The following is a 57671-nucleotide window of genomic DNA, read 5'->3' as shown; positions in this document are numbered from 1 at the left end:
CGATTTTCAGGTGAATGAAATGCACAGCCAGAGCAGCTGGATTACTACCGAAATTTCCGAGGACATCGTGCGCGGAGCCCTCGAAATCGAACGGACCGAACGCGGTGTGCTGACGCACCGCCTACCTGCCACGGCTCGCACGCAATTCGCTGACGGGCAGATGGCAATGGCGCAATCACAACCGTCCGGAGTGCGGCTAGTATTTCGAACCAGCGCCACGAGCATCGAACTCGATACTCTGCCCACGAAAATGATCTACACCGGCGCTCCGCCGAGGCCGCAAGGGGTGTACGACCTGCTCGTCGACGGCGAACTGGCCGGGCAAGCAAGCGCTACGGGCGGCAATACGGTGACGATCGACATGGCTACCGGTACCGCTCAGAGGCAGTCCGGACCTGTCAGTATCATCCGTTTCGCGGAGCTGCCCGCGCGATCCAAGACCGTCGAGATCTGGTTGCCACACAACGAGACCACCGAACTTGTCGCATTGCGAACCGACACGCCACTCGAACTCGCGGTTGATACGAAGCGCCGCGTGTGGCTCCATCACGGAAGCTCGATCAGTCAAGGATCCGGCGCTGAAAGTCCCTCCGGCACTTGGCCTGCTCTTGCAGCCTCCGTCGGCGGCGTGGATCTGATCAACCTAGGGTTCAGTGGCAGTGCTCTGCTGGACCAGTACACCGCCCGCGCGATGCGCGACACTTCTGCTGACCTGATCAGCATCAAGATGGGCATCAATCTGGTCAACTCCGACGTGATGCGCCTACGGGCCTTCACATCTGCAATGCACGGCTTCCTCGACACGGTTCGCGACGGTCATCCAGTGGCTCCGCTGTTGGTCGTTTCGCCCGTCTATTGCCCGATCCACGAGGACACACCGGGGCCTGGTGCCTTCGACTTCGACGCTCTTGCCAGAGGCGAAATGCGATTCGTTGCCACCGGAGATCCCGCCGAGCGGGCATCCGGGAAGCTGACGCTGCGCTCGATTCGGGAAGAGTTGGCGCGCATCGTAACCCAGCGGTCAGTCGATGATCCTAATCTGCATTACATCGACGGGTGTGATCTCTACGGTGCCCCGGAGAACGAAGAGTTGCCGCTTCCCGATCAGCTCCATCCGGACGCTGCAACGCATCGTCTCATCGGCGAACGCTTTGCCCAACGTGTATTCGCAGACGGCGGTGTATTCGCCGGCGAGGCGTAATCGCGCAATCTGATTCGGCTCACACCACCACTCACACCACCACTCACATCACGGTGAGCCGAATCAGCGGGTACTTGCGATCGGACTTGCTCTGGTACTTGGCGATTCGGGGCTGGGCGGTGGCCACTTGGTGCCACGCTTGCTCGCGATCGTCGCCTTCGAGTTCGTGAGCTGTGACTGGTACGGGATTTCGGCCGGGCATCTCGATAGACACTCGATCGGGATGCGCCACCACATTCGAGTGCCAGTCCGGGTTTCGACCGCCGCCGCCCGAAGCCACGATCAACAGACCGCCCCTGCCGTCGGACAGGTGCATCAGCGGAGTCTCTCGGGGTTGCCCGCTGCGTCGGCCTACCGTGTGCAGGATGAGGACGTCCATTCCCATGAACGTGCCTTTCCCGCGCCGAATCTTGCGATTCGTGCGGGCGTTCGCGTTCCGCTGCATCCACCGTGACAGTGCGCCGGGACCGCCGGACTTCGGTTCGCTGTGATTCCCGATGGGATCTCTCGGTGTTGGATCCGTTTGTGCCATGGTCGGCTACCTCCAGTTTGTCGGCGTGAGCGTCGTTTCGACAAACCTATGAGGATTGCGGGCTCGGTGCTTCTCGATTTCTGATCACTGTGTTTTCCGGTCACTGTGTTTTCTGATCGGAGTTCACACGATTTGACCCTGACGTAGCGTGAGGGCTCACGATGACTTCATGACCGACACCTACCCTGCATTCGACATCAGCCCCGTCCCTGTCCCTACGACCGATGCCGTGCCTCCGGAACAGTTCCGAGGTCTCTACGGTATGCCGATGTTCGTGTCTGTTCCGACTTCGGATCTGGCCGAATCGGCAGACTTCTGGATCCGCGGGCTCGGTTTCTTCGACTTCTTTTCGGTGCCTGATCGACTGACGCATCTGCGGCGCTGGGCATTTCAAGACGTTCTGCTCGTGCCCGGCGAGCGAGCAGATTCGCCACCGTCCATCAGCGTGAGCTTTGCGTGTGTGCTGAGTCAGATCGACCAGATAGCAAAGGCGTGTGAGGAATTGCGGCCCGGATGCACCAGCGGTCCAGACCTGAAGCCGTGGAATTCACTGGAGTTGGAGATCGTGACACCGGAGAACGCGCGTGTGATCATGACGGCCGCTCGTCCGTACGACCCGAACAGTGCCGAGGCCGAGCATCTGCGAGGTATGGGAATTGACGGACCCGACGACTGAACAGAAGTCTGACGCGGTGGTCTCGCGCGCCGCGTCTGTCAAACTGGATGCCGTGACGGATCAACTCTTCGGAGACGAGGCAGACTATGCTCTTACCGTCGGTGCTGCCGCATCTCGGCTGGGCATAACTGTACGTACCCTTCATCATTGGGACGCAATCGGTTTGGTGTGCCCATCCGGGCGCAGTGACGGAGGCTACCGGCTGTACACCGACGCCGACCTCGGCCGAATTGGTCGCGTACTTGTCTACCGCGACGTGGGCTTGTCGCTCGACGAGATCGGGATACTGCTCGAATCGCCGGCAGCCCACGTGGACGAAACACTGCGCGGGCAGCGCGCCGAGTTGCGACAACGGATTGCCGACTTGGAGCAACAGGGCGAGTCCTTGGATCGCATCATCGATGCCAGGAAGTCCGGTGTGCTGTTGCCGGCAGACGAGCAGGTGTCGATCTTCGGCCGACACTGGCAGCCGTCATGGGGACCGGAGGCGCACGAGCGTTGGGGTGACAGTGCGCAGTGGGCGCAGCACGCGGAACGGTCGGCAGGTAGGACCGCTGAGGATTGGCAGAAGATCGCCGACTGCGTCGAGGCGCTCAACGAAGATCTGGCGTTGGCGTGCCGTGCGGGTGTCGAACCGGGAAGCGCCGAGGCGAATTCGCTGGCAGAACGCCACCGAGCGTCGATCGGGGTCTACTTCGACTGCACACACTCGATGCAGGTGTGTCTGGGACGGATGTACGTTGGCGATCCAGGCTTCTCCGAGTTCTACGACGCGCTGTTCTACGAGACGGTCGAGACCGGTCTGACCGCGTGGCTCCGCGCTGTCATCGATGCGAACGCTCTGGCACATGGAGTTGTCCCCGAATCGGCGACATGGGTGTGAGTGAGCTGGTGGTCGCTCGTCAGTCCAAAGACGCGCAGGCAGTGCACCACGGTCGGCCGTCGACCCCGGGGGCACGATGGGGTACTGCGATGCGCGCGGCCAAGATGCAGCTTTCGTTGTCGTGATAGACGTCGAGATCCGAAGGAACCGTCGAGTGGAACGCCGGGACCTTCATGTCTACCTCCGTTGTCACTCGCCAGAGAGTTGGCTCGTTGCGGTAATCCTCCCACCCCAGCGATCATCTCGCCTGTCGGAAGAAGCACGTGTCAAGGCGGGGGCCGACACCTGCTGTCCTCGCCGCGCGATCATGGAGCCGCACAGCGGTTTACAGGTGTGAGAGCCTGATCACCCTTCCGGCCGAACCGATGCGCACTGCGCGCGCGGTGTGATCTTCGACGGCGCTCACCGCAGAGAATCGCACAGGGATAGGCTGGACAAATGCGTGGAGAGTACAAGGTTCCTGGTGGAAAACTGGTCGCGGTCGACGTCGAGGTGGCGGACGGTCGGCTGGCCGAAGTCGCAGTCTCGGGGGACTTCTTCCTCGAGCCCGACAGTGCGCTCGACGACATCAACGCGGCGTTGCGCGGAATGCCAGCCGACTCGGATGCAGAACAGTTGGCACAAGCTATCTCCAGTGCGCTCGACGAGTCCGTCTCGATGATCGGCTTCACGCCGCAGTCGGTCGGTATTGCGATCCGGCGCGCACTCGGTCACGCCACGAGTTGGGCGGATCACACGTTCGACCTCATCCCACCGGTGGTTCTGGACCCAGCGATGCACGTCGCGCTGGACGAGGTCATCGCGCGTGAGGTGGCATCGGGTGAGCGTCCGCCGACACTGCGATTCTGGGACTGGGACTCGCCCTTGGTCGTGATCGGATCGTTCCAATCCGTGCGTAACGAGGTCGACTCCGAGGCTGCTGCGCGGCACGGCATCGGCGTGGTGCGCCGAATCTCCGGTGGCGGCGCGATGTTCATGGAACCTGGCAACTGCATCACGTACTCGTTGGCAGTACCGGCGTCGTTGGTCGAAGGTTTGAGTTTCGAGCAGTCCTACGCGTTTCTCGATCAGTGGGTGATGGGAGCGCTGGCCGAGGTGGGTATCAACGCTCGGTACGTGCCGCTCAACGACATCGCCTCGGACAAGGGCAAGATAGCCGGCGCCGCTCAGAAGCGATTCGCGTCCGGCACCGTGCTCCATCACGTGACCATGGCCTACGACATCGATGCGGAGAAGATGACGCAGGTGCTGCGAATCGGGCGAGAGAAGATGTCGGACAAGGGAACCAAGAGCGCAGCCAAGCGGGTCGATCCGCTGCGTTCTCAAACCGGAATGACGCGTGCAGCGATCCTGGAGTCGTTTGCGCAGCACTTCCGCGGCCAGTACGACACCCGTGACAGCGACTACACGGACTCGGAGTTGGAGCAGGCGCGCAAGCTGGTGGACACGAAGTTCAGCACCGAAGCGTGGACTCACCGCGTCCCGTGACGCCGTTGTCTCGAGACACCGACAAACCGGGACGAGACCCGAGAGGTCTCGTCCCGGTCGACCTAGCTGGCCGGAGTCGTTGAGTTTGCCCCGAGAAGTTCAGCGTCGTCGACGACGGAGTTCCTCTTCGGAATGGTGAAAGTTGCGCTCACACACAGGATTGCGATGACGAAGCACGCCAGTGTGTACCACAGGTTCCCGATGGGATCTCCAGCGCTGGTGGAACCGTCGACTGCGTCGAAGAAGTCCGGAAGCGCACTCGCCCACAGTACGGCCATGACAACCAGGTACACCACGCTGTAAATCTGGACGAACCTGTTGGTGTGTGCAGGAGCGTTCGATTCTGCCGTGCGCAGGTTTCTCCACTGGCGGACGAGAACCACGATCGCGACCACTGTGAGGACGGCGAGTTCCGCCGCATAGAGGAACCCGCGAACGGTGTCACTGCCCATCCCGAAGACCGTCGCCGGGAGCGGGAGAATGAACGTACCCAGCGAGGCCAGCAGGCCGATCACGATGGTGCGCCAAACCAACTGAAGCCCGGAGAAGTGCTTGCCGGCATCGACGTGCCGTCCGACGAAGTACTGGACGCAGAATGCCAACGACATCGGCCACAGAGCGGCGAAGACGACCACGCTGGGGAGTGGAACCGCGTCGAACATGGGTTGGTTGATCGGGTTCGACGTCGACCACTCCCACCACCGCAACTGGGGTCCGAGGTGATCGAAGATTTCGTAGAACGCATGGTGGACGAAGCCGACGCAGACTGCACCCAGCAGGGGACCGTATTTGCGGAAAACGCCGAGCATTCTGACTATTTCGAAGGCCAACGTCGCCATGAGCGGGTAGATGGCAATGATGTACAGCGGCAGTCGACCCCACATGAAGTCGACGGTGAACACGTTGTGCGCGAACATCGTGTCCACTTGTTCTTCGATGCCGAACGCTGCCGGGAAGTACAGCGGAGGCTCGATGATGAACAGGTAGGCGGTGGCGCCGAACCAAAGGACCAGGTTGGTGGGGTCGCCGTTGCGGCGCAGTCGTACGATCGCCAAGACCAGTGCGAGTACCGAGCCGACGATGATCGTCCATTCGAGTACGGGCAGGGTCCAGTTCTCGAGGGCCGCCGGGTTACGGAACTCGACGAGTCCACCTGCTTCCTGACAGGAGAAACCGAGTTCTGTTGCCAGTTGGGCAAACGTGGGGGAGCAGTGCTCTGCCATCAGTTGGCCCCTGACGTGATCGACTCTTGTGCCTGAGATTCGGCGGTGTACCAGCGTGTGCAGTCGTAGCCGTCGTCGTAACGCTTGAACCACTGGTCGGCCAGTGCGGGGAGCTTCTCGTGGTCCGGGTTGTGATTGGGCATCTGGCTGCGGAAGACTCCGCCGAGCGCGACGAGTTGTTCGCCGAGTTGTAGGTGATCGAAGGCGCGGGGCATGGTGCCCTTGGTCAGGTAGGGCGCAAACGACGTCAGAATCTTCTGCTTGGTGCGGTGCATGGCGAACATCGACAGTGAGTCGACTTGCCGTTCGGAGAGTGGAACGTGCTGGTTGAACCCTGCACAGGCGATGCGAATCACCTTCATGACGTGCGCGAAGATCGACGGCGCCATTCGCATCCGGTAAAGCTCGCTTCCGACAACGGAATTGAAGATGATCAGTGCCGAGCTGCGATGCTCGACCTCCTCGACGAAGTGCCAGATGAACAGTGATGCGACGCGGTCGTCTCCCGGACGGAACAAGGTCGCCTCGTTGTCGAGCATCAGTTTGAACACCGGTGTGAAGGTCGCCTCCAGATCTGCGGTGTACGCGAGCCGGTAGTTCAACGAGGTCGCCTCGGTGAGCAGATCGAATTCACCGATCACGGCGTCGAGTGTGTTCTGCAGTCCGGGGTATCGCCTGATCAGAGCTTTCACATGTTGGCGGTGGGCGGTCGAGTGGTGGCCTTCTTGACGCATGAATGCCACGGCTTCCTCGGCGACCTCCGGATCACTGATCCGCGACTTGGTTTGCATGATCATCTTCACGATCATCTTTTCGAAACCGATGGCCAGGAACGAGACCGCGTTGGTCATGCTCGACCAGGCCGGATTCTCCGGGTTCCACAGGAAGGGAACGTCATGATCCTCGAATCCGAAATCCATCTTTCGGGGCTGAAGGTTGGTCACTTGTCGAACCTCGTCTTTCGGAGGGGCTGGTCAGGTGGCCGCTCTGGCACTCGAAGCCACGTGTGGCGGTAATCATACATATTGATGTGCAGTTGTATGTTCACTTTCGATGACGGGAGTGGATTCGGGGAAAGCAGATGCAAAACCTGCCTGTGTTAGCCTGTGGCTCTTGGACTTCGAGCGCAAAGACATGGTTCGAGCCTCGTTCGAGCGAGGAAGTGGGCAGTGGCACGAAGGCGTGGGTGGGGCGGCAATCCACCGGACAACGACGAAGATGCGTCACGTCGAATTGTCGAGGCCGCAGTCGAGCTGATCGGACGGACGAGTTCGGAAATCAGCATCGGCGACGTGGCGGAGTCACTGGGCGTGATCCGGCAGACCGTGTATCGATACTTCCCCAGCGCCGACGCTCTGATGCGGGCAGCGGCGATCGCGTCGGTCGACGGCTACCTCGATCGACTCACCACACACGTGAGCGGCATCGAAGATCCCGTCGAGGCGATGACCGAGGGTGTTCTCTACACACTGACTCAGGTCCACCGAACACCGCATCTCGGCATCCTTCTCACAAGCACGAATTCGAGTCTGCACCCGGAGGGTCTGACCTCTCAGGAGGCGCAAGCCTTCGGAATGGCGATGATCAACCGCTTCGACGTGGACTGGGTGCATTACGGCTACGACGACGCGTCACTTCAGGAACTGGTCGAATACGTCCTGCGGATGATGCAGTCGTTTTTCCTCGCGCCTGGCGACCCACCGCGGAGCGATGAGGAACTGCGGCGATACCTACGGCGCTGGATGGGTTCTGCGATCATCGCCCAGGCAAATTCTGTCAGCGATGACCCGATCAGCGCAGAACTATCGTCAAAGCAACGGCACTGACGCACGCGGCGATGACGACGGTCAGCGCGAACAGGTCGGCGAGCTGAGGGCGCTTGGGGTACGCCGCAATCAGTCCAGTGCCCCCGCGAGCGGAGATTGCTTCGCCCATTTCGGCAGACCGCCGAATTGCCACGGACATGGTTGTGGTGATCAGGTCGACTATCGAATTGTCGGCCGCGCTGTTCACCACAGCTTTCGGGCGCAGTCGTCGCGCCGCTACCAGGGTGAGCATCTCGTCGATCAACAGCGGAAGTGAACGAATGCAGAGGGCGGTCGCGATGGCCCACTCGTCGACCGGGATCTTGAATATTCGCAGCGGTCTACCGAGCGTTGCCAGTGCCGGCGCCACGTCACTCATCGACGTGGTCCACGCCAACATCAGTGAGACGCAGAGCAATACAAGACCGAACGTCACAGCTTGCAGGTAGATGAACACCGCGTCGATGCCGATCGGAAGGTTGATCAACGCGCCGAGCAGGATCAGCGCCCACAACCACCACGGAGGCCGGGGAACTGCAGTCGGGGGGATGCGTCCGATCACCGCGGTCAGCAACAACAATCCCAGTACGACGCCGATCGCCGGCCAGGACGGCGCGGCCACGACCACGATGCTGACGAGAACGACGGCAACGATCTTCGTTCCGGCCCACAATCGGTGGATCGGCGATGAAGTCGGGACTTCGCGCAGAAGTGTTGTCACGTCGTCGATCCTTCCAAGGCGCTGCTGGCGGCAGGGTCGAGGATGCGACCCTGCGACAGTCGAATTGTTCTGCTGCAGACGGCATCCATGCCGTCGACATCGTGGGAGATGACGACTACTGCGGTTCCGTTCCGACGAATCCACCTGAGTACGTTCAGGATTTCGTGTCGGCCGGGTGGATCGAGACCGGCCAATGGTTCGTCGAGGATGAGTACGCGGGGTTGGCGGACGAGGAGACCGGCCAGTACGACGCGTCGCATCTGTCCGCCGCTCAACTCGTCGATACTGCGGCCGGCGATGTGGCGGTCGAGTCCGACGGCGTCGAGCGCCCAGGAGACTTGCACCGATCCGATCTCCGGACCACCGGCGGCCTCGATGTCTTCGGCGACGGTTCGGCGTTGCAGCTGCAGCCTCGAGTGTTGGAACGTCAGACCGACAGTGCCGAGCTGACGCGAGACGGGTTTGCCGTCGAAGACCGCGGTTCCCCGGCTCGGTGCGATCAAGCCCGCCATGATCCAGGCCAGGGTCGATTTACCGGAACCGTTGCCGCCCAGGACCAGTAGCCCGTCCCCGTCGCCGATGGTCAGATTCACGTCTGACAGTGCGCGCCGCGACCACGGAGTCCGGTCGTTGTAGGTGTGGGTGACATCGGTGAGTTGGAGGACAGTTCGAGTGCCGGCCGGCCACGGCGCAGACGGCGGACCCGCGAACGTCGACGTCATCCAACCGGGTTGGTGATCGATCTGCCGTCCGCGTTGTAGTTGAATCACCCGATCTGCGTTGCGGGTGTCGGCGTGGTGATGGGTGACCAGAACCACGGCCATCGGATGGCGCCGGGGCAGTTCGGCGAGGAGCGAGACCAATTCCTCCCGGCCGGCCTGATCGACCATCGCGGTGGCTTCGTCCGCGATCAGCAGAGCGGGGCGACGAGCCAGAGCGGCAGCAACCGCCAGACGTTGCATCTCGCCGCCGGACAGCCCTGAGGTCTCGCGCATGCCCATGCCCGCGAGTCCCACCTCGGCCAGCAGTGCATCGACGTCGGGATGCGACTCGGGCGGAAGCCCCCAGACGACGTCATCGGCGACGCGGGTTCCGAGGATCTGGCTCTCGGGACGTTGGAGGACGACGGCGGTTCCGCCGTGTCGACCGAGACCGGCGGACCCGGGCCTCGTCAGGGTCCCGACGGTCGGTGCGCGACCGGCGAGCAACCGGGTGAGTGTGGACTTGCCCGAGCCGTTGTGGCCGACGACGGTGACGAACTCTCCTCGTCGGACCGTGAAGTTGACGTCGACGAGCGCCGGCGTCGATGCACTCGGATAGGTGAAGCCCACGTGATCGAAAGTGACCGGTAGCGGGTCGATCGGACGGTCGTCGGGAGCTGTCTGGAGCGGGTCGGCCGAGGGGAGTGCGGCCAATCGATCGAGGACGGCACCGAGGACAAAATAGGAGACGACGGTGCTGAGGACGATTCCGGAGCTGATCGACAGGCCGATCCACAACCACCAGTAGTCGATGATCGAGCCGATGCTGTTCTCGATCCATTCGGCTGCGCCGACCAGCGTCGGGGCACGCTTCAAGATTGCGGCCACGCCCAGCGCGGTGTTCTCCAGCGAGGTCAACAACAAGGTGCGCAGGGGCGCGAGAACAAGCAACAGGACTATGGAGAACAACGCCAGCGCGGGTCCGATGACAAGCGACGACAGCAACGCGGAGATGAAGCCGAGACCGCGCCGCTTGACCGTACCGATGATTCCGCCGAGGAGAGCGCTCAGCGCGACCGCCGCCGCAGATCCCGAACCCGCTGCGACGAAAGCGACCGCAGTAGCCGAGACGCCGGCCGTCATCACGGCGCGGACTCGAAAGCGCTGGGCAACAATTCCCATCGGAACGGCGGCCACGAGGTTGAGGGCGCTGGCCATGGGGATGACCGTGGCAATGACGGACAACGCGACCGTGAATCCGGCCATGACGGCACCCGTTGCCAACTCGAGTGGTCGAAGGTTGCCGGTTTCGCGGACTTGCGGACGGTTGCTCACTACGTCCAGTGTGCCAGTGGTGACATAACTCCTGCCCGACTGATGGTGAGCGCATCGGCACGATTGCGTAGGCTTCACCTCAAACAATGCATCGGACGGAGCGTGGAAGACGTGAGTGCAGCACCCATCAGGGTCGGGGTTCTGGGAGCCAAGGGCAAGGTCGGTCGAGCGATCTGCGAGGCAGTGGAAGCTGCTCCCGATCTGGAACTTGTCGCTCAGGTCGATACCGGTGATCGCATCGAGACGTTCGTCGACACCCGCACTCAGGTAGTCGTCGATTTCACGCACCCCGACGTCGTCATGGGAAATCTGGAATTCCTCGTGGCCAACGGAATTCACGCCGTGATCGGCACCACCGGTTTCGACGAGTCCAGGCTTGCGACTGTGCAGTCCTGGCTCGACGAGCAGCCTGCAACGGGTGTTCTGATCGCCCCGAACTTCGCCATCGGTGCTGTGTTGTTGATGCGTTTCTCGGCTGCCGCGGCGCGCTTCTTCGATTCCGTCGAGGTCATCGAACTTCACCACCCCAACAAGGCAGATGCTCCCTCGGGCACCGCATACCGAACGGCCGCCATGATCGCCGAAGCTCGCGCGGAAGCAGGCGTCGGACGCAGCCCTGACGCCACCACGACCGAGCTCGAGGGTGCGCGCGGAGCCGACGTCGACGGAGTCCGGGTTCACTCCGTGCGGATGGCCGGACTGGTCGCGCATCAGGAAGTGATTCTCGGAACTCAGGGCGAGACGCTGACCATTCGCCACGACTCGATCGACCGGAATTCGTTCGCGCCGGGCGTTCTGCTCGGTGTCCGCCAGATCGGGTCACGTCCGGGCCTGACGGTCGGTATCGATTCCTTCCTCGATCTATGAACAAGACCACCCGCACCCTCGCGCTGATCGTTGCGATCTGTATCGCGCTCGCGGTGTACTTCGTATTGCTCGGCCAGCGCGGAATCCAGCTCATCCAAGACGGAGGCGGCGCCGCGATCGGTCTCGGGATCGGCGTGCTGATCCTGCCGTTCCTGGGGCTGTGGCTCGTCATCGCCACCCTTCGTGCCGGCTTCACACACCAACGCCTCGCGCAGCAGATTCACGACGAGGGCCTCGCTGTCGATGCGTCTTCACTTCCGAAATTGCCTTCGGGCCGGATCGAGCGGGCGGCTGCCGACGAGTTGTTCGCTCAGATCAAGGTCGACTGGGAAGCAGACCCGGACAACTGGAAGCAGAACTTCCGACTCGCTCGCGCCTACGACTATGCCGGTGACCGAAGCCGGGCGCGGGAAACCATGCGCCGCGCAGTGGAACTGGAACGTCGGTCGCGAGGCAAGTAGTTTCTCCCTGCTGTGAACAGGGGTCTGCTGGGATGCTACCGCTCCGGAACTGTTGCGGGAGAAGACGGATCCGGAGTGGTGGGGTCGAATGGCGGCGGGTTGTTCGGGTCGAAGCTAGTCATCGGCACCGAACACGTCGCGCCCACTTCGGGATACGTGTTCGGGTTGACTCGTAGCGCCGAGACGAATTGATCGATGCGAGCGTCCTCAGCGTTGTCGAGTTTGAGTTGACGGCCCCAGGACTGCAGCGAGATCGGCGAATCCAGGGTCGGATACGGCGACATCAAGGTGTAGCTCATGCCTTCGACTCGCTGTGCCAAGCGCGCCTGATCCTCACTCGAGACCAGGTCGGGGTTGTACGTGATCCACACTGCCCCGTGCTCGAGGGAATGGACCGCATTCTCGGTTCGAATGGCTTGCGGGTAGACAACTCCGGTGCAGTTTGCCCAGACCGAATCATGGCGACCACCGAAGGGCGGTGAATGTGTGTACGCCACACGTTCGTTCGGCCGTACGTGTTGAGCTGCCGGGTAGTCGACCGTGACAACTCCGTCGATGGATTCGGACGGATCCGGATTGTCGACGCTCGGAACAAACGCATCCGGTCGAGGTGTTCCTTCGAGAGAATTCGCGCACGAAGCCAGCGCGAGAACTGTCGAGATCGCCACTGTTGCTCGAAGTTGTTTGTTCACTCGGCCATGATAGCGGCGCCTGTCCGCTTTCCCGAGACGTGAATCGACTACGACCCGAGAGAGCTTGTGGTTCCGCCCGAGTGCGCGATGTCACTGGCGCCTCGAAGAATTCGGAGCGGAGGCAGCGGCCCTTGGTATGCCTCGGAGCCACTGATCAGATCACCGGCCGCGTCGAACGCGATCGCTTCACCTTGTGGCTCGTCGGGAAGGGGCACACGAATAGGATTGGTGGTCAAGGCTTTCGCGACATCGCCGTCGGGAGCTGTGTAGAGGTAGACATCGGTGTAGGTGCGCAGCGCTACCACCGTGCCGTCTTTGCTCACGGCGCCTCCGGTGACAGCCATCGTTCCGGCATGGGGGACCGGTCCACCGGAAGTGAGGGTGGGAGTAAATCTGAGCTGACCTACCTTGGCCAACATGGTCGGCGACGCCGTACTCAGATCCTGAACCTGCTGTCGTTCAGCGGTTGTGTAGACCACGCTTGCGCCCAGGTAATCCTTGGTGACGATGACGGGAAGCCCGTTGCTCTGGATCAGCAGTGTCTCGGCATCGTGCGCCCCGTCCGGATAAACCAGGGGGTAGGAGGTCGCGGCACCTGAAGTCGGATCGAGTTCGATCAGCCCGATCGACGTTCGTACCGCGTTGTTGTCGCCGATGTCTGCCAGCCACAGGTGGCCGTCGGGAGTCGACGAGAGATCCTCGATATCGACACGAGGGGTGCCCACGTTGATCCAGCGCTGAACGTGGCAGTTCGAATCGAGTTCGGCGACTCGATCATCGGAGCCGCTGTCGCCGATTGCGTATATCCCGGCCGCGGTGACGGTGAGTCCGGACAGCTCGGAAAGGCCTGCATCGGTGGGTGTGCACAGTACGTCGAAGACGCGCGGGGCCTGTTGCGCCGCCGCCGGAACAGTGTGAACGCCGACGACTGCGGCGGCGAGAAGAACCGATCCGGCAGCCGCAGCGACTGAATGGGCGAGCGGGCGATTCCACACTACGATGCAGTCCTCCGGGCCGAAGAATCGGGACTTAGTACCCAGAGAATACTGGACGTCCGTCTCACTTTGTCCGAATTCCAAGAAATCGCGCTTGCCGAGACGTCGTGATGCGTCAGTGATTCGCTGAGTGAATGTTGGTGCAGGAGGGGATACTCGACTCACCGGAGATCGGCGGCAACGAGCAGGAAGTGACGAAGCGATGGCGAAGCGTGATTCCGAAAAGCAAGGCGCAGATTCCCCGTCTCAGTTGATCGACCAGCGAATCGAGGAACTCGGAGACTGGCGGGGCGAGATGCTCTCCCGGATACGAACTCTGATCAAAGAGGTGGATCCGGATGTGGTGGAGGAATGGAAGTGGCGAGGAGTTCCCGTGTGGTACCACGCTGGAATGATCTGTACCGGTGAGACTTACAAGAGTGCAGTGAAGGTGACTTTTGCCAAAGGCGCATCACTCGACGACGCCTCAGGTCTCTTCAACTCCAGCCTCGAGGGCAATACGAGACGGGCGATCGATTTTCACGAAGGTGAAGCCGTCGACGAAAAGGCGTTCAAGGCACTCGTTCACGCCGCGATTGCCCTGAACACCTCGAAGAAGTGATGCCTGGTCAGAGCTGATGTTCAGCGAGGTCGAACGCACTGAGTAACGTGCGGAATTTTGTACTGGTCTCTCTCAGCTCGATTTCCGGATCGGAGGAAGCGACGATTCCGCCGCCCGCGTACGCCCGCGCCGAGAGGCCGTCTGCTGCAATCTCGGCGCAACGAATAGCCACCATCCACTCGCCGTCTCCGGTTCGGTCGCACCAGCCCACGGCACCGGCGTAGAACCCGCGGTCCCCTTCGGTCGCGGTGATGTGCTCGCGTGCGGCGCCCGTCGGTGTTCCGCAGACGGCGGGGGTCGGGTGCAGCGCCATTGCCAGCTCGAGCGAGGTCAGGCTCGGATCGGCCAGGACACCTTCGATCTTGGTCCCGAGGTGCCACAGTTGCGGTGTCCGAAGGAGTTCCGGTGCGCTGGGTGCATTGAATGATGTGCACAGTGGTCCGAGTATCGAGCTGATGGAGTCGACGACGAACGCGTGTTCGGCGAGATCTTTGGTCGACGCGCGGAGTTGCTCGGCATTCGCCTCGTCCTGATCCGAATTCGGGTGCCGTGCAATCGAGCCCGCCAACGGGTGGCAGGTGACGACGTCGCCTCGCCGTTCGATCAGAACCTCGGGCGTCGAGCCGACCAGCGAACGCCCCCGGTACTTTCCTCCGGCGGGGGACAAGTCGACGCAGAAACCGTTGTGCGCGTGATCGAGTGCAATCAGTTTCTCGGCCAGAGCGGCGGGCAAGATCGTGGACTCGGCCTCGATGGTCAGGGAGCGTGCGAGGACAACTTTGTCGAGTTCGCCTGCTCGAAGACGTTCGATGGCGCCGCGGACTCTGTCGGTGTGGATCTGCGGGCTGGGTTCGAATCCGGCTACCCGCGAACTGGGCAGTGTCGGTACGTTCGAGTGATATAGATCACCGCGGACTCGTGTGAAACTCAGTGGCGCGGTGAGAGCGGACGGCGTCTCCGGGGAGAACGGCAGGGCGCCGACGACCGAGTCGATGCGGCCCGTTTTGAGGGCTTCAGCGGCGTCGAAGGCCGAGTCGAATTCTTCGACTACTCCCGAAGTGCGGATCGACGTTTGCCTACGTGAGAGTAGGAAAACGGATTCCGTTTCATCGTCAGTCCGGTTGTTGCGCAACGGGAATTCGGAGACTTCGGCGAGTGCTGACATGGACACCCTTCCAGTTCGACAGGATTACTTGCTATGTTGAGGCTAGCCTTAGTCCGGGTGAATTTGTGTCGTGAGCATCCGGGTTGTGTACTTCCGTACCGTTATGGTTAGGCTGGCCTAAAGTAAAGGCGTGCGGACGGGGTCGACACGAGGGGTGGGTTGGCTCGATCTGAGCGCGTCGACCACTACTCGAGGAGACCGATGAGCAACACCGTGGACCGTGACCAGATCGTGCGCGACGTCGCCGAGGTTCTGTCGATGAGGGCAGAACAACTCGGCGACGACGCGGACCTGGGTGACGAAGGACTGGACTCGGTTCGCTTGATGACGCTCGTCGAACGATGGCGAGGAGCGGGCGCGGATGCCGACTTCGCGGAGTTGGCAGAAGAACCGACGATCAATGCCTGGGTTCAGGTGCTGTGCCCGCAGTGAGCGATCGCCGAATTGCCGTAGTCACCGGTGCTGCGGCTGGTATCGGCGCCGCAGTTGCCCGGACTCTTGCGCGCGACGGGTATTCGCTGGCGCTTCTCGATCGCGACGACGTCGAATTGAAGCGGGTAACTGCGGAATTGGCAGAAACAATCGTCGAAGGCGCCGATATCGAGAGTCACGTCGTGGACGTGACCGATCGGCAGGCAGTCGACGCTGCAGTGGCCTCCACGATGGACACGTTCGGCCGGATCGACGCGCTCGCGCACGTCGCCGGAATTCTCGACACCGGATCGGTGCTTGACTCCGATCCAGACCAGTGGCGGAAGATATTCGGCGTCAACGTCTTCGGATTGCTCAACGTGCTGCAAAGTGTGGGACTGGAAATGCGTCGCCGTCGGGCCGGGTCGATCGTGGTGGTCTCGTCCAACGCCGCCGGTGTCCCACGTATCGGGATGGGTGCTTACGGTTCGTCCAAAGCTGCTGCCACCATGTTGGTTCGAACCGCGGGCCTGGAGTTGGCTGTCGACGGGATTCGTGTCAACGTTGTCGCTCCGGGTTCCACAGACACAGCGATGCAGCGGTCATTGTGGTCGGATCCTTCCGACGATTCGGGTGCCGACGCGGTCATCGAAGGCAATCTGGCGGGCTATCGCCTGGGCATTCCGCTCGGAAAACTTGCCACCGCAGACGATATCGCGGACTCGGTGCACTTCCTGCTGTCCGACCGGGCGGCCCACATCACCATGCAGGCGCTGTACGTCGACGGCGGAGCGACGCTCAAAGCGTGAGATGTATTTGCTGACAGTACTTTCGAAGAGGAGTCACTTGCATGACATCGAGGATCGCTCGCGAGCCCTTGGCGCCCGTCGCACAGTATCCACCCGAATTGGTGACGCATTATCGGAAACGAGGCTATTGGACTGACGAGACGCTGGCCGGATTCATCACGGCCGCGGCCGCACGGCATCCCGACAACGAAGCGGTGGTAGGCAGCGATGCCACTGGGGCACAAACACGGCTGACGTATTGCGACCTCGATCGTCGCAGCTCGGCCGTGGCCGGAGGCCTGTCCGGCTTGGGTGTTCGCGCCGGTGACCGGGTGCTTCTGCAGCTGCCGAACATCGTCGAATACGTCGAAGCATTGTTCGGTGTGTTGAAGCTCGGCGCCCTGCCGGTATTCGGGTTGCCGGCGCATCGCCGAACCGAAATCGGATACTTCTGCCAGTTCGCGGATGTCGCTGCCTATATCGTCGCCGACCGTCATGGCGGGTTCGACTACCGCGCGCTGGCGCGTGAGGTGAACGAAGGCCTCGAGACTCCGCCTTTTGTGATCGTGGCCGGTGACCCCGAAGAGTTTGTCGGTTTCGATTCGCTGCGCGGATACGAGATTCCCGTTCTTGCCGACGTCGATCCGTTGTCGGTCGCCTTTCTTCAGCTTTCCGGTGGCACGACCGGTGTTCCGAAGCTGATTCCGCGAACGCACGCCGACTACCTCTACTCGGTGCGGGCATCCAACCCGATCTGCGGCGTCGACGACTCGACGCGCATGTTGGTGGTTCTCCCTGCTGCGCACAATTTTCCGATGAGTTCGCCGGGCATCCTGGGTGTCTTCCACGCGGGCGGCACCGTGGTTCTGGCGCCGGACACCATGCCGTCCACAGCTTTCGGTCTGATCGAATCAGAGCGAGTCACGCACGCGTCGCTGGTTCCACCGATCGCATTGGCCTGGATGGCCGCCCCCAGCAAGGCAGATCACGACCTGTCGAGCTTGCGGGTTCTCGGCGTCGGCGGAGCGAAGTTCAGCGCCGAAGCTGCCGCACGCGTCCCCAAGGAACTGGGCTGCACCCTTCAGCAGGTGTTCGGCATGGCTGAGGGTTTGGTCAACTACACCCGCCTCGACGACACGCAAGAATTGATCGTCAGCACGCAGGGCCGGCCCATTTCACCGGACGACGAGGTTCGTGTAGTCGATGACGATGGCGCGCTCGTCGAGCCCGGAACCACGGGGCACTTACTGACTCGGGGGCCATACACGATCCGTGGCTATTACCGGGCGGATGCGCACAATGCCGAGGTCTTCGACGCCGAAGGTTTCTATCGCACCGGCGATCTGGTCAGCGTCACCGATACGGGACACCTGATTGTCGAGGGCCGCGCAAAGGACCAGATCAACCGCGGCGGCGAGAAGGTGGCCGCCGAGGAGATCGAGAACCACCTGCTCTCGCATCCTGCTGTCCACGATGCGGCCGTCATCGCTGTTCCCGACGAGTACCTGGGCGAGCGAACCTGCGCCGTTCTGGTGATTTCCGGAGATGCACCGACCGTCGGCGAGATCAAGCGATACATACGAGGCCGAGGCGTTGCGGCGTACAAGGTTCCGGATCGAGTGGAGTTCGTGACCGAGTTCCCCGTCACCGGCGTCGGAAAGACCAGCAAGGCGGCCTTGCGCCGTGTTCTCAGCGAATCGATTGCCGCACAGACTCTGTCGAGTTGATCGGTTCCCACCCCCACATTTTCGAGGAGATTCATCATGGCGCTACCCACAGCAGTGCGATACGAGATGCCTACCGAGTTTCCGCAGAATCGGGTCGACTGGACTCTCGATCCTTCCCGAGCGGTGCTGCTTCTGCACGACATGCAGGAATATTTCGTGAACGCGTACGACCGAAGCGTCGACCCGCTCCAAACCGTGGTTCCGAACATCGACCGGCTTCGTTCGTCGGCGCGAGCTGCCGGAATCCCGATCGTCTACACCGCGCAACCCGGAGATCAGGATCCCGAGGAGCGTGCGTTGCTGTCGGATTTCTGGGGACCGGGTCTGAAGGCAGATCCCGCTCACACCGACGTGATCGCCGAGTTGGCTCCGCATCCGGACGACGTGATGCTCACAAAATGGCGCTACAGCGCCTTCATCAAAACGGATCTGCGTGAGCGGCTGCGCGAGAGTGGGCGTGACCAGCTGATCATCACCGGAATTTATGCCCACATCGGTTGCCTGACTACCGCTTTGGACGGTTTCATGCAAGACGTGCAGATCTTCTTCGTGGGCGACGCGGTGGCCGACTTCTCCCTGGGCGAGCATGTCGGCGCCCTCGAGTACGCGGCCGGGCGCTGCGCCTCGGTCACCCGAACCGATGACCTGGTCAAGGCGATGAGCGCGGAAACGGTGTCGGCGTAGGCGTGAACGGCGACGGGTGCGCCACCCGTCGCCGTATTGTCAGGTGTGTGAAGACTTTGTTGGTGGTTCACCACTCGCCCTCGCCGACAACCCACGAATTGTTGGATGCAGTCCTTGCCGGTGCTCGCGATCCGGAGATCGAGGGCGTCGAGGTGAAGGTGGTGCCGGCGTTGGCGGCGACGGTGCCCGACGTACTCGCTGCTGACGGCTATCTTTTCGGTACCACCGCCAATTTCGGATACATGTCGGGTGCGCTCAAGTACTTCTTCGACACCACGTACTACCAATGTCTCGGTGCGGTGTCGGATCGGCCGTACGGCCTGTGGGTTCACGGCAACAACGACACTGCTGGTGCCGTGTCGTCGGTGCGCAAACTCGCGACAGGGCTCGGGTTGGTCGCGGTGGCGGATCCGCTCGAAGTGACTGTGAGCGTGGACAAATCTGTCCGCGATGGTTGTTATGAACTGGGCGGAACCGTCGCAGCAACGCTGATGGACTAGCCTTCCACTTTCTCGTTTCGGTTCACGAAAGAGACTGTCCCGCAAGCGGTTGTAGAAGCGCGTGTCCTCTGGTGAACGCGTCGGGAGCCGTCGGTTCTCGGGTCACCGGCGAGGCGGATTCCCCGATTCATCGACATTTAGTTTAGGCTACCCAAAACGACGTTAGGTCACCCTTGGGTGACGTGTGTCCACAGACGAGGGGATCAGTGTGAGCGTTCTTCCAGGTTCGAACTCCGGAGCGGCAAACGAAGCTACGTTTGCTCTCACAGGAGCTCAACTCGGGATTTGGAACGCACAGAGGCTTGATCCCGAATCTCGGAGCTATCTCGTCGGTGAGGTGCTCGAAATCTCGGGCGACGAACCGATCGACACCGAACTTCTGACGGCCGCCATCAGGGCGACGATCGGCGAAGCCGAAACCATGCGACTGCGGATGATCGAGACGGCGGACGGCCCGCGTCAGTACATCTCCGACGAGCCGGTTGGCGTCATCCCGATCACCGACGTTCGTGACGAGCGCGATCCCGTAGCCGTGGCGCACGCACTGGTCGACGCCGAGCGCAGCCGAGCGTCCGAGTACTGCCGCCTGATGGTGGAGCGCCCTCTGTACACGTACTCGCTGATCAGGCTGTCCGATCGCGAGATCTGGTGCATCCAGCTCTATCACCACCTGATCGTCGACGGATACAGCGCAGCCATGATTTCGCGTCGTGTCGCCGCGCACTACACGGCGGCGAAGAAGGGAACCGACGTCGCACCAACGCGATTCGGTTCGATGAGTGCGTTGGTCGCCGAGGACGAGGCGTACCGGGCGGGCAACCAGTTCGTCGAAGATCGTGACTATTGGCGTGATGTCCTGACGCCTTTGCCTGCGTTGGACGGACGCGGCCAGCAGGTCACCGGTCCGGCGGAACGAACGATCCAGGTTCGCGAGGTCATCAGTGCCGACGCCCTCGGCCGCCTCAAAGAGGTGGCAGACGCGACGGGAACAACGTGGGCCGAGGCGCTGATCGCCTGCTACGGCGCGTTTCTCCACCGGTTGCTCGGTGAGACGGATGTTGTCATCGCGATGCCACTCATGGCACGCGTGGGGCGCACGGCACTCAAGACCCCGGCCATGGCAGTCAACGTTCTGCCTCTCCGGTTGACGATTCGCAGCCACGATCGACTCGGTGACCTGAGCAAGCAGGTGGCCGCCACGATGAAAAGCCTGCGCGCACACCAGCGCTACCGCGGTGAGAATCTTGCTCGGGACCTGGGCGTCGCCGGCACGGGCGCACTGCTTCACGGGATCGGAATCAATCTCAAGGCTTTCGACTTCGCCCTCGATTTCGCCGGTGCTGTGGGTGTACTACGTAACGTCGCCGGAGGTCCGCCCGAGGACCTGGGGTTGACGGTCACCCCCATCGCGGACGGCGAAGTTCTCCTCGGGTTCGAAGTGGACGCGCGCACCAACACTCGGGATTCGGTTCAGCGTCGCCTCGCTGGTTTCGTGAGCATCGTCAACGCGATGGTGGGGGAGGGAGATCCTGCCGTCGGACAGGTGCAGATGATGCCGGCACCCGAAGCTGCGCGGATTCTCACCCGCCGCGAGATTGAACCCGTGCCTGGCTCCGTCGCCCTCGTCCCGGACGTCTTCGACCGCATCGTCGCCGATCATGCGGATGACACGGTCCTGGTGTGCGGTGAGGAACGTCTGACAGGCGCAGAACTCGGTGGCCGCGTCCACAAACTCGCCCGGTTGCTTCGGGCTCGCGATGTCGGCCCGGACGACATTGTCGGACTTGCACTTCCGCGTACCTCCGAGATGGTGGTGGCTCTGCTCGCGACACTGAACGCGGGCGCAGCGTACGTGGCCCTGGATCCGCAGCACCCGGCCGAGCGGTTGCGGGATCTGATCGACGACGCGCAACCGAAGGTGGTGCTCACCACTTCCGCGTTGGCCGAGCAACTCGTCGGAGATTCTCGACCCGACCCGCTCGTACTCGATTCCGACGCAGTGCGCGAAGAACTCCGTGCCCATTCCGAGTTTCCACTCGAACTCGGTGAACTGGCGACGGTGCGGCATGGCGATCACCTGGCGTACGTCATCTACACCTCGGGATCGACCGGCAAGCCGAAGGGCGTATTGGTCAGAAGCGGTGGATTGGCGCACCTGCTTCACCATCACCGCGCCACCATCTACCGGGACACGGCCGAGCGCGTCGGAAATCGGCAACTGCACACCGCGCATACGGCGTCGTTCGCCTTCGACGCGTCTCTCGATCAGCTGTTGTGGCTGCTGTGTGGTCATCGGGTGCACGTATACGACGAAGAACTGCAGAAGGACGCCGTTGCCCTGGTCGCGGCGTTCGAGCGAGATTGCGTCGATGTGGTCGACACGACGCCGTCGATGGCGGCAGCGATGGTGGACAACGGATTGCTGCGTACGCAGCGGTTGCAGCTCCTCGTCGTGGGCGGCGAGGCGGCACCGCCCGCACTGTGGGACGCAATCATCGAATCCGGTGTTCCCGCTCGAAACCTGTACGGCCCCACCGAAACGACGGTCGACGCGATCGCGACCACGGTCGAAGGGGCCGGACCGCGTATCGGGTACCCGCTCGCGGGAACCCGTGCGTACCTGCTCGACAGCGCGCTCGAACCGGTCGCCGACGGTGAACGAGGTGAGCTCTATCTGGCCGGACCGCAATTGGCCAGGGGATACCTCGGTCGCGCCGGAGCGACCTCCGAGCGTTTTGTCGCAGATCCTTTCGGGGCTCCGGGAGATCTGATGTACCGCGCCGGGGACGTCGCGCGCTGGGTACCCGGGCGGGGATACGACTTCATCGGTCGTAGCGACAAGCAGGTGAAGATCCGCGGACATCGCGTCGAGTTGAGCGAGGTCGAGGCTGTTCTCGGATCGGTGCCCGGAATCGGCGCGTCTGCCGCGCTGATCCGTACGGATGGTGGACGGCCCAGCCTGGTCGGCTACGTTGTAGCCGCCGCCGGCACAACGCTTCCGCCGCAGGAAGAATTGCGCCGAGACCTCGCTGGTCGCGTACCGGATCATCTGGTTCCCGCCGCAATCGTCGTTCTGGACGAACTGCCCGTCACGGTGAACGGAAAGCTCGATCGTGCGGCACTACCAGCCCCGGCTACCGAATCGGAAGGTCGCGCTGCATCGACACCGCACGAGGAAATCCTCTGTGACGTGGTGGCCGAGGTGCTCGGCCGCGAGCGCGTCGGTGTGGACGAGGATTTCTTCGGCCTCGGTGGTGACAGCATCACGGCAATCAGTGTCAGCAGTCGCCTGCGGGTGCGCGGACTGGTCGTCGCTCCGAAAGAGCTACTGGCACAGCGAGATCTGGGAACCATCGCCGCTGCGGCGCGTGAGATTGCCGATGACGCCGACGCCGTAGCCTCGGTTGCGGACGTGGCGACCGGCACCGTGATCGCTCCGCCGATCGTTCGGGCACTGATCGACAAGAATCCGACAGACGAGGCAATCGCGGGCTACACGCAGTGGACCGCAGTGCGCATCGACGACGGCCTCTCGCTTGGCGACCTGCAGTCCGGCGTGCAGACGATCCTCGATCACCATGACGCTCTACGTCTGCTCCTGCGCCGTGACAATGACAGCGGCACTACCGAATTGATCGTCCGAGACGTCGGCGCGGTGCGCAGCGAGGGGCTCGTTCACGAGGTGTCCGACACCTCCGAGCCGTCCCGGATCAGAGAGCTCGCGGAGGCGTCGGCGGCGAGTCTCGACCCGCGCGCCGGTGAACTCCTGCGAGTCGTACTGGTCAATACCGAGGCCGGTCGACCCGACCAATTGATCGTCGTGGCTCACCATTTGATCGTCGACGGTGTGTCCTGGCGAATTCTGCTTCCAGACCTCCACGAAGCTACCGATGCAGCGCGCGAGCGTAGGTCGGCCCGGCTGGGTGCTGGCGGAAGTTCGTGGCGCCGATACGCGGGGTTGCTCGCAGAATTCGGGGCCTCGGGCAGCAGGGCGTCAGAGCTCGAGTACTGGAAGTCCGCGTCGGTACAGGCGGACGACGAGCCGATCGGCAGTCGTCGTCTCGACCCGAAAGTCGACGTGACCGCAACCGCCTCTCGCACGACAACTGTTGCACCCCCGGCTGTCACCGACGCGCTGTTGACCACGCTTCCGGCGGCGTATCGAGCCAAAGCCGACGAAGTGCTTCTCGCGGGTTTGATGCTTGCCTTGCGCTCATGGCAGCACGGCCGCGGCCTCATCGGGATGCCCGCGCAGACAGTCACCGTCGAAGGCCATGGCCGCGACGCGCTCACCAGCGACACCGACTTCGCCGGAACCATCGGGTGGTTCACCAGTGAGTTCCCCGTCCGGGTTCCCACCGATGCACTGCTCACTGCAGACGATCTCGCCGACGCACTGAGCGGCGGAGCAGCTGCCGGGCATCTGCTTCGTGCGGTGAAGGAAGCAAAACGCGCCGTACCCGGAGGTGGAGTCGGCTACGGAGTTCTGCGGCATCTGGATCGCGACACCGCACCTGACCTTTCCTCGTGCGCTACACCTGAACTGTTGCTCAACTATCTCGGCCGCTTCCCGTCCCTACCCGGAACCGGATGGCGATTGCCGGAGCAGGATCCATTCGCGGTCATCGAACCGGCGAGCAAGGCTATGTCGGAGGTGCTGGCGCTCAACGCATTTGTCCGTGAGGACGGAGCACCGACGCTGGCAGTCGAATGGACTGCGGCGGGTTCAGTGCTCGACGGCGAAACGATCGTCGCGCTGCAAGAGCATTGGGAACGTGCGCTCGCTGCCCTGACCGCGCATGCCGCGCTCTTCGAGGGTGGTTTGACGCCTTCCGATTGCTCGGCGACGATCTTCGGCCAGGGCGCGGTGGTAGATCAAGCCGGGATCAACGAACTCGAAGCCGTCCACGGACCGCTTGCCGATGTACTTCCGCTCTCGCCGCTACAAGAAGGTCTCCTGTTCCACGCGGTCCGTGACGGCGAGGCAGACGTCTACACCCTTACTGCACGCTTCGACCTCTCCGGCCCGTTGGACGAGGTGAAGTTGGCCGACGCGTTCGAGACCGTGATCGACAGGCACCCGAACCTACGCGCAGCTTTCCACTACGAGCAGTTCGAACGGCCCGTTCAGATCATTCCGCGCGGTGCAAAAGTCGAGTGGCGTTCGGTCGACCTGACCTCCGTTCCAGCTGACACTGCATTCCGCTCTGCAGATCAGCTCGAGGACGAGGCCGCCGATTACGTCTTCGATGTCAGTACACCGCCTCTGCTGCGTGCGCTGCTGATTCGGCTGCCCGGCGGGGTGCACCGTTTGGTCCTCAATGCGCATCACCTGCTCACCGACGGGTGGTCGACTCCGATCGTCCTGCGCGAGCTGATGAACGTCTACCACGACGGCGATGCGCACCTTCCTGCGCCGACGCCGTATCGCGACTACTTGGCATGGATCGCCGGCCGTGATCAGGACTCTGCCCGCGCAGTGTGGAGTGAGCGTCTGCGTGGGCTCACCGCGCCGACTCTCGTTGCCGACGCAGGGGCGCCGCGAAGTGTGCCCGTCGCGCTCGAGGTTCCTCTCGCGACATCGGACGCCGAAGCGCTGATCGAACTCGGTCGTGCGCGAGCGCTGACGGTCAACACCCTGGTTCAGGGTGCGTGGGCGGCGGCGCTCGCCGAAGCGACGGGACAGTGGGACGTCGTGTTCGGGGCCACGGTGTCCGGCCGACCTGCCGAACTCTCCGGGGTGGAGGGAATGGTCGGGTTGTTCAGCAACACGATTCCGGCCCGCCTCGACATCGTCGCGGATCAGCCCTTGCTGGATCAGTTCGTCGGTCTGCAGAACGCGCAGTTCGACATCGTGGACGTCGAGCACACCAGTTTGGCCGAGATCGAACGCATCGCCGGGATCGGTCAACTGTTCGACACGCTCCTGGTGTTCGAGAACTTCCCGAACTCCGGTGCGGGACAGCCTGCATCGCACACACTTCGAGTCGAGGGATTCGCCAACCGCGGAGTCACGCACTATCCGATGACGTTGATGGCGCCGCCGAGCACCGGTCTGGATCTGGTCCTGTACCACGATCCGGCAGTTGTCTCCGAAGCCACGGCGCAGCGAATGGTCACACGGCTCGCGGAGATCCTGCGTGGGTTGCTGACCGAGCCGACAGCTCCCGCATCCGCGGTGCTCTCGGTTGTCCGACAGACCCGCCGCGTTGCCGATGCGGTGGCTGTCACAAAAATGGTGGCTGTCACGAAAAAGGCGGCCGCGTCTGATCAAGCGATCGATGTCGATCCCGCGGTCGTCGATGCAGTGTGCGCCTGTGTCGCAACGGTGTTGGAGATTCCCGACGTCGATCCGGGTGACAATTTCTTCACTCTCGGCGGTCACTCGCTCACAGCGATGCGGTTGGTGGGAAGTCTGCGGAAGCTGGGAATACGCGTCGTCGTCTCCGATGTCTTCGACACCCCGACCCCCCTCGGTCTTGCCGTGGCCGCACGCGTCGATCAGAAGAAGTTCTCGCCGGATTCGGTTGCTGTCGTCGATCGACCCGCCGTGACCATGGCTACGTTCCGCGCCCCGGCAGTGGCGGGAAATCCTGATCACGAGCGGTATTGGGTTCGCACGCTCGCGGGCTTGCCCCTCGAAACGGACCTTCCCTACGATCGCCCGCGCGGCGAAGAGTACCGCCCGCACACCTACGTTCGTCAGCTACGCGATGCTCGGTTCGGTGACGGATCAGGATTCGACGCGGTGCTGTTGGCCGCAGTGGCGGCGACGCTGAACGGCTTCGGTGGCGGTCGGGACCTTGCGGTCGGACTGTTCTCGGAAGGGACTGACACCCTGATTCGGGTCGACCTGTCCGGTCGGCCGAGAATTGCCGATGTCGTTCGACGAGTCGAAAACGCTGTCTCTGAGTCACTTGCGCATTCCGAAGTCAGCCTCGACCGAATCGCCGATCTACTCGGGCGTCCGACGAGTAGTCTGTTCGCTGCCCGTGTCGGTCACTCGCCCGGAAATAGCGTCGACCTCGAATTCGTCCGAACCGCAACAGAACTTCGATTGACGGTTGATGCCGGGCTGTTCGACGCCGCGACTGTGGACGCATTGCTCGACGGTGTGATCGCGGTCCTCGGTCACGAAAACAGCACTGTCGTCGCGGATCTGCGACTGGCGGAAAACAAGTCGGATCGCGACCCGGGCCGACGCGCGACGCCGCCGTCGGGGATCTCGCAGTTGTTCGCTCGACACGTCAGCCGTCACCCCGACGACGTCGCGGTGATCTCCGGCGAGGTCGGAATTACCTATGGGGAACTGTCGGCGCGCGTCGACGAGCTGGCCCGCGAACTTCTCGCGGCCGGCGCCGGACCCGAGAAGGTAGTCGCCGTCGCGCTCGATCGAGATGCGGATCTGGTGGCCGGACTGCTCGCGGTACTGCGTATTGGTGCGGCGTACCTGCCACTCGACGTCGACTACCCGAGTGAGCGGCTCGAGTTCATGATCGAGGACGCGGCCCCGGTGTGTGTCCTGACCAGTATCGACAGCGCAGGGCAACTTCCGTCGACGGTCGCCACGAGTGTCTTCGTGGACGGTGAGTTCACCAACTCGGGCGTTGTGCTTCCTTCGCCGCCCGCGGCGGGTGATCACCTCGCCTACATGATCCACACCTCCGGTTCGACGGGTCGCCCCAAGGGCGTGATGGTCTCGACGGGCAACCTCGCGGCCTTCGCGGACACGGTACTCGAGGATTGCTGGATCAGGCCGGGCGATCGCATCGTCGCGGTGACAACGGTGTCGTTCGACATCGCCGCACTCGAGTTGCTGTGCCCGCTCGCAGCGGGCGCGACTGTCGTGATCGCAGACCGCAGGACGGTTCGCGATCCGGATGCGTTGTCGGCGTTGATCATCGCAAGCGATGCGACAGTGATGCAGGCAACGCCGGCGCTGTGGCGAGTGGTCACCGAACACGAGAACGCAGTCGGACTCGCCATGGTGCGAGCCCTGGTGGGAGGGGAAGCCCTCCCTCAGGATCTGGCTGACGATCTGGTGGCCAACGCTGCTTCGGTCCGGAATGTCTACGGACCCACCGAGGCCACGGTGTGGGCGACATCTTCGGTCATCACGACCGGCGACCGAGTCACGATCGGTCAGCCCTGGACCGACGTGCACGTGCGAATCCTCGACGACGACCTGCGTGAGGTTCCGGAAGGCGTTGCGGGCGAGCTGTATCTGGGTGGTGCGCAGGTGGTCCGCGGATACCTGAATCGCCCCGATCTGACCGTCGCTCGGTTCGTTGCCGATCCTTCTCTGCCGGGGGCACGTCTCTACCGCACCGGCGATCTGGTCCGACGCAGGCGAGGGGTTTTGCACTTCCTTCGTCGTGCGGACGATCAGGTGAAGGTTCGCGGTTTCCGTATCGAGCTCGGCGAGGTCGAAGGCGCGCTCGGATCGGTGGCCGGTGTGTTCCGCGCGGCAGCCACCGTCCGTGTCGATGCGGCGGGCACCGGAAGTCTGCACGGATATGTGGTTCCCGAAGGTGGAACCACGCTCGATTCGGTACTGGTGCGCAAGGAGATTGCGCGGCTGCTCCCTGAGCACATGGTGCCGCAGAGCATCACGGTGCTCGAAGCACTCCCGCTCACCCTCAACGGCAAGGTGGACCGAAAGGCATTGCCCGACACCGCGCCGGATCGTGTGCCGAGCCCACTCGTAAACGTCGATGCGGATCGTCGGGCACGGCTCGAGTCGCTGAGCCCGGGCTGGCAGGACGTGTTGCCACTCGGTCCCTTGCAGGAAGGCATGTACTTCCAGTCGGTTCTCGACGGCGCGGGCGGTACGGATGTCTATCACATGCAGCCGCGATTCGAGTTCTCCGCCGATGCTGCCGTCGACGTTCGCTCACTCCGAGCAGCGGGGGATGCGCTCTTGCGGCGCTATCCGAACCTGCGGGCCGGCTTCACACACGCCGGTTTCGACACTCCGGTGCAGTTCGTGCCCAGGGCAGCCGAAATGCCTTTCCGCGAGATCGATCTGAGCGCAGTTGCGACCGAGGACATCGATCGCGAGGTTCGCGCCGTCGACGAGGCCGAATTCGGTACGCTCTTCGACTTGAGTGCACCACCACTCATTCGAATGGTGCTGGTCTGGTTACCGGGTGGGGGAGCGCATCTCGTCTTCACTCAGCACCACCTGCTGACCGACGGTTGGTCGCAGACCTTGATGTACGCGGAGTTGTTTGCGCTCTACGAGTTTGCTCGCACTCACGGCACGGACCCGGTTGGACTCGACGGCGCGCTCGACAAGCCTGCGGACTTCCGTGATCACCTGCGATGGATCGCCGAAGCGGATCGCACGGACGCCCTCTCGTCCTGGAAGGACTACCTCGCGGATCTCGGGCAACCCACACTCGTGGGTGGTACGGGATCAGGCGGACGCGCTCCGTTGCCGGTGTTCACCCGGGTTCAGCTCGAACAGAGCATCACCGAGCACGTTCGCGAGCTGGCCAGACGTAGCGGAGTGACGCTGTCCACCGTCGTCTCTGCGGCGTGGGGCCTGGCATTGCGCGCCGTGACGGGGCGTGACGACGTTGTCTTCGGATCGACGGTTTCGGGACGTTCACCCGAGGTCGAGGGCGCCGACCGCATGGTGGGCTTGGTGCTCAACACCATTCCCGTGCGTGTCCGGGTCCGGCCAGGCGAGGAGATCTCGGCGTTGCTCGGACGCCTGTTCCGTGAACAGGGTTCGCTGCTTGGGCATCACCAGCTCGGGCTCGGCGACGTGCAGCGAAGCGCTGGGTTCGCAACACTGTTCGACACGCTCTACGTCTTCCGCAACACGCCTCGTGACGAACAGGCACGTCGAGACACGTTCGGGCGCAGTGGAATCGTCGGGTTCGACGCAGTGGACGGCACCCACTATGCGCTCACGCTCGACGTGGATCCGGGGGTCGGGGATGCGCCGATGGCGCTCACTCTCGAAAATCGTCCCGACCTGATTCCCCACGACGTGGCTCGGGACGTTCTTTCACGCACCATCACGATCCTCGAAGTGATGGCGAATTCCGATACCGCCACGGTGGCGGACACGGCGGTTCCGCTTTCGCACACCCCCGCGGAATTCGCTTCGGAGCACATTGTGATGCCGCGGCCGGACCAGGCAGGCGGTAGCGTGGACGCCTTGCTCCGCGAAAGGGCAGCGGCAACTCCGGACGAGACGGCGCTGGTCTTCGGAGACGTCACACTGAGCGCAGCCGAGATGAACACTCGAGTGGACAGGCTGGCACGGATACTCGCTTCGGCGCTGGGGCAGTCGGTGCCAGGCGCGGGATCGACCCGTGTTGTGGCGCTCGCACTTCCGCGTACCGCCGATCACGTCGTAGCGATCTTCGCGGTCATGAGAACCGGAGCGGCATACCTTCCCTTGGATCTGGCTCACCCGCCGGCACGCCTGCGCGAACTGATCCTCGACAGCGATGCGGCGCTGGTGATCACCACGACTCAGACGCGTGACCTTGTTGTTCCGGACGGACAGGTATGTCTGGTCCTCGACGACCCGGACGTAACCGGGGTACTCGACGGGCAGTCCCCGGCACCTGTAGTCGACGAGGCCGCGGTGTGCGGGCCGACCTCACCGGACCAGCCTGCCTACGTCATCTACACCTCGGGCAGTACCGGAAAACCCAAGGGCGTCGTGGTGGGTCACCGCGGGTTGACGACGATGTATCACAATCACAAGGCCGAGATCTTCACTCCGACCGAAAACAGTGTGGGTGGCCGACGTTTGCGCATCGCGCACACAGTCTCGTTCTCGTTCGACATGTCGTGGGAGGAACTGTTCTGGTTGCTCGCGGGGCATGAAGTTCACGTGATCGACGAGCAGGCGCGACTGGACCCCGCGTCTCTGGTGAAGCATTACCGCGAAGTCGGTATCGACGTCGTGAATGTAACCCCCTCGTATGCACGGGAACTGATGGCCGCCGGTCTCCTCGACGGGGAGCGGACGCCTGTATTGGTGATGCTCGGAGGAGAAGCTGTACCTGCCGAGCTGTGGTCGCGATTGCGCGATCAGGACGGTGTCGACGGGTACGACCTTTACGGGCCGACGGAGTTCACGATCAACGCGATGGGATCCCCGGTTCAGGGGAGCGAGACACCGTGCTTGGGTCGTCCGATTCTGAACGCGTCCGCGCGGGTACTCGATTCGGGGCTGCGGGAGGTTCCGATCGGAGCGGCGGGCGAGCTGTACATGTCCGGTGACGGAACGGCGATGGGTTATCTTCACCGGACCGCGCTGACATCTTCCGTATTCGTCGCTGATCCCTACTCGGTCGGTCACCGCATGTACCGCACGGGTGACGTCGTTCTGCGTCGCCGCGATGGCGAACTCGAATATCTGGGTCGCGCAGACCATCAGGTCAAGATCCGAGGCATTCGGATCGAATTGGGTGAAGTGGAATCCGCGCTGGCGTCGTTGCCGGGAGTGTTGAGAGCGGCAGCGTCAGTCCGTAGCGAAGGCGGTGGGCCGCCGCGACTGGTCGGGTACGTCATCGAAGAACCCGGCGCTGATGCAGTCGATCTGCGAGCTGCGTTGCGGGAACGCGTACCGGCACACCTGGTTCCGTCGGACATCGTCGTCGTGGATTCGATCCCGCTGACGCCCAACGGAAAACTGGACCGCGGTGCGTTGCCGGCACCCCCCGCCCGAGCAGCGGCCCGAGCACCGCGAACCGAGATGGAAAGGCAACTGTGCCAGGTCTTTGCGCGCGCACTCGGCGTCGAGGCAGTCGATCCCGAAGAGAGTTTCTTCGATCTCGGCGGCGACTCGCTTCGAGCCATGCGACTGGTGGGGGAGATGGAGCACGACCTGTCGGTGAGCGTCGGTGTGGGAACGCTGATGGCCCGTCCGACAGTTGCAGAACTTGCAGTACACCTTGACGAGTCGGCGTCCGAAATCGATCTGAGTCGTGATCGCCTCCTGACACTGCGAGCCGAAGGCAGCGGAGAACCACTGTTCTGCGTGCATCCGGCCGGTGGATTCGCTTGGCCCTTTGCGCCTTTGACCGGTGTTCTCGAGGCCGACCGTCCACTGTTCGGCCTGCAACTGCCCACAGTTGCCGGGGAGCCACTCGAACCGACGAACGTGGACCAACTGGCAGCGATGTACGTCGACACGATTCGCGGCGTGCAACCGAGCGGGCCGTACCACCTGCTCGGCTACTCGTTCGGTGGCAACGTCGTTGCCGCGATGGCGGCTCAGCTGGTCGATACCGGCGAGAGGGTGGAGTTCGCCGGTCTGATCGATACTCATCCACTGGGAGATCGTGACGATCGCGGTCGCGACGATGCCGACGACCGAGATCTGGCCGCCGCCCTGCCACCCGAGATCCTCACTCAGGCACCGGGACTGGTCGACGCAGTTCGGGCGGGTTTTGATGCCACTCGTTTGCTCGTGGCCAGCTCGACCGACACAACCTACGACGGACCGGTTACTCTGATCACCGCCGACGCCGAGGCGTCCGGACAGCTGCTGGCCGATCGCTGGCGCGCAGTCCGCGGGGACCAGGACATGGCAGTACACCATCTGCCGTACGACCACGCCGGATTGGTGACCCCAGCCGGGTGGGCGGCCATTGCCCCGCTGCTCGACAGCCATTTGTCGAAACGCACGGCCACATAGTTCGAAAACCACACAGTTGAAACACAATGGGAGCTCAATGATGAAGTCCACACCGCCCCTCGCGATACGGAGTTGGCGACGATTCGTCGCCATCGCAGGGTTGCTGATCGTCGCACTCGTGGCGATGATCGGTTGCAGTAGCGATTCGAACGACGAACCGACCGAGGCTGCAGAGCCCACGACCCGCGTGATCGAGACCGAGAAGGGCTCGGTCACCGTGCCCGCGTCGGCGGAGCGCATCGTGGTTCTGAGCGGCGGTCTCGCCGGATACCTGTACGCCCTGGACGCACCGGTGGTTGCCACCGATACCCGCGTCCTCGGTGTCACGAACCTCGACGGTGGATTCCCGCCGGCATGGTCGGATGCCGCAAAGGCGCAGGGCACCAAGGAATTGCCGGCCGGCGAGCAGCTCAACATCGAAGCCGTCGCGGCGGCTGAACCCGACCTGATCATCGGCGGTGGCCAGGGAATCACCTCCGTTCAGTCCGAGGAACTCTACGATCAGCTCACTGCTATCGCACCCACCGTCTTGGTCCCCAAGACGGTCGCCGCGTGGGACAAGCAGCTCGAAATCGTCGCCGACGCGGCGGGCCGTTCCGACCAGGTTCCGGCGCTGATGAGCGCATACGAGGACAAGGTCAAAGAGGTCAAGGGCAAGATCAAGGTTCCCGAGGGCAACGTCGTCTACTTCCTCTCGGTCTCGAGCAACAAGCCGTACCTCGTTCCGCCGACGGCCGCGCTGCCCGCGATGCTCGCCGAGCTCGGTTTCAAGGCCGACGACGTCATGGCCAAGGCCGGCAACCCGCAGCTCTTCGGCTCGGGTGACTCGTTCGAGGTCAGCCCGGAACTGCTCTCGCAGGTCGCCGATGCTCCTGTCGCCTTTGTGATTCCGGTGTCCGGTCGCCCGATGGCCGAACTTGCCACCGATCCGCTTTACTCGCAGTTGCCGTCCTTCAAGGCAGGCACGACGTTCGAGCTCCCCGCCAGCAGCTACCGTCCTGACTACGACGGCGCAATGGCTACCCTCGACCTGATCGGCCAGACCTTCGCATGACTCGATTCGGTGGGCTGGTGATCGATGTTTCACCCTTGCGGACCAGCCGTCCCTTCAGGTACGCCTTTTCCGCGCGATTGATCTCGCTGCTCGGGATCGGACTGCTCGTCGTAGCCGTCCCCGCGCAGACGTACCAGCTCACCGGCTCGACCTTGCAGGTTGCCGGAGTGTCCACGGCGATGGCCATCGCCATGTTCTTCGGCAGCCTGTTCGGCGGCGTGCTCGCTGACCGTTACGATCGGCGACGCACCATCCAGTTGGCCCGCAGTGCTGCGGGTCTCGGCTTTGTCATTCTCGGGTGCAATGCGCTCTTGCCACACCCGTCGATGTGGGTCATCTACGTCGCGGCAGCTGTCGACGGCTTGGCCGGCGGTGTCAGCAGCTCGGCCTTGATGGCTTTGATGCCGACGTTGTTGCCGCGCAACAAGATGGCTGCGGCCGGCGCTTTGGTAGCGCTGACCACCGACATCGGGACGATGATCTCGCCGGCAATCGCCGGCGTGATCATCGCCTCCGGCGGCATTCCCGCGACATACTTTGTTGCTGCGGTGGCCACCGCAGCAACTGTCACGTTGTTCCAAGCCATCGGCCCTTCTCCTGCACCGGGCACGAATCACGAAAGCCCGATGCGCGCGCTGGTGACCGGCGTGAAATTCGCCGGCACGCACACAGTCATTCGCGGCATCCTTATCAGCGGTCTGTTGGTCATGTTCGTCAGCGGGCCGATGGTGTTGCTGCCTGCCTTCGTCGACCAGGTCCTCGGCGGCGGACCCACCATGCTCGGTCTGCTCTACGGCGCCCCCGCTGTCGGCGCTGTGGTCGGTTCCCTCACCAGCGGTTGGACCGGACGAGTCCACCGCAACGGCGCCGCGATGTTGATCTCTGTTGCGCTGATGCCTCTCGGCCTGGTGGTACTGGGTGCGTCGGGAGCAGCGATTGTCGCGTTCCTGGGCCTGGCCGGATTCGGCCTCGGCCGCGCACTCAACGACATTCTGAGATTTGCAGTCCTTCAACAGAACACTCCGGACGAATTGCGCGGACGCGTGTCCAGTCTGTGGATGGTGCAAGCCGTCACGGGTACGGCGATCGGTTCGATGGCAGCCGGGTTCCTCGGGCAGTGGCTCGAGCCTGGCGCCGCGCTACTGGTCTTGGGGCTCGCCGGTGTGACACTGGGCCTGGTGCTCCTGGCAGCATTGGGTTCGGTGCGCCGGGTAACTTCGGAGATCAACGAAGTCGATCTCTCCGAAAACACTGTGCCGGTGGGGAATGCTCCGCCGGAAAAGGAAGGTAGTTCATGAACCGAGGAGACCACCTCGCGACCATCGCCGAAGTTCTGGCGGGAACCACCGGCGCAAAAGTGCCGTACCCCATCGGCATTCGCGAACTCGAAGTTGTTCGCAGCGAAATGGTCGGGACCGGACTGTTGCGTCTGACCTTGGGTGGACCGGAGTTGGCGGGCTTCGAATCGCACGCTCCCGACGAGCATGTTCGCCTGGTCTACCCGGATGCAGACGGAACTTTACGTCTACCCGAACGCGACGGATTCAGCCTGAAGTGGCCTCGTCCATTGCCGATCTCGCGTGAGTACACCGTCCGTCGATACGACGCCGAGGCGGGGGAGCTGGACCTCGATTTCGCGCTCCACGAAGGTGGGTACGCCTCTGATTGGGCTCAGGCGGCGACCGTCGGCACTCGGGTGCACGTGGCAGGTCCGCCCGGTGGCGTCGTGGTTCCGTGGACGTACGACCGCTATCTGCTGGCCGGTGACATCACCGCCCTTCCTGCCATTGCTCGTTGGCTCGAGATGATGCCCGCTGCTGCCGCCGGGTGGGTGTTCGTCGAGATCACCGACCCTTCACAGGAAATCGAACTCACTGTTCCGGAAGGCGTCGAGGTGCGATGGCTGCACCGCGGTGACGTCCCAGCCGGTCACTCGGATCTGCTCGAGCAGGCAGTACGGACGGTCACCGTGCCCGAGGGCGAGCGTGTCTACGCCTGGATCTCCGGTGAGGCCACCAGTCTCAAGCCGATTCGCAGATTCGTGCGCGACGAACTCGGCCTGAGTTCGGGCGACCACCTGATCACGGGCTACTGGAAGCGCGGAGTCGCAGACTTCGACGAGGACGACGACGACCACTGAACATCGGTTGATGCCGGTTTCGGCATCGTCACCGCGACAACGAGTCCGACAATCGCAACGATTGCCGCCACTCCGAAAGCTGTGGCGAATGCCGAGTGCTGGGGAAGGCCGCCGGATGAAGTCGCGCTCGCGATGATCCCGGCGGCAATTTGGGTTCCCACAGCAGAACCCAGCGATCTGGCGATCGTGACTATTGCCGTCGTGACACCTACGCGGTCTGCCGGTGCGCTGTCGGCGGAGATGACGAACACTGCCGTCGACGCGGCGGCAACGCCGGTACCCGCAAGGATCAGCACCACAACGATCTGCCACATCGTGGTTGCAAAGACCCCGACGGCGCCGCTCAGGCCGAGGAAGGCAACTCCCGCTACCGCAATGGCTTTCGTGCCGACCCGTTGTGCGAGCTTTCCGGAAATCACCGACGCGATCACCGCTGCGCCGTAACCGATGCACAGCAGGATTCCGATGGCACTTGTCGATGCACCGCGGCCGAATCCGCTCTCTGCCGGCACGGCGAGTTGTTGCGGAAGTAGATAGACAACAGCGCCGTAAGTGAACCCGAAAACCACGCCGACGACCACGGCGCTCCACATCGAACGATGCCGCATCATCGTCAGGTCGACCATCGGCTCGGTTGTCCGGCTCTGATACTTGGCCCAGATCGCGAACACGGCAGCGGAAGCGAGAAGCAGCAGCATCGACGTCGGTGCGCCCCACCCGTTGCTCGATGCGCTCGCCAGCCACGCCGTCAGCGTCAACAATCCCAGAGCCAATCCGCCCGCTCCCGGCCAATCGAGTCGGCCGCCGACGTTCGACATGTGATCTCGTGGTGTGCTCACGGCAAAAGCAATTGCGCCGAGCAAAACGAACGCGGTCGGAACTGCATACATCGCGGTGCGTGAGACGTTTTCCGCGACGGGCCCGGCCAATACGACTCCCAGAGCGCCGCCGGCCACTACGACAGCCCCGAGTAAACCCGTGGCCGTCTTCAGTCGGTCCGAGGACAAAGTGCGTCGTAGGACCACGAAGCTCACGGGCAACAACCCGAGCCCGAATCCCTGGAGAAACTGGCCGAGGACGAACAGCGGGAAGATCGTTGCAAGAGCGGACACGCTGCCGCCCAGGACGACGATTGTCGTGATCGCGAGCAAGGTGGGGCGGGCGCCGTACACGTCGGCTATTCGCCCGGCCATCGGCGTGACGAGAACAGTGCTCAACGTCAGAGCGACGGATGCGAGCGCTCCGACGTCGGCCGTCACTCCGAAGTCTCTCTGTATCAGGGGGAGTGCGGGGACGATGATGCTTTCGAGCGCGGCGACGGCAGCGATCAGCAGGGTCAGGCTTGCGATAATTGCTACCGGTCGCGGCTGATTTCCGGAGATGCTCTCTGTGGTCATCGTGCTCTCTTTCGATCGGGGAGTGAGGGGCTTCTGGACACGACGAAGCGCCGCCCCAGCAAGAGTCCGGAAGGGTTGTGGCACTGGGTATATAGGTCAGTGCGGTAGAGCGTCTTGTTATTTCGTTACGCGTACCGTTATTGTGGAGAAATGTAATCGGATTCAGCGCACAAAGCAAGAGCCGGATGGGGCGGAATTGGCGCGAAGTATCGCGAGACCACAACCGGCAGACTTTCGCTGTTGTGGTCGGTCAGGGTCAGGTGATGTGACGATGAGGCGTATTTCTCGTCGAACATGACGCTGGTCACCAAAAGGGCTCTGCCAGCAGGGAGTTCATCTGCCGGACACATCCAAGGTTCCCGTTTGAATGCCGGGTTTGTTAGCTTTCTGCCTGTGACGCGACGTCACGGAAAGTTCACGAATCACGGAGGATCATCATGGGTTCTATTTCAACGATCATCGGCATCTTCGAGCTCTACAAGCTGCTCGAGCCGCTGCTGAGTTCGCTGAGCTGATTCAGGTGTGATTTCGCTGTCGAGCCGGGGCGCCGAGGGACTCGGCTCGGCAGCGGATCTCGAGGATCCGGCGCGATCAGGACCCGTGGAACGGATGTCGGCACCGGCAGAATTCCATCGCTCCGGTGTAGTGGTCCATCACCAGGATTTCTGCGCACCGAGCGGGCTGCGGTGCGAACCTGAGGCAGCGCTCGATCCAGCCGCGCTCGAGCGAAGGGGCCGGGTGCGCGCAGTTCCCGCATCGGCCGGGACGTTCGGCGACACGTACGGAACCGTGGTGCTCCGGGGGCATGCCAAACATCTTGGTGGTGCGATGTTTCCAGGGCAATGGTTCGGCTCGAGCGGAAGCTATGTCACGAAAGCGCGACGGCGATATGCGAGGACCGAACCCGATGAGGCTGCCCTACCTGGCTACCTGGCTACCTGATAGATCCGATTGTCCAGACTGAGTTTTTTGGTGCAAGCTGCGGCTACTGCGCTGACGCCCAGAAATTCTCGGACTATCTGAGCAACGATCATGTGGTGGTAACCGCGAACAGAATCCGATCCGGCTCGCGTTGCATACGGGTGATCGCGACGCGGCCCCCGATCCAAGCACCAAGTGCACCAATCGCAACAGCGACAGGGATGGCGAAATAGTTGACCGGGTTCGGTAGCAGCGCCCCGAGTAGAACGCCGGGCGCCGTTGTCGCGGCGAAGATGACGATGGCGAGGATGATCAGTCCGAAGGACGAGCCGTTGAAGGACCCGCGGGTGTTGAAGGAGAACGTCTTCTTCATCTCCGGAACCGGGTAGGGCGCTTTGGCGGATATCGCCACTACCAATCCTGCACCGACTCCCATCATCGAAATGCCGACGGCGATCGGCACGGCCAGTCGGTCGGTCCCGAGGTCCCCGAAGATCCGTACAGCAGCTGTTGCGACGACCACGAAGGGTGTCATCACGATTGCCCACGCGATTTGTCGGCCCCGGACGTCAGCGGCAGCGGCTTCGGGGATCATCACCAGATGCCAGATCGATGCGCCGTCGAATCCGTACAGATTCGATCCGGCTGCCATTGCCAGGTAGATCAGGAACCAGGCACCCCATGCGGCGGAGAAGGGGATCGATGACGAGATCAGCGGTCCGAAGCCGGAGACCAAGGTCATGATGGCAACGGAGAGCAGTTGTGTTCGTCGGCGCATGTCTCCGTGCCAGAGCGAAAGCTCGCGAGAGATGACGGTGCCCAGTCGGGATGCGCGCCAACCGGTTCGAATGTCGCGGCCCTGGTTCTTCAATTGCACGGAAGTGGCGCCCGCTGATTCTGCGACCTTCCCGTTGAAGTAGCGAACGACCAGGCGTTGCCATGACCACAGCAGTGCGAGATCGACCAGCACCAGGGCGAGGACTGCTCCGGCGGCGAGGAGCCAGGCGCCTCCTGCTGCTGCGTCGACACTGGTGATTCCCCACGCGAACGGTATCGAATGCGCGACCGTGAGCGGCCACGTGACGTCGCCGTCCACGACCGTGCCGAGGCGACTCTGCAGCGGAAATTGCAGCAGATACAGTCCGCCGAAGAACGTGCCGAATACCAACAGTCCCAGTTCGCGGCTGCGACGACTCCGCAGGAGCTGCGACATCGCCAGCATCGCGACCCGTGAGGTGCCGACAATGAGCAGGACCGTTGCGGGCCAAGCGATAATGGCCAATGGCAGTGCGGCAGGGTGGTGTGTAGCGGCATAAATTGGAATCGCTGCTGCAGCCAACGCGGTAATCGGCACGGTCATACCGACCAGTGACGTCGAGAACAGTGCTCTGGCGAGTCGGACGGGTTCCAGGGGGAGTAGTTGGAACTGTCTGGGGTGAAGATTGTCATCTGACAGACCAGACATGATCGGCATCAAGATCCACATCACGCCGATAGCCGACAGTGCGAGACTGGTTGTGCCGCTGACGAGTTCGGAAGAGCCCGCGCTCGTCCCCGAGGCTTGCAGGCACAGCAGAGCCGCCCCCAGAACCCCGAAGAGTGCTGCCACGACTTTGATGACGGCTCTGCCGCCGGTGAATTGACGTTTGTAGAGGGTCATGCGCATTCGAAGGACCGTGCGCCACACAGAGTCCGACGTGTTCCAGTGTGTCGGTGAAAAGCTGGTGGTGGTCATGCGCGCATCCATGACAGTCCGTCGGGATTGGGACTGCGGCTGCCGACAAGACGAACGAATGCCTCGTCGAGTGTGTTGCCTGCGCGCACCTCGTCGACCGTTCCTGAAGCCACGACGCGCCCGTCTGCGATGACTCCGATGTGAGTACACAGTTGTTCGACAAGGGCCATCACGTGACTGGAAAGAATGACCGAGCCACCTGAGTGGACGAACGAGAGCAGAATGCTCCGAATTCCGGCCGAAGAAATGGGGTCGACAGCTTCGAACGGCTCATCCAGTACCAGTAAGCGAGGGCCGTGCAACAAGGCCGAGGCCAACCCGATTTTCTTCGTCATACCCGCTGAATAGTCGGCGATGACCGTTCCACCTGCATCGGCGAGATCGAGCGCGGCCAACAGTTCGTCGCGTCGTGACGCGATGACGTCCTCTGGCATGCCGCGCAGTCGCCCGAAATAGGTGAGTAGTTCATGACCGGTGAACTGGGCGGGTAGCGCCAGACCGTCGGGTAGAACGCCGAGCAGACTCTTCGCTGCCACAGGGTCGTTCCACACGTCGTAGCCGTACACCAGGCTGCGACCGTAGTGCGGGCGAAGCAATCCGACAGCCATCGACAGTGTGGTCGTTTTTCCCGCACCGTTAGGGCCCACCAGGCCGAACAACGAACCTGAGGGCACCGCGAGGGAAAGGTCGTTCACAGCAACTTTCGCGCCGAACGCCATGCAGAGGTGTTCCACCTGTAAGGCCATCGGCCCGGGAGGCAACTGGCCTGTCTCGGGGAGAGGGTGCATCGATCGAGGGTAACTGTCCGGAGCCCTGTGCGCGGAGACAGAGCGGAGCGATGCAGGCTGCGTGCACCGAATGTCATTGGTAGGTGGTTGGTCGCGGCATGAGTCGCTGGTTCGCAAGCTGAGCGGATGGCAGGAGTCGAACCTGCGTGGACGGTTTTGCAGACCGCTGCCTTGCCGCTCGGCCACACCCGCATTGATCCAATTATGTTCGTAGTGAACAACAGTCGCCAGGATTGTGATCAGGGTGAATTGATCGCCATGTGACGGATTGTAGGGAAGGCGGTGAACTGGCGGGCTAGGCGCGGGAGAACACCGCGACCAGGAATTCGGAATTGTCCTTGAACGGGCGCAGGTCCCACGTGGACAGCAGCAGATCAGCCTCGAGGCCACTCGCGGCCGCGTCGGCGAGAAACTCGGGGAACTCGTAGCCACGGCCGGCACCGAATCCGATGACCACTCGGCCGCTCGGAGCGAGATGACCAGCAAATCCTGACAATACTGCGTGCCTGGTTGACGGAGCGAGAAACGCCATCACGTTGCCTGCCGACACGATGACGTCGAAATTCGCCTCGACACCGCGGGCCGGTAGATCGAGCTCGGAGAGATCGCCGACAAGCCACGTCGGGCCGGGGTGGTCCTCCTCCGCGGCAGCGATGAGAACCGGGTCAACGTCGACTCCGACAACCACATGCCCGACGTCGTGCAGATAACCGCCGAGTCGGCCCGGCCCGCACCCTGCATCGAGAACCCGGCCACCGCGTCCGAGCATCGCGTCGATCAAACGTGCTTCCCCGACAATGTCCTTGCCGTCCGCTCTCATGGAACGGAAACGCTCGACATATCGTGTGGAATGCGTCGAGTCGGCTGCAGTGATCTCTTCCCACTGGCTGGGGATGCGCTCGTTCGGGGCCTGTGCAGTCATCTTTCGAGGGTACCGACAGCTCACCGGGTGCCGACGACCGTCCCGTCTGCGGCATATCCGACGAGAGTTGGACGCGGGAAGGTGAGCGAGAGGGGAATCCATCCGTAGAAGCGGTCTTCGGCAAGAATTGTCGGATAGATTTGGCCGTCTGCGGTGTGAAGTTCGGCCCGAACGGCACCTCCCGCCCCTGCGTCGTAGGTCGCCTCGTGCGAACCGGCCTCGTACCCGGCGCCGCCCCCGAATGAATCTGCGCCGTACAAGTCGTCGTTCGATCTGCAGCCGTGTCCGAGGCTGATGAATTTCGACGGACCAACCTTGTCGGTCTCGGATGACGTCTCGAAAACCGGGGCGACGCACCTCCAGCCATCAGCGCCGTGGGCAACGAAGACGCTGAACACGGTTCCGTCAGGTCCGGGGATGGACCCGACCCGCTCGGCGGTGGACGGATCTATTCCGCCGTTGGTTCCCGGCATGGTCTGCCAACCCGAGTACATATCCGTAAACGGTTTTGGCATCATCGCCGTGGCAGCGGCGCAGCCCACCATTCCCGCTGCACAGAGCATCGCGACGAGAGCTACGGCGCCAACTCGGCGGCGTGGAACCTTGGGCGTTCCAATGTTGTTTTCGTCAGCGATGATTCGGATGCGAGCGGCAACCTGGACGTTCTCGGGCCAGAGTTCGGCGGAAAGAGAATCGGTCGGCCGCAGCTTCTCGAGGGTGGTCAGCAGATCTTTGCTCATGGAGTACTCCCGTGTTCGGCGGCAGCGCAAGGTCGGGCGGTGTTCATCGGGATCGCGGTGTCGGATTCTGAAGCCAACCCGGTGCTCAATCGACGCCGAGCGCGAAAGAGTCGAACATGCATGGCTGGAACCGAACACCCGGCGACCCGCGCTGCTTCGGTGGCGGTCAATCCGTCCCAGGCAGTCAGGAGTAGGGCTTCACGCTCGGTGACGGTGAGTGTTGTCAGTGCTTCGAGCAGTTCTGTGCGGTCGGGGACAGTGACGTCGGCGCCCGGCGTCGATGCCGCGATCTGCTCGATTCGTCGCATCTTCTCGGTCAACGCATCGTGGCGCCGAACACTTCGACGGTTGTTGTTCACGGTGTTTCGAGCCACCACCAACAGCCATGGAAGTGCCTGTTCGGGCACGTCGTCCAAGCGTCGCCAGGCAACGAGGAACGTCTCGGAGACAACTTCCTGTGCGCTGTGATGATCAACGTGGCGGCAGGTATAGGCGAACACCCGACCGGCGTAGGCGTCCCACAGGACGGTGAAACGCTCTTCGTCGCTCGGTGGTGGCACGTCCTCGGATTTCGGCGTCATAAGAAGAGATGTCCGGCTGGTTGCTGATCCTTACAGCGTGGGCGCCAATGGACGGTATGCCGTGTTACTCCGGCCGAGGATTCCGACGGTCAGGAGCAACAACGCAAGGATGTACAGCGTCATGATCCAGATGCCGGCAGCGGCAGGCTGCCACTTGTTCGCCTGACCGAGCAGGATCAGGGCGTCAGAGGTGAGGAACAGTGCGCCGCCGATACCGGTGATCGTGTTGTAGGCCAGTGCGGTGGACGCGGTTCCCACCAGGATTGCGGCGTACACAGGGACGGCAATCCGAAGTGCCGGTTCGAGACCGGTCCAGGCGTACGACACAAGGGTAATTCCGGCAATGGCGTACGCGCACAAAAACCATGGCCGCCTTCGTATCTCCCGAAGAGCGCCGTGCGAGAGACAGAATCGGATGAAACAGACGTGACCGATCGCGAAGGCGGCCATCCCGATGACAAACGTGGAGTCCCAGATCAGGAACAGGTCTCCGAAAGCGCAGGCAATCAGCGCAGCAGCAACAATCCTCGGTCCGCCTTGGTCGACAACCCAGGCAGCCAGAATCGGCGCGAGCATGACCTTGGTGATCCCGTCCCAGGGCACAGCATCAGCGGCATTCAGGATCAGATGAAGAATCGCCACCGCGGAAAACCCGACAAACCATGGCGACCGGAAGGTACTCGGCAGTCCGGCGTCGCGAACAGATTCACGCATCGGCTCAGTGCACGAAGTCCGCTGCACGCTCGGCGAGATCGAGCGCCGGCTGGGGGAGTATGCCGAGGATGAGCGTTACACCGGCGCCGAGGCCGATCACACTGCTGGTCAGTGCACTCGGCACCACGACGGTCGGTGCGTCTTCCGCCGATTCGGTGAAGAACATCAACACGATCACTCGCACGTAGAAGTAGGCGGCGATCGCGCTGCACAGGACGCCGACGATCACGAGAGGCGCGGCCCCACCCTCGGCGGCCGCGCTGAACACCGCGAACTTTCCGATGAACCCACTGGTCAACGGAATCCCGGCGAAAGCCAACAGGAACAGTGCAAACACAACGCCGACCAATGGTGAGCGTCTGCCCAATCCGGCCCAGCGCGACAGCGCAGCGACCTCACCGTCAGCGTCCCGGACCACACTGACGACGGCGAACGCACCCACGGTGCTGAATCCGTAAGCCAGAAGATAGAACATCGCCGAGGCGAGGCCGGCATCCGAGTCCGCCACCACGGCGGTCAGAATGAATCCGGTGTGCGCGATCGCCGAATAGGCCAGCATTCGCTTCATATCGGTCTGCGTCACGGCAACGATCGATCCGACAACCATCGTGAGAATCGCGACCGCCCACATCAGTGGGCGCCAGTTCACGTATTCATTGGGCAGGGCCACGTAGAAGACGCGAAGGATGGCACCGAACGCGGCAATCTTGGTCGCAGTTGCCATGAAACTGGTGATCGGCGTCGGCGCCCCTTGATAGACGTCGGGAATCCACGAATGAAACGGCACTGCACCGACTTTGAAAAGCAACCCCACTGCCACCAGGGCCGTTCCGAGCCAGAGGAAGGCGTCGGTGCCCGACCCGATGCGTGCTGCGTCGGCGATACCGGAGAGCGTGACCGTCCCGGCATAGCCGTACAGCAACGCAATTCCGAAAACGAAGAACGCCGACGAAAATGCCCCGAGCAGAAAGTACTTGAGCGCAGCTTCCTGGGAGAGCAGGCGACGTCTGCGTGCCAGACCACACAGGAGATACAGAGGCAGTGAGAACACTTCGAGCGCAACGAACATCGTCAGTAGATCGTTCGAAGCCGGAAACAGCAACATACCGCCGACCGCAAAGAGCGTGAGCGGAAAGACTTCGGTCTGGGCGATACCGACCTTCACTGCTTCTTGCTCCGCAACACTTCCCGGGACGCTCGACGCTTGAGGGGTGAAACTGCCGAGCGCGTCATGTTGCGCAATCACTTCGGCGGTGTTGCCCGAGCCTCGCTCGGCAATCAGCAGTACCGCGGGGATCGACACAAGAAGGATCGTGGCCTGCAAGAACAGCGTCGGTCCGTCGACCGCAACAGAACCCATCATCGCCGTCGACCGCGTGCCGGCGAGCAGAAGCACTGCCACGAACGCGGCCGCCAAACCTCCGACACCGAGGACGAGTTGCACTGGGTACCGAATACGGCGGGGTGCAAAGGCTTCGATGAGTACCCCGACCACCGCAACACCGAACACGATCAACATCGGCGAGAGCAGGCTGTATTCGATACTGGGTGATGCCGCGTCGGCCGAGCCGAGGATGGTCACGTCGTTGAAGGAACTCATTTGTGGACACCTCCTTCGTGGTCGGCGACGAGCGGCGTCGGTGCCTCGTAGACGACCGTGTGGCTCACTGCGGGAGTGATGACGTCCAAGGCAGGCTTGGGGTAGATGCCGAGGAGCAGGAGGAGTGCGATCAGCGGGGCGACCACCACGAGTTCGCGTCGCGCGAGGTCGCGGATCGTTCCCTGCCCTTCCTTCACCGGTCCGCCCATCATGCGCTGATAGAGCCAGAGTATGTAGATCGCGGACAGTACAAGCGCGACAGTCGCCGCGATAGCGGCCACGTGGTAGCGCGAGTACGTTCCGATCAGCACCAGGAACTCGCTGACGAACGGAGCGAGACCCGGCAGAGACAGTGTTGCCAACCCCGCAACGAGGAATGTGCCGGCCAGGACGGGTGCGACTTTCTGGACGCCGCCGTACGCTGCGATCGATCGTGTACCTCGCTGCGAGACCAGGAAGCCCGCAATCAAGAACAGCGCGGCAGTGGAGATTCCGTGATTAACCATGTACAGCGCGGAACCTGCCTGGCTCTGGCTGGTCATCGCGAAGATTCCGAGAATGATGAAGCCGAAGTGTGAAATCGACGTGTAGGCGATCAGTCGCATGACGTCTGTCTGCGCGATCGCCAGTATTGCGCCGTAGACGATTCCGATCACGGCGAGCGTGATGATCCACGGTGCAAAAGTCGACGACGACTCCGGGAACAGTTGCAGGCAGTAGCGAATCATCGCGAAGGTGCCTACCTTGTCCACGACCGCCATCATCAACACTGCTGTCGACGGAGTCGATTCCACCGCGGAGTCCGGCAACCAACTGTGCAGCGGCCAGAGCGGTGCCTTGACCGCGAACGCGAACATGAATCCGAGGAACAAGGCGTTGAGCACCCCGGGTCCGACGCCGAGTTCACCGCTGCTCGCCGCGGACGCGATCGCTCGGAAGTCGAAAGTGCCGCTGGTGAAGGGACTCTCGTCGCGCGTGGTGACCACGTACAGGCCGATGACCGCAGCGAGCATAACCAGGCCGCCGAGGAGGTTGTAGAGCAGAAACTTCACGGCTGCGCGAGATCTGCCCACTCCGCCGAACCCGCCGATGAGGAAATACATCGGTATCAGCATTGCCTCGAAGAAAATATAGAACAGGAGAATATCCAAGGCGCTGAACGAAATCATCACCATGGACTCGACAACAAGGATCAGCGCGAAATAGGTGTGCGGCATCCGCTTGGGTGATGTTGGGTCCGCGGGGACGTCGTTCCAGCCCGCGATCAGTAGTAATGGCACCAGCACTGCGGTGAGAAGAACCAGAACGAGTGCGATGCCGTCAAGCCCGAGTGTGTAGCTGGTACCGAAAGCCGGTATCCAGCTATGGCTTTCGACGAACTGAAACTGCCCGCCGCCGCGGTCGAACGCAACTCCGAGACCGCCGGCGATCACCAGGACTGCCACGGACACTGCCAGCGCGAGAGATTTGGCAAATTGGTACGACCGTGCAGGCAGAGCGAGGACAACACCCGCTCCGATGAGCGGAAGCAGCCAGAGCGCCGTCAGCGCAGGGAAGCCGGCATTGGTCACAGAGTCGCTCACCGCCGCTTCGATCACCACAGTGTCACCGCCATCATTGTCGCGACCACGAGTGTTGCTCCGACAAACATCACCAGCGCGTACGAACGAACGAACCCGGTCTGCAGCTTCCGCGTGAGCGTGGACAACCCGGTGACGACCACCGCAAAGCTACCCACGACGCCGCCTATTCCCTTGGTGTCGACCACTTCCAGCGACTTGGTGAGTTGTTGTCCCGGCTTCATGAACACCGCCTCGTTGAAGGCGTCACCGTACAGATCACGGCGAGCCGCAACGGTCAACGGAGAAACCGGAGTCGGTGCCACCACGGGAATCTCCCGGGTGGCGTACTCGCGATAAGCAATCGCGACGCCGGCGGCGACTGCGAGCAGCGCCAGCGCGGTGATCGACCATGCGGGTATCGGCGGTTCGACGTGATGGGAGCCGACTACCGGTTCCAGCCAGTTCTGCAAGCTGGACCCGATGGTCAGGAGCATGCCGGCCCCGACGGATCCCACCGCCAGAATGATCATCGGAGACGTCATCACCGCCGGAGATTCGTGAGGTTTCTGGTTCTCCCAGCGGGCCTTCCCGAAGAAGGTCATCAGCATCACGCGGCTCATGTAGAAGGCAGTGAGCGCCGCACCCAAGAGCGTGACGATGCCAAGCACAACACCCTTGACGCCGCCCTCGCCGATTGCAACCTCGATGATCTTGTCCTTGGAGAAGAACCCGGCAAACGGCGGAACACCGATGATGGCAAGATATCCGAGCCCGAACGTGACAAAAGTCAGTGGCATGAACGCTCGGAGTCCGCCGTAGCGCCGCATGTCGGTTTCGTCGTTCATCGCGTGCATCACGGAGCCGGCGCCGAGGAACAGGCCCGCCTTGAAGAATCCGTGGGTGATCAGATGAAGGATTGCGAAGGCGTATCCGGCTGGTCCGAGACCCGCGGCCAGGACCATGTATCCGATCTGACTCATGGTCGATGCGGCGAGCGCTTTCTTGATGTCGTCCTTCGCACAGCCGATGATCGCACCGAACAGGAGCGTCACGGCACCGACGATGACAACCACGAGTTGAGCGTCGGGCGCGAGATCGAAGATCGGATTGGAGCGCACGATCAAGTAGACGCCGGCGGTGACCATCGTGGCCGCGTGAATCAGAGCCGAAACGGGGGTGGGGCCCTCCATCGCGTCGCCGAGCCACGACTGCAGCGGCACTTGCGCCGACTTCGCGCACGCAGCGAGGAGGAGCATCAGACCGATCGCCGTCAGGACACCTTCGCTTGCGCCGGACGCGTCGCTGAAGACATTGCTGAACGAGAGCGAGCCGAATGTGCTGAACATCAACATCATTGCGATCATCAATCCGATGTCGCCCACCCGATTGACGACAAAAGCCTTCTTGGCGGCAGTCGCCGCCGACGGCTTGTGCTGCCAGAAGCCGATCAGCAGGTATGACGCCAAACCGACGCCTTCCCAGCCGACGTAGAGTCCGAGGAAGTTGTCGGCGAGCACCAGAAGCAGCATTGCAGCGAGGAAAAGATTGAGGTACGCGAAGAACTTACGACGCTCGGGGTCGTGCGCCATGTATCCGACCGAGTAGATGTGGATCAGCGAACCTACACCGGTGATGAGCAGAACGAAACACATCGACAGTTGGTCCAGTTGCAGTCCGAACTCGACCTGAAGACTGTCGACCGGGACCCAACTGAACAGGTGCTCGGTGACGGTGCGGTCGGCGGTGTCACGGCCGAGCATGGCGATGAAAAACACCACTGCGACGACAAACGACGCGATAGCCATGACGCAGGCAAGCAGGTGACCCCACGCGTTCGTGCGACGACCGGCCAGCAAAAGGACAGCGGCGCCGCACAGCGGCAGGGCGGGGAGCAACCAGATGGCGGACGTGATTCCTCCTGACATATCAGTACTTCAGCAGGTCTGCGTCGTCGACGGATACAGAACGCCGAGATCGGAAGATGATCATGATGATTGCCAGGCCGACGACTACTTCGGCCGCAGCGACCACCATCGTGAAGAAGGCGAAGATCTGGCCGTCCAGATTGCCGTGCATGCGCGCGAAGGTCACGAACGCCAAGTTGGCGGCGTTGAGCATCAATTCGATACACATGAACACCACGATGGCGTTGCGGCGCAGGAGGACTCCTGCAGCTCCGATCGTGAACAACAGGACGGACAGATACAGATAGTTCTCGGGATTCATCGCTGAGTCTCCTCACCGGTGCTCGGATCCGGGGAACGTGGAGTGAGCGCGCTGCTGACAGAGAGCGTCGAGAACGTTCCGTCCGGCAACAAGGCCGGCATGTCCACTGCGTTGTGACGTGCGTACACGCCGGGACTGGGGAGTGGAGTGGCCGAGCCCTTTTCGGGATTGTCTTCATCGCTGCCCAGGTACGCGAATCGTTGCTGCGAGAGTTCGCGTTGGCTGAGTGTGGCTCCGATCTTCTCCCGGTGTGCGAGCATCATTGCGCCGAGTGTCGCCGTGATCAGCAGTGCACCGGTCAGTTCGAAGGCCCAGACGTAGCGGATGAAGATGAGATCGGCGAGTGCGTCGATGTTGCCCTGGTCGAGTCCGGTGAATCCGGTGAAGCCCGAGATCGACGCATTTCCGAGGCCGCCGATAAGGAGCAGCCCGAATCCGACGCCGATCACGATCGCGCTGACTCGTTGTCCGCGTAGCGTTTCGACCAGGGAGTCCGAAGAATCCACGCCCACCAGCATCAGGACGAACAAGAACAACATCATCACCGCGCCGGTATAGACGACGATCTGAACGACACCCAGGAACAGTGCGCCCTGGACGATGTAGAACACGGCCAGAATGATCATCGTCATCGCAAGGAAGAGTGCAGAGTAGACGGCCTTGGGAGCGGCGACGACACCCAAAGCGCTGATCACCGCAAGGGTTCCGAGGATCCAGAACTGCACCGCCTCGCCGGTGGAGGTCGATGTCATCGTTCCCTCCGCCAGGATCGTGGTCGTGACCGCCGCGATCATTTCTCGGTCTCCGGGTTCGGCTCTCGCTCGGGTGCTGCTTGCTCGGATACTGCTTGCTCGGGTACTGCTTGTTCGGGTACTGCTTGTTCGGGTACTGCTTGTTCGGGTACTGCTTGTTCGGGTACTGCTGTGATGTCGCCGCGGTAGTAGTCGTCCTGAGTTGTGCCGGGACGCAGCGCGTGTGGTGGCGCTGTCATGTCGGGTTTCAGGGGCGCGAGCAGTCGGTCCTTCTCGTAGATCAATCCAGCTCGATTGTCGTCGACCATCTCGTACTCGTTGGTCATCGTGAGGGCCCGAGTGGGGCAGGCCTCGACGCAGAGGCCGCAGCCGATGCACCGCAGGTAGTTGATCTGATACACCTGCCCGTAGCGCTCTCCGGGGGAGAACCGTTCTTCTTCGGTGTTGTCAGCACCCTCGACATAGATCGCGTCGGCGGGGCAGGCCCAGGCACACAGTTCGCAACCGATGCACTTCTCGAGTCCGTCCGCATACCGGTTGAGTTGATGGCGACCGTGGTATCCGGGCGCGGTGGGGCGCTTCTCCTCCGGATAGAACTCGGTCTCGGGTTTCTTGAACATGGTCGAGAGCGTCACTCCGAAACCCGCGATAGGTCCGAGGAATTCAGGCATGGGAGTCCTCCGATGTGTCGGAAACATCTGTGCGTCGCGGCGGTGGCACGTTCTGACCAGGCAGTTTTTGACCAGGCAGTTTTTGACCAGGCAGCGGTGGAACCGGGAAGCCGCCCGACATTGCATCGAAAGGCAAGGTCCCCGAAGCGGTGACCAACGCGGCAGTTCGGCGTCGGCCGCGGTAGGTCCCGGCCAACACGATCAGGAGCGCAGCTCCGAGAACCAGTGCGACGCAGAGAAGTACGACCCAGGTGTTGTAGCCCTCGTTGCGGAACACACGAACGGTCGCGATCACCATCACCCATACCAAAGCTGCTGGGATCAGAACCTTCCAGCCGAGATTCATGAACTGGTCGTAGCGCAATCGAGGAAGCGTGCTGCGCAACCAGATGAAGACGAAGAGGAAGCCCCACACTTTCGCGACAAACCACAGCACCGGCCACCAACCGGAATTGGCGCCGTCCCAAAGATTGAACGGGAACGGTGCGTGCCACCCGCCCAGAAACAGCGTGGTGGCCAGAGCGGACACCGTCACCATGTTCACGTACTCGGCCAGCATGAACATCGCGAACTTGAGGGAGGAGTACTCGGTGTGGAACCCACCTACCAGCTCACCTTCGGCCTCGGGAAGGTCGAAGGGAGCCCTGTTGGTTTCGCCGACCATGGCTGTCACGTAGATCAGGAAGGACGGCAGGAGGAGAAAGACGTACCAGGCTCCCTGTTGGGCGTCGACGATGCCGGACGTGGACATCGTGCCGGCGTAGAGGAAAACGGCAGCGAAAGACAGGCCCATCGCTACCTCGTACGAGATGACCTGCGCGGTCGATCGAAGTGCGCCCAGTAGGGGATACGTCGATCCCGAAGACCAGCCGGCAAGGACGATCCCGTACACACCGATAGAAGTGACGGCCAGGATGTACAGAACGCCGACCGGTAGATCGGTCAGTTGCAGGGGTGACCGGGTTCCGAAAATCGACACCTGTGGACCGAACGGGATGACAGCAAAAGCCATGAAGGCGGGCACGACCGCGATGACGGGCGCGAGGAGGTAAAGCGGTTTGTCGGCGCCGGTCGGTGTGATGCCCTCCTTGAGGGCGAGCTTGATTCCGTCAGCGAGGCTCTGGAGCATTCCACGGGGGCCGACGCGGTTCGGTCCGACACGCATCTGCATGCGTGCCATGACCTTTCGTTCCGCGTAGATCGCCACCAGCGGGGTGAGTACGAGGAACACGAAGATTGCGAGAGCCTTGCCGATCACCAACCACCACGGGTCGTGCCCGAACGCCGACAGGTCGACCGGAGCTGCGACCGTCCCGTACTCGTGGGTGTTCATTGCGCTCCCGCCTTCGCAATCTTCACCACGGACCCCGCGGTGACGCAGAGCGTTTCGTAGATCGTGCTACCCGGTGAATTGAGCGGGAGCCAGACTGTTCGAGGCGGGAGGTCGGTGATCTCCAACGGTAATGTGATGGAACCGGATTCAGTCGACACCGCAACGTGATCGCCGTTGTCGGCGCCGATCTCGGCAGCGGTCTCGGCCGACAAACGCACGAGCGACGGCCGTGCCGTACCCGCCAGGTTGGGCTCGCCGTCTTGCAATCGGCCGTTGTCGAGCAACATTCGCCAACTCGACAACACTGCCTCGCCCAGTGCCGGTGTGGGCATGGTGCCTGACGGGACCTGAGGCGAGGTGGGGCGCGATCCGGACCAAGCGCCGAGGCGGTGTATCTCCGAGCGTGCGGAATCTGCGTCGGGTAGGCCCAGATCGATGCCCATCTCGGCTGCGATCGCGTGGAGAACGCGCTGATCCGGCATTACTCCTGTCGTTCTCAACGCGGTGTCGAACACGCGCTCGCGGCCTTCCCAGTCGAGGAAGGTTCCGGGCTTCTCGGCGACCGGTGCCACCGGGAAGACGACGTCGGCGAGTTCGGTGACTCCGCTGTGACGGATCTCCAAACTCACAACGAACCCTGCGGCTTCGATCGCGGCCCTTGCCCTCGCCGGGTTCGGGAGATCACTCAACTCGACGCCGCCGACAAGAAGCGCAGCAGTCGTCTGCCCCGGATCCAGCAGACTCGCGGCGTCGCGACCGTCGGATGCCGGGATGGAGGCCCCCCACACTGATTCCACCTCCTGACGTGCTGCCGGGTCCGCAACGGGGCGTCCGCCGGGAAGCAATCCCGGTAGCGCGCCGGCCTCGACGGCGCCGCGATCACCAGCGCGGCGTGGTACCCAGGCCAAAGAAGCTCCCGTCGATTCGGCGAGTCGCAGCGCCGCGGCGAAGCCGCCTGCTACCGCACTCAGTCGCTCACCCAGCAGGATCACAGTACCGGGCTGCCGGAGGAGCTGACCCTCCTCACTGCCGGGGTGGGACAACGAATCCATCAGAGCTGCTTCACTTCCGGGAACGGTCCGAAGTAGACCACCGCCCATCTTCTGCAGGCCGCGCGTAGCGAATGGCGCGCTGGAGAGCACCGTCGTCTTGCCGAAACGTGCGGCCTTGCGCAGTCGCAGGAAGATGATCGGTGACTCTTCCTCGGGCTCGAGAGCTACCAGCAACGCGGTCGGGGCAGATTCGAGGTCCTGGTACGTCACCGACCCTTCAAGTGTGCGGCCCGCGACGTGAGCTGAGAGGAAATCTTCCTCTTCGGCTGAGTGAGCGCGGATTCGGAAGTCGATGTTGTTGGTAGCGAGAGCAACTCGCGCGAACTTACCGTAGGCGTAGGCGTCCTCCAAGGTAGAGCGTCCGCCGACGAGTACGCCTGCGTCACCGCGGGCCTGCGCGAAGGATCGCGCAACGAGGTCGAGTGCCATGGGCCACGACGCCGGAATCAATTCGCCGTCAGCATTGCGGATCAGGGGAGTGGTGATCCGATCACCTTGGGTCGTGTACGTGAAAGCGAAGCGCCCCTTGTCGCAGTTCCATTCCTCGTTGACGTCGGGGTCGTCCCCGGCGAGACGACGGAGAACCTTTCCGCGACGGTGGTCGGTGCGCTGAGCACATCCGTCGGCGCAGTGTTCACACACGCTGGGGCTGGACACCAGATCGAACGGTCGCGCCCGGAATCGGTATGCCGTACTGGTGAGCGCGCCGACCGGGCAAACCTGGATGGTGTTGCCCGAGAAGTAGGACTCGAAGGGCTCGTTGGCGTAGATCCCGACCTGTTGAAGCGCGCCGCGCTCGAGGAGATCGATGAACGGGTCGCCGGCGATCTGACTCGAGAATCGCGTGCACCTGGCGCAGAGGACACAACGCTCGCGGTCGAGGAGGATCTCGGACGAGAGGGGGATGGGCTTGGGGTAGGTCCTTTTCTCCTCACCGAACCGGGATTCGGTGCGACCGGTCGACATCGCCTGGTTCTGGAGCGGACACTCGCCGCCCTTGTCGCACACGGGGCAGTCCAGAGGGTGGTTGATGAGCAGGAGTTCCATCACCCCGCGTTGCGCCTTCTCGGCCACAGGCGACGTGAGCTGTGTGGTGACGACCATTCCGTCCGCAACCGGTGTCGTGCAGGACGCCACCGGCTTGCGTTGACCTTCGACTTCCACGATGCACTGGCGGCAAGCACCGACCGGGTCCAATAGAGGATGATCGCAGAACCGCGGAATCTGGGTGCCGATCATCTCCGCAGCGCGAATGATCAACGTGCCCTGGGGGACCTGGAGTTCCCGGCCGTCGATGGTGAGGGTGACGAGATCAATCGGCGGTGCCGCATCGGTTCCAGTGGTGGCGTCGGCTGCAGTCATGAGACGAACGCTCCTGTCGCGAGAACGGACCGGTGAGGATCGAACGGGCATCCGTTACCGTCGAAATGCGCTACGTATTCCTCGCGGAAGTACTTCAAGGAAGACATGATCGGGCTGGTCGCTCCATCACCCAACGCGCAGAAGGACTTTCCGAGGATCGTGTCCGAGATATCGAGAAGTTTGGTGAGATCGGCCTCGGTTCCTGTTCCACCTTCGAGCCGACGCAGGATCTGCACCAGCCAGTACGTGCCCTCGCGGCACGGCGTGCATTTACCGCAGGATTCGTGAGCGTAGAACTCGGTCCATCGCAACACCGCACGCACGATGCAGGTTGTCTCGTCGAATATCTGCAAGGCCTTGGTACCGAGCATGGATCCCGCGGCGCCGACGCCCTCGTAGTCGAGTGGGACATCGAGATGTTCGTCGGTGAAGATCGGTGTCGAGGATCCGCCGGGAGTCCAGAATTTGAGGGTGTGTCCAGCGCGGACCCCGCCTGCGTATTCGAGCAGCTCGCGCAAGGTGATTCCGAGTTCAGCCTCGTACTGGCCGGGTGTGGTGACATGACCCGAGAGCGAATACAGCGTGAATCCCGGTGACTTCTCACTTCCCATCGACCGGAACCACTCCGGGCCGCCCAGGACGATCGACGGAACACTCGCGATGGACTCGACGTTGTTGACGACGGTCGGGCAGGCATAGAGACCGGCGACAGCGGGGAACGGCGGCCGCAGGCGGGGCTGACCGCGTCGTCCCTCCAACGAATCGAGGAGAGCCGTCTCTTCCCCACAGATATAGGCGCCGGCTCCGGCATGGACGACGAGATCCAGATCGAAACCCGAACCGAGGACGTTGCGGCCCAGATATCCAGCCGCGTAAGCCTCGGCGACAGCGGTCTGTAGGCGCCGCAGAACCGGGACAACCTCACCTCTGACGTAGATGAACGCCTTCGCTGCTCGAATTGCGTACGCCGCGATGATCACTCCCTCCACCAACGTGTGTGGGGTCGCCATCATCAACGGCATGTCCTTGCATGTGCCCGGTTCGGACTCGTCGGCATTGACGACGAGGTAGTGAGGCTTGCCGTCTCCTGGCTTGTCTTCGGAGACCTGGGGGATGAAGCTCCACTTGAGGCCTGTCGGGAAGCCCGCGCCGCCACGTCCGCGCAGGCCCGCGTCCTTGACGGTTTCGATCACGGCGTCGGGGGGCGTGGCCAGCGCTTTGCGCAGCGCCTGGTAGCCGTCGCGGCGAAGGTAGCTGTCGAGGGTCCATGAATTCGGTTGATCCCAGTATCGACTCAGGACGGGGGCGAGTGTCATGTCACTTCCCTTCGCCGGGAGCGTCGGCCGCGGAGGCCGAGCCGGGTGGGTTGTCGTCGAGAGATCGGCTGATACGTAGTCCGGCAAGAGTTGCATCGCCGACGGTCTGCGCTTCGGCTGCCTCGATTCGCGTATCCGGAAAACCAGCCAGAGTGCGCGCAGTCTGCCGGAACGAGCACAGCGTGGCACCGCGATCGGGTGTCACGCGCTCTCCGGCGCGGAGCGCATCGACGAGTGAGCGCGCCGATTCCGGGGTCTGATTGTCGAAGAACTCCCAGTTGATCATCATGACGGGGGCGTAGTCGCACGCCGCATTGCACTCGATGTGTTCGAGGGTGATCTTACCGTCGGACGTCGAGATGGAGTGTCCGCCTTCGTCTCTGGAGCCTGTCGAGCCCAGGTGCTCTTCGAGTGCCGCGAGGATGTCGTCGCCGCCCATGATCGCGCACAGCGTGTTGGTGCAGACTCCGACCAGATACTCACCCGTCGGCCCCCGGCGATACATGGAGTAGAAGGTGGAAACTGCGGCGACCTCGGCGCCCGTCAAACCCAGCTTGGCACTGCAGAAATCGATCCCGGCCGGGGTGATGTACCCGTCCTCGGATTGCACGAGATGAAGGAGCGGCAAGAGGGCGGATCGACTGGTGGTCGCGGCGGCGTCAGGCTCACGGTAGCGAGCGATGACGGTTTCGGCGTCGGCGTCGAGTCGGGCGAGTACGTCGGGTGGATAGCTCGATCGTGCGCCGGGGCGTACCAATTGCGTGGGCTCCTCCGGGCGCGGCCCGAGTTCGATGAACACGCGTGACGAGCCGTTCGGGCCGGTCATCGGTCCACTCCGCCCATGACGGGATCGATACTGGCAACCGAAGCGATCACGTCGGACACCATGCCTCCCTCACACATCGCGGCTACTGCCTGAAGGTTGGTGAACGACGGGTCCCGGAAATGGACGCGGTACGGCCGGGTTCCCCCGTCGCTGACCATGTGCACCCCCAGTTCGCCACGCGGAGACTCGACGGCGACGTACACCTGACCTGGCGGCACGCGGATACCCTCGGTGACCAGTTTGAAATGGTGAATCAGACCTTCCATGGAGGACTCCATGATCTTGGCGATGTGCTTCTGCGAGTTGCCGAGGCCATCCGGTCCCACAGCGAGATCGGCAGGCCAGGCGATCTTCTTGTCGTCCACCATGACCGGGCCCGGTTGTAGCTTGTCGAGGCACTGCTCCACGATCTTGAGGGACTCCTTCATCTCCTCGACGCGGATGACGTACCTTCCGTAGCAATCGGATCCGTCGTGTGTCACTACGTCGAACTCGTAGTTCTCGTAGCCGCAGTACGGCTGCGCTCGACGCTGATCGTGGGGGAGACCTGTGGCGCGAAGGACCGGCCCCGTCACCCCGAGCGCCATACAGCCGGTGAGATCGAGATATCCGATTCCCTGGGTACGTGCTTTCCAGATGGAGTTGTCGCTGAGCATCAGTTCGACGTCACGTAACCGTTTCGGTAGGACCTTCAGCAATTCTCGAACCTTCGCGACCGACCCGTCGGGTAGATCCTGAGCGAGACCACCAGGCCTGATGTAGGCGTGATTCATCCGCAGTCCGGTGATCGTCTCGAACACGTCCAGAATCAATTCGCGTTCGCGGAATCCGAACAGCATCGCCGTCACGGCGCCCAGTTCCATTCCGCCGGTCGCCAGGGCCACGAGATGTGAGGAGATCCGATTGAGTTCCATCATCATCACGCGAATGACGGTGGCTCGCTCGGGAATGTCGTCGGTGATGTCGAGAAGTTTCTCGACTCCGAGGCAGTACGCGGTTTCGTTGAAGAACGGTGACAGGTAGTCCATTCGAGTAACGAAAGTGACACCCTGCGTCCAGTTCCGGAATTCGAGATTCTTCTCGATTCCGGTGTGCAGGTAGCCGATTCCACATCGAGCTTCCACGACCGTCTCACCCTCGATCTCGAGAATGAGGCGCAAGACCCCGTGAGTGGACGGATGCTGTGGGCCCATGTTGACCACGATCCGTTCCGCCTCGCCGGTTCGCTGGCGGGCGGCCGCGGTGACGATGTCGTCCCAGTCCTGACCCGATGCCGTGACGACGGTTTCCGTCGTGGCACCGGAGTTGCTTCCTGTCGTCTCGTTCATCAGTTGTACGACCTACGCTCGTCGGGAGGCGGAGTCTGGGCGCCCTTGTACTCGACCGGGATACCGCCGAGCGGATAGTCCTTCCGCTGGGGGTGGCCTTTCCAGTCGTCGGGCATCTCGATGCGGGTCAGGGCCGGATGACCGTCGAAGACGATCCCGAAGAAGTCGTACGTCTCGCGTTCATGCCAGTCATTGGTCGGGTAGATCCCGACGATCGACGGAATATGCGGATCGGAATCCGGCACAGATACTTCCAGCCTGATTCGGCGGTTGTGCGTAATCGAGGCAAGTGGATACACGGCGTGCAGTTCACGACCGGTGTCCTGCGGGTAGTGCACTCCGTCGACACCCAGGCAGAGCTCGAAGCGAAGGTCCGGTTCGTCGCGCAGTCTTCGCGCAACCTGCGGCAAGTGGGAGCGTTCGACGTGCAGCGTCATCTCGTCTCGAAAGATCACCACACGCTCGACTGCAGCGGTGAAAGTGCCACCCGCGCTGCTCAATGCCGCGTCCAACGAATCCGCGACT

Annotated in this window: 46 protein-coding genes and 1 tRNA gene (1 of these 47 only partly in view); 18 read left to right on the top strand and 29 right to left on the bottom strand. The window is 62.6% G+C overall.

Translation table 11 applies throughout. The features are described from left to right. Positions 1-19 precede the first annotated feature (19 nt). The gene (locus ABX74_RS17310) at positions 20-1201 is read left to right on the top strand and encodes a GDSL-type esterase/lipase family protein (protein ID WP_047889303.1); all 1182 of its coding nucleotides are present in this window, start codon (positions 20-22) and stop codon (positions 1199-1201) included. A 43-nt stretch (positions 1202-1244) separates the two neighbouring features. On the opposite strand, the gene ABX74_RS17305 is transcribed toward ABX74_RS17310, so the two are convergent. Continuing rightward, positions 1245-1733, bottom strand: a complete 489-nt coding sequence (locus tag ABX74_RS17305) for a nitroreductase family deazaflavin-dependent oxidoreductase (protein ID WP_019748134.1) — start codon at positions 1731-1733, stop codon at positions 1245-1247. 169 nt (positions 1734-1902) lie between these two features. Here ABX74_RS17305 and ABX74_RS17300 point away from each other — a divergent pair, with 169 nt between their 5' ends. Both ABX74_RS17300 and ABX74_RS17295 read left to right on the top strand, forming a co-directional pair. Next, positions 1903-2409, top strand: coding sequence for a glyoxalase/bleomycin resistance/dioxygenase family protein (locus ABX74_RS17300; protein WP_029255207.1), 507 nt, complete (start codon positions 1903-1905; stop codon positions 2407-2409). Positions 2410-2461: 52 nt separating this feature from the next. Beyond that, positions 2462-3292 (top strand): MerR family transcriptional regulator, encoded by an 831-nt coding sequence (locus ABX74_RS17295; protein ID WP_047889323.1) that lies wholly within the window; start codon positions 2462-2464, stop codon positions 3290-3292. A gap of 19 nt (positions 3293-3311) precedes the next feature. On the opposite strand, the gene ABX74_RS30440 is transcribed toward ABX74_RS17295, so the two are convergent. Further along, the gene (locus tag ABX74_RS30440) at positions 3312-3485 is read right to left on the bottom strand and encodes a hypothetical protein (protein ID WP_153211278.1); all 174 of its coding nucleotides are present in this window, start codon (positions 3483-3485) and stop codon (positions 3312-3314) included. Between the two features lie 245 nt (positions 3486-3730). Between ABX74_RS30440 and ABX74_RS17290 the strand changes: the two genes are divergently transcribed. Further along, entirely contained in the window at positions 3731-4780 is a 1050-nt protein-coding gene (locus tag ABX74_RS17290) for a biotin/lipoate A/B protein ligase family protein (protein ID WP_019748138.1), read from the top strand. Positions 4781-4842: 62 nt separating this feature from the next. Here ABX74_RS17290 and ABX74_RS17285 read toward each other — a convergent pair whose 3' ends face one another. Both ABX74_RS17285 and ABX74_RS17280 read right to left on the bottom strand, forming a co-directional pair. After that, a complete protein-coding gene (locus tag ABX74_RS17285; protein ID WP_021333568.1) occupies positions 4843-6003 on the bottom strand; it encodes a hypothetical protein in 1161 nt (386 codons plus the stop codon). Next, on the bottom strand, positions 6003-6947 hold the full coding sequence (locus ABX74_RS17280) for a metal-dependent hydrolase (protein ID WP_047889302.1): 945 nt from the start codon (positions 6945-6947) through the stop codon (positions 6003-6005). Before ABX74_RS17280 ends, ABX74_RS17285 begins: the two co-directional genes overlap by 1 nt. A gap of 225 nt (positions 6948-7172) precedes the next feature. Here ABX74_RS17280 and ABX74_RS17275 point away from each other — a divergent pair, with 225 nt between their 5' ends. Continuing rightward, positions 7173-7829, top strand: a complete 657-nt coding sequence (locus tag ABX74_RS17275) for a TetR/AcrR family transcriptional regulator (RefSeq protein ID WP_047889301.1) — start codon at positions 7173-7175, stop codon at positions 7827-7829. On the opposite strand, the gene ABX74_RS17270 is transcribed toward ABX74_RS17275, so the two are convergent. Together ABX74_RS17270 and ABX74_RS17265 are read right to left on the bottom strand one after the other, a co-directional pair. Beyond that, positions 7795-8529 carry an energy-coupling factor transporter transmembrane component T family protein gene (locus ABX74_RS17270; RefSeq protein WP_020907480.1) on the bottom strand — a complete coding sequence of 245 codons (735 nt, stop codon included), beginning with the start codon at positions 8527-8529 and terminating at the stop codon, positions 7795-7797. The genes ABX74_RS17275 and ABX74_RS17270 overlap by 35 nt on opposite strands. After that, entirely contained in the window at positions 8526-10565 is a 2040-nt protein-coding gene (locus ABX74_RS17265; RefSeq protein WP_019748143.1) for an ATP-binding cassette domain-containing protein, read from the bottom strand. Before ABX74_RS17265 ends, ABX74_RS17270 begins: the two co-directional genes overlap by 4 nt. A gap of 102 nt (positions 10566-10667) precedes the next feature. Here ABX74_RS17265 and dapB point away from each other — a divergent pair, with 102 nt between their 5' ends. After that, complete coding sequence (gene dapB / locus ABX74_RS17260; RefSeq protein ID WP_019748144.1) at positions 10668-11432, top strand: 4-hydroxy-tetrahydrodipicolinate reductase; 765 nt, start codon at positions 10668-10670, stop codon at positions 11430-11432. Further along, complete coding sequence (locus tag ABX74_RS17255) at positions 11429-11893, top strand: hypothetical protein (RefSeq protein ID WP_020907483.1); 465 nt, start codon at positions 11429-11431, stop codon at positions 11891-11893. Before dapB ends, ABX74_RS17255 begins: the two co-directional genes overlap by 4 nt. 35 nt (positions 11894-11928) lie before the next feature. Here ABX74_RS17255 and ABX74_RS17250 read toward each other — a convergent pair whose 3' ends face one another. Together ABX74_RS17250 and ABX74_RS17245 are read right to left on the bottom strand one after the other, a co-directional pair. Beyond that, the gene (locus tag ABX74_RS17250) at positions 11929-12585 is read right to left on the bottom strand and encodes a DUF3105 domain-containing protein (protein ID WP_019748146.1); all 657 of its coding nucleotides are present in this window, start codon (positions 12583-12585) and stop codon (positions 11929-11931) included. Positions 12586-12632: 47 nt separating this feature from the next. Next, positions 12633-13580 carry a hypothetical protein gene (locus ABX74_RS17245; RefSeq protein WP_223257950.1) on the bottom strand — a complete coding sequence of 316 codons (948 nt, stop codon included), beginning with the start codon at positions 13578-13580 and terminating at the stop codon, positions 12633-12635. A 202-nt stretch (positions 13581-13782) separates the two neighbouring features. Here ABX74_RS17245 and ABX74_RS17240 point away from each other — a divergent pair, with 202 nt between their 5' ends. Then, positions 13783-14181, top strand: coding sequence for a DUF1801 domain-containing protein (locus tag ABX74_RS17240; protein WP_020907486.1), 399 nt, complete (start codon positions 13783-13785; stop codon positions 14179-14181). Positions 14182-14188: 7 nt separating this feature from the next. On the opposite strand, the gene ABX74_RS17235 is transcribed toward ABX74_RS17240, so the two are convergent. After that, complete coding sequence (locus ABX74_RS17235) at positions 14189-15346, bottom strand: isochorismate synthase MenF (protein WP_082148519.1); 1158 nt, start codon at positions 15344-15346, stop codon at positions 14189-14191. Between the two features lie 201 nt (positions 15347-15547). Here ABX74_RS17235 and ABX74_RS17230 point away from each other — a divergent pair, with 201 nt between their 5' ends. The 9 genes from ABX74_RS17230 to ABX74_RS17190 all read left to right on the top strand — a co-directional run bounded on the left by ABX74_RS17230 (position 15548) and on the right by ABX74_RS17190 (position 35320). Next, a complete protein-coding gene (locus ABX74_RS17230) occupies positions 15548-15778 on the top strand; it encodes a phosphopantetheine-binding protein (RefSeq protein WP_003942230.1) in 231 nt (76 codons plus the stop codon). Next, positions 15766-16566: a 2,3-dihydro-2,3-dihydroxybenzoate dehydrogenase gene (locus tag ABX74_RS17225; RefSeq protein WP_021344032.1), complete on the top strand. Its 801-nt coding sequence runs from the start codon at positions 15766-15768 to the stop codon at positions 16564-16566. Before ABX74_RS17230 ends, ABX74_RS17225 begins: the two co-directional genes overlap by 13 nt. 41 nt (positions 16567-16607) lie before the next feature. Continuing rightward, positions 16608-18272, top strand: coding sequence for a (2,3-dihydroxybenzoyl)adenylate synthase (locus ABX74_RS17220; protein ID WP_047889300.1), 1665 nt, complete (start codon positions 16608-16610; stop codon positions 18270-18272). Between the two features lie 36 nt (positions 18273-18308). Further along, positions 18309-18956, top strand: coding sequence for an isochorismatase family protein (locus ABX74_RS17215; protein ID WP_019748152.1), 648 nt, complete (start codon positions 18309-18311; stop codon positions 18954-18956). Between the two features lie 47 nt (positions 18957-19003). Then, on the top strand, positions 19004-19456 hold the full coding sequence (locus ABX74_RS17210) for a flavodoxin family protein (RefSeq protein ID WP_019748153.1): 453 nt from the start codon (positions 19004-19006) through the stop codon (positions 19454-19456). Between the two features lie 208 nt (positions 19457-19664). After that, complete coding sequence (locus ABX74_RS17205; RefSeq protein WP_223257949.1) at positions 19665-32126, top strand: amino acid adenylation domain-containing protein; 12462 nt, start codon at positions 19665-19667, stop codon at positions 32124-32126. A gap of 40 nt (positions 32127-32166) precedes the next feature. Continuing rightward, positions 32167-33180: a Fe2+-enterobactin ABC transporter substrate-binding protein gene (locus tag ABX74_RS17200; protein WP_047889319.1), complete on the top strand. Its 1014-nt coding sequence runs from the start codon at positions 32167-32169 to the stop codon at positions 33178-33180. Further along, positions 33177-34478: an enterobactin transporter EntS gene (entS, locus tag ABX74_RS17195; protein WP_007735127.1), complete on the top strand. Its 1302-nt coding sequence runs from the start codon at positions 33177-33179 to the stop codon at positions 34476-34478. The genes ABX74_RS17200 and entS overlap by 4 nt, the downstream gene beginning before the upstream one ends. Continuing rightward, complete coding sequence (locus tag ABX74_RS17190; protein WP_047271424.1) at positions 34475-35320, top strand: siderophore-interacting protein; 846 nt, start codon at positions 34475-34477, stop codon at positions 35318-35320. The genes entS and ABX74_RS17190 overlap by 4 nt, the downstream gene beginning before the upstream one ends. On the opposite strand, the gene ABX74_RS17185 is transcribed toward ABX74_RS17190, so the two are convergent. Further along, positions 35269-36717 (bottom strand): MFS transporter, encoded by a 1449-nt coding sequence (locus ABX74_RS17185; RefSeq protein ID WP_047889298.1) that lies wholly within the window; start codon positions 36715-36717, stop codon positions 35269-35271. The genes ABX74_RS17190 and ABX74_RS17185 overlap by 52 nt on opposite strands. 522 nt (positions 36718-37239) lie before the next feature. Here ABX74_RS17185 and ABX74_RS17180 point away from each other — a divergent pair. Then, on the top strand, positions 37240-37659 hold the full coding sequence (locus ABX74_RS17180) for a hypothetical protein (RefSeq protein ID WP_047889297.1): 420 nt from the start codon (positions 37240-37242) through the stop codon (positions 37657-37659). A gap of 88 nt (positions 37660-37747) precedes the next feature. Here ABX74_RS17180 and ABX74_RS17175 read toward each other — a convergent pair whose 3' ends face one another. The 19 genes from ABX74_RS17175 to ABX74_RS17085 all read right to left on the bottom strand — a co-directional run. Continuing rightward, positions 37748-39373, bottom strand: a complete 1626-nt coding sequence (locus tag ABX74_RS17175) for a hypothetical protein (RefSeq protein ID WP_047889318.1) — start codon at positions 39371-39373, stop codon at positions 37748-37750. After that, positions 39370-40161 carry an ABC transporter ATP-binding protein gene (locus tag ABX74_RS17170; protein WP_019748159.1) on the bottom strand — a complete coding sequence of 264 codons (792 nt, stop codon included), beginning with the start codon at positions 40159-40161 and terminating at the stop codon, positions 39370-39372. Before ABX74_RS17170 ends, ABX74_RS17175 begins: the two co-directional genes overlap by 4 nt. Before the next feature lie 121 nt (positions 40162-40282). Then, positions 40283-40353: transfer RNA gene (locus ABX74_RS17165), tRNA-Cys, on the bottom strand. A 103-nt stretch (positions 40354-40456) separates the two neighbouring features. Continuing rightward, positions 40457-41083, bottom strand: coding sequence for a class I SAM-dependent methyltransferase (locus tag ABX74_RS17160; protein WP_029255223.1), 627 nt, complete (start codon positions 41081-41083; stop codon positions 40457-40459). 20 nt (positions 41084-41103) lie between these two features. After that, positions 41104-41823 carry a hypothetical protein gene (locus ABX74_RS17155; protein WP_047889296.1) on the bottom strand — a complete coding sequence of 240 codons (720 nt, stop codon included), beginning with the start codon at positions 41821-41823 and terminating at the stop codon, positions 41104-41106. Next, positions 41820-42404, bottom strand: a complete 585-nt coding sequence (locus ABX74_RS17150; protein WP_047889295.1) for an RNA polymerase sigma factor — start codon at positions 42402-42404, stop codon at positions 41820-41822. The genes ABX74_RS17155 and ABX74_RS17150 overlap by 4 nt, the downstream gene beginning before the upstream one ends. Before the next feature lie 30 nt (positions 42405-42434). Then, positions 42435-43118 carry a lysoplasmalogenase gene (locus ABX74_RS17145; protein ID WP_047889294.1) on the bottom strand — a complete coding sequence of 228 codons (684 nt, stop codon included), beginning with the start codon at positions 43116-43118 and terminating at the stop codon, positions 42435-42437. Between the two features lie 4 nt (positions 43119-43122). Further along, complete coding sequence (nuoN, locus tag ABX74_RS17140) at positions 43123-44718, bottom strand: NADH-quinone oxidoreductase subunit NuoN (RefSeq protein ID WP_020907501.1); 1596 nt, start codon at positions 44716-44718, stop codon at positions 43123-43125. Further along, a complete protein-coding gene (locus ABX74_RS17135) occupies positions 44715-46319 on the bottom strand; it encodes an NADH-quinone oxidoreductase subunit M (protein ID WP_047889293.1) in 1605 nt (534 codons plus the stop codon). Before ABX74_RS17135 ends, nuoN begins: the two co-directional genes overlap by 4 nt. Then, the gene (gene nuoL / locus ABX74_RS17130; RefSeq protein ID WP_047889292.1) at positions 46313-48205 is read right to left on the bottom strand and encodes an NADH-quinone oxidoreductase subunit L; all 1893 of its coding nucleotides are present in this window, start codon (positions 48203-48205) and stop codon (positions 46313-46315) included. Before nuoL ends, ABX74_RS17135 begins: the two co-directional genes overlap by 7 nt. 1 nt (position 48206) lies before the next feature. After that, entirely contained in the window at positions 48207-48506 is a 300-nt protein-coding gene (nuoK, locus tag ABX74_RS17125; RefSeq protein WP_003942238.1) for an NADH-quinone oxidoreductase subunit NuoK, read from the bottom strand. Further along, positions 48503-49300: an NADH-quinone oxidoreductase subunit J gene (locus tag ABX74_RS17120; protein WP_020907504.1), complete on the bottom strand. Its 798-nt coding sequence runs from the start codon at positions 49298-49300 to the stop codon at positions 48503-48505. Before ABX74_RS17120 ends, nuoK begins: the two co-directional genes overlap by 4 nt. Then, positions 49297-49929 carry an NADH-quinone oxidoreductase subunit NuoI gene (gene nuoI / locus ABX74_RS17115; RefSeq protein ID WP_047889291.1) on the bottom strand — a complete coding sequence of 211 codons (633 nt, stop codon included), beginning with the start codon at positions 49927-49929 and terminating at the stop codon, positions 49297-49299. Before nuoI ends, ABX74_RS17120 begins: the two co-directional genes overlap by 4 nt. Continuing rightward, positions 49922-51262 (bottom strand): NADH-quinone oxidoreductase subunit NuoH, encoded by a 1341-nt coding sequence (nuoH, locus tag ABX74_RS17110; protein WP_047889290.1) that lies wholly within the window; start codon positions 51260-51262, stop codon positions 49922-49924. Before nuoH ends, nuoI begins: the two co-directional genes overlap by 8 nt. Then, a complete protein-coding gene (locus ABX74_RS17105) occupies positions 51259-53676 on the bottom strand; it encodes an NADH-quinone oxidoreductase subunit G (protein ID WP_047889289.1) in 2418 nt (805 codons plus the stop codon). The genes nuoH and ABX74_RS17105 overlap by 4 nt, the downstream gene beginning before the upstream one ends. Continuing rightward, a complete protein-coding gene (nuoF, locus tag ABX74_RS17100; protein WP_019748171.1) occupies positions 53673-54992 on the bottom strand; it encodes an NADH-quinone oxidoreductase subunit NuoF in 1320 nt (439 codons plus the stop codon). Before nuoF ends, ABX74_RS17105 begins: the two co-directional genes overlap by 4 nt. Position 54993: 1 nt before the next feature. Then, positions 54994-55818 (bottom strand): NADH-quinone oxidoreductase subunit NuoE, encoded by an 825-nt coding sequence (gene nuoE, locus ABX74_RS17095; protein WP_020969458.1) that lies wholly within the window; start codon positions 55816-55818, stop codon positions 54994-54996. After that, positions 55815-57146 (bottom strand): NADH dehydrogenase (quinone) subunit D, encoded by a 1332-nt coding sequence (gene nuoD, locus ABX74_RS17090; protein ID WP_019748173.1) that lies wholly within the window; start codon positions 57144-57146, stop codon positions 55815-55817. The genes nuoE and nuoD overlap by 4 nt, the downstream gene beginning before the upstream one ends. Then, positions 57146-57671, bottom strand: the 3' portion of a protein-coding gene (locus ABX74_RS17085; protein WP_019748174.1) for an NADH-quinone oxidoreductase subunit C. 137 nt of this gene lie beyond the right edge of the window; the window shows 526 of its 663 coding nt (coding positions 138-663); the start codon falls outside the window, past its right edge; it ends in the stop codon at positions 57146-57148. Before ABX74_RS17085 ends, nuoD begins: the two co-directional genes overlap by 1 nt.

Origin of the sequence: Rhodococcus sp. ARP2 (genome assembly GCF_001029585.1) — a bacterium.
In the GTDB taxonomy this organism is placed as follows: Bacteria; Actinomycetota; Actinomycetes; order Mycobacteriales; family Mycobacteriaceae; genus Rhodococcus_F; species Rhodococcus_F erythropolis.
Note: the sequence above shows the minus strand (reverse complement) of the source record. Positions and strands in the feature narration are given on the sequence as shown.

Bases quoted from the DNA above. Each gene is read 5' to 3' on its own strand.
- ABX74_RS17310 (WP_047889303.1), top strand. From the start codon at position 20: ATGCACAGCCAGAGCAGCTGGATTACTACCGAAATTTCCGAGGACATC.
- ABX74_RS17305 (WP_019748134.1), bottom strand. From the start codon at position 1,733: ATGGCACAAACGGATCCAACACCGAGAGATCCCATCGGGAATCACAGC.
- ABX74_RS17300 (WP_029255207.1), top strand. From the start codon at position 1,903: ATGACCGACACCTACCCTGCATTCGACATCAGCCCCGTCCCTGTCCCT.
- ABX74_RS17290 (WP_019748138.1), top strand. From the start codon at position 3,731: ATGCGTGGAGAGTACAAGGTTCCTGGTGGAAAACTGGTCGCGGTCGAC.
- ABX74_RS17285 (WP_021333568.1), bottom strand. From the start codon at position 6,003: ATGGCAGAGCACTGCTCCCCCACGTTTGCCCAACTGGCAACAGAACTC.
- ABX74_RS17255 (WP_020907483.1), top strand. From the start codon at position 11,429: ATGAACAAGACCACCCGCACCCTCGCGCTGATCGTTGCGATCTGTATC.
- ABX74_RS17240 (WP_020907486.1), top strand. From the start codon at position 13,783: ATGGCGAAGCGTGATTCCGAAAAGCAAGGCGCAGATTCCCCGTCTCAG.
- ABX74_RS17235 (WP_082148519.1), bottom strand. From the start codon at position 15,346: ATGTCAGCACTCGCCGAAGTCTCCGAATTCCCGTTGCGCAACAACCGG.
- ABX74_RS17230 (WP_003942230.1), top strand. From the start codon at position 15,548: ATGAGCAACACCGTGGACCGTGACCAGATCGTGCGCGACGTCGCCGAG.
- ABX74_RS17220 (WP_047889300.1), top strand. From the start codon at position 16,608: ATGACATCGAGGATCGCTCGCGAGCCCTTGGCGCCCGTCGCACAGTAT.
- ABX74_RS17215 (WP_019748152.1), top strand. From the start codon at position 18,309: ATGGCGCTACCCACAGCAGTGCGATACGAGATGCCTACCGAGTTTCCG.
- ABX74_RS17200 (WP_047889319.1), top strand. From the start codon at position 32,167: ATGAAGTCCACACCGCCCCTCGCGATACGGAGTTGGCGACGATTCGTC.
- entS (WP_007735127.1), top strand. From the start codon at position 33,177: ATGACTCGATTCGGTGGGCTGGTGATCGATGTTTCACCCTTGCGGACC.
- ABX74_RS17190 (WP_047271424.1), top strand. From the start codon at position 34,475: ATGAACCGAGGAGACCACCTCGCGACCATCGCCGAAGTTCTGGCGGGA.
- ABX74_RS17185 (WP_047889298.1), bottom strand. From the start codon at position 36,717: ATGACCACAGAGAGCATCTCCGGAAATCAGCCGCGACCGGTAGCAATT.
- ABX74_RS17175 (WP_047889318.1), bottom strand. From the start codon at position 39,373: ATGACCACCACCAGCTTTTCACCGACACACTGGAACACGTCGGACTCT.
- ABX74_RS17170 (WP_019748159.1), bottom strand. From the start codon at position 40,161: ATGCACCCTCTCCCCGAGACAGGCCAGTTGCCTCCCGGGCCGATGGCC.
- ABX74_RS17160 (WP_029255223.1), bottom strand. From the start codon at position 41,083: ATGACTGCACAGGCCCCGAACGAGCGCATCCCCAGCCAGTGGGAAGAG.
- ABX74_RS17155 (WP_047889296.1), bottom strand. From the start codon at position 41,823: ATGAGCAAAGATCTGCTGACCACCCTCGAGAAGCTGCGGCCGACCGAT.
- ABX74_RS17150 (WP_047889295.1), bottom strand. From the start codon at position 42,404: ATGACGCCGAAATCCGAGGACGTGCCACCACCGAGCGACGAAGAGCGT.
- ABX74_RS17145 (WP_047889294.1), bottom strand. From the start codon at position 43,118: ATGCGTGAATCTGTTCGCGACGCCGGACTGCCGAGTACCTTCCGGTCG.
- nuoN (WP_020907501.1), bottom strand. From the start codon at position 44,718: ATGAGTTCCTTCAACGACGTGACCATCCTCGGCTCGGCCGACGCGGCA.
- nuoL (WP_047889292.1), bottom strand. From the start codon at position 48,205: ATGTCAGGAGGAATCACGTCCGCCATCTGGTTGCTCCCCGCCCTGCCG.
- nuoK (WP_003942238.1), bottom strand. From the start codon at position 48,506: ATGAATCCCGAGAACTATCTGTATCTGTCCGTCCTGTTGTTCACGATC.
- ABX74_RS17120 (WP_020907504.1), bottom strand. From the start codon at position 49,300: ATGATCGCGGCGGTCACGACCACGATCCTGGCGGAGGGAACGATGACA.
- nuoI (WP_047889291.1), bottom strand. From the start codon at position 49,929: ATGCCTGAATTCCTCGGACCTATCGCGGGTTTCGGAGTGACGCTCTCG.
- nuoH (WP_047889290.1), bottom strand. From the start codon at position 51,262: ATGAACACCCACGAGTACGGGACGGTCGCAGCTCCGGTCGACCTGTCG.
- ABX74_RS17105 (WP_047889289.1), bottom strand. From the start codon at position 53,676: ATGACTGCAGCCGACGCCACCACTGGAACCGATGCGGCACCGCCGATT.
- nuoF (WP_019748171.1), bottom strand. From the start codon at position 54,992: ATGACACTCGCCCCCGTCCTGAGTCGATACTGGGATCAACCGAATTCA.
- nuoE (WP_020969458.1), bottom strand. From the start codon at position 55,818: ATGACCGGCCCGAACGGCTCGTCACGCGTGTTCATCGAACTCGGGCCG.
- nuoD (WP_019748173.1), bottom strand. From the start codon at position 57,146: ATGAACGAGACGACAGGAAGCAACTCCGGTGCCACGACGGAAACCGTC.